Origin of the sequence: Aquabacter sp. (genome assembly GCF_965279295.1) — a bacterium.
In the GTDB taxonomy this organism is placed as follows: domain Bacteria; phylum Pseudomonadota; class Alphaproteobacteria; order Rhizobiales; family Xanthobacteraceae; genus Aquabacter.
Genome location: NZ_CBDIHQ010000017.1, coordinates 113,186 through 169,050, shown reverse-complemented (window position 1 = coordinate 169,050; position 55,865 = coordinate 113,186). Strand labels below are relative to the sequence as shown.

The window sequence follows — 55,865 nt, the reverse complement described above, 5'->3', positions numbered from 1 at the left end:
CCTCATTGATCATCCGCGTGTCGGCGGCGATCGCCGCGTCCGCGAAGTCTTCACCCCGGAGGTGGATTGTGTCCATATGCCCGCGCCTTCCTGTTCGCAGCACAAGGGAAAGGGCGTGGGCGCGGGCGTCAAGCGCGGTGGGAGAGGTCCATGCCTGAAATGAAGCGCACGCCGGCCAAGCGCGCCGCCATCGACACCCACGCGCAGGCGATGCTCACCGTGCAAACGCCGGGCGAAGGGTTCACCGACATCACCCGCGAGGTGCGCGCCTTCCTCAACGAAATCGGCGGGGCGTTCGGCACTCTGGTGCTGTTCTGCCGCCACACCTCGGCATCCATGACCATCCAGGAAAATGCCGACCCCGACGTGCGCACCGATCTCATCACGGCCTTGCGCGCCCTGGCGCCGCAGAACCGGCCCTGGGTGCACGACCTTGAGGGGCCGGACGACATGCCCGCCCATGTGCGCACCATGCTGACGGGAAGCGACCTGTCGATCCCGGTGCGGGACGGGCATCTCGGGCTCGGCACATGGCAAGGCATCTATCTCGTGGAACATCGCGCAAAGCCGCATGCCCGCGAGATCATCCTTGCATTTTCGGGCCGCACGATGCCCTGATCGCCGGCTTGCCTCCATCGGCGGCACGGCTGAAAATGCGGCGCGCCGATTCGCGGGTGCCGCTCGTCTTATCGAATCGTCTTTACGGGGAGGTCGTTCTTGGGAGACGAGGTCGCCAATGCCGTCCGGCTGGTCATTGCCGACGATCACCCGCTGTTTCGTGGCGCTTTGCGTGAAGCCGTCTCCGCCGTTTATCCCGCAAGCGAGATCGTGGAGGTCGGCACCTTCGATGAACTCCACGCGAAGCTGGAGCGGGATTCGGATTTCGATCTCGTCCTGCTGGACCTCGCCATGCCCGGCGCGCGCGGCTTTTCCGGCCTGATCTACTTGCGCGCGCAATATGCCGCGGTGCCGGTGGTGGTGGTGTCCGGCAACGAGGAGCCGGCGGTGATCCGCCGCTGCCTGGACCTCGGCGCCTCAGGCTTCATCCCCAAGACGCTGGCCATCGCCGGTATGCGCGATGCGGTCGCCGCCGTCATGGCGGGTGGCACCTGGGCCCCGGCGGATATCAATTTGACCAGCCGCGCGGATGCCGAGGCGGATGCGGTGATCGCCCGTCTCGCGACCCTCACGCCGCAGCAGGTGCGGGTGCTGATGATGCTGTCCGAAGGGCGGCTCAACAAGCAGATCGCATATGAATTGTCGGTCTCCGAAGCGACCGTGAAGGCGCACGTCTCAGCCATTCTCCAGAAGCTCGGCGTCGAAAGCCGCACCCAGGCCGTGATTGCGGTCTCCAAGGTGGACACCGGGCTGTGGAACAGCCAGCCCCCGGCGTGAGCCTGCGGCCAGCCGTGCAAAGGCAACCTGAATGAGCGAAAGACCAGAATGAGCGACCGTCTTTCGGGCCGCACGCGAGGCTCGCGCTTCGAGGCGATCACCGTCTATTTCCGGCCAAGCGTGCTGGTGGTGATCCTGCTCGGCTTCTCCTCCGGCCTGCCGCTGGCGCTGACGGGCACCACGCTGTCCGTGTGGATGACGGAAGAAGGCGTGAACCTCGGCACCATCGGCCTGTTCTCGCTGGTCGGCCTGCCCTACACGCTGAAATTCCTCTGGGCGCCGGTGGTGGACGCCATCGACGTGCCCGTGCTCTCGCGCCTTCTCGGCCGCAGGCGCGGCTGGCTGCTGGCAACGCAAGCCGCGCTGGTGCTTGCGATCCTCTATCTCGGCTTCCAGAACCCAGCCTCCGCGCCATTTGCCGTTGCGTTGGGGGCGGTGATCCTCGCCACCTGCTCGGCGACCCAGGACATCGTGGTGGATGCGTTCCGCGTCGAGCGCCTCGACACGTCGGAGCAGGCGGCCGGCATGGCCGGCTATGTCGCCGCCTATCGCATCGGCATGCTGGTGTCGGGCGCCGGCGTCATCGCAATTGTGGCGGTCATCGAGACCATGAACGTCGCCCGCGACGTGGCCTGGATGTGGGGCTACGTCGCCGCTTCGGCCTGCATGCTGGTGGGCATGCTGGCGACCCTCATGGCGCGCGAGCCGGAACCGCCGCCGCGCCGGGACGGTGCCGGCGAAGGCGCACTTTCCCGCGTCGCCGCGACCGCCTATGGCGCGTTCGCAGAATTCCTGTCGCGCCCCAACGCGGTGACGATTCTGCTGTTCGTGCTGCTCTATAAATTCTGCGACGCCTTCGCCGGCGTGCTGACCGCGCCGTTCGTGATCGCCATCGGCTTCGACAAGGCGACCTATGCCGCCATCGTCAAGGGCGTCGGACTCGCGGCGGCGCTGCTGGGCGGGTTTGCCGGCGGAGCGATGGCGCGGGCGCTGCCGCTCGTCACCTGCCTGTGGATCGGCGGCATCCTCCAGATGGTCTCGAACCTTGCCTTCACCGGGCAGGCCATCGTCGGCGTGAACGTGCCGTTCCTCACCGGCACGATTATCGTCGAGAATTTCTGCGGCGCCATCGGCACCGTGGTGTTCGTGGCCTATCTCTCCGCTCTGTGCGGCGCGCGCGCCCACACCGCGACCCAGTATGCGCTGCTGACCGCGCTGACGGCGGTGGGCCGCACCTTCCTGGCCTCCGGCGGCGGGTTCATCGCCGAGGCGACGGGATGGCCGATCTTCTTCGCCATAACCTCGCTGGCGGCGATCCCAGGGCTGATCCTGCTGGCCTATCTCCAGTCGCGGCGCCATTTCGCCACCCTCTGAAGCCAGCGGCTATCCCTGCTTCCGCCGCCCCGCGATCTGCAACAGGGCGCGCTCGGCGATGGCTTCGCCCAGCGCGGGGCTGCGGCGGCAAGCGAGAACTGCCTCGTCCACCATGAGCATCGCCCGCAGGCATTGGGTGGAGGAGAAGTTGCGCAGGGCGCGCTCCAGATAGGGCTTGCGGGAGAAATGCACCGCCGGGCGCTGCTGGTCGATCACCCGCTCGATGCCGCTGCCCCCTTCCACCGCCAAGGCCATCTGGTGCAGCGAGAGCAGGCCGCGCAGCAAGGCGCCGAGCACCGCGTCGGGCCGGGTCGCGGCGACCTTCGCCTTGGCGAGCGCGGTCGCGGCGGCGGGTGCATTCCCGGCCAGGGCCGCGTCCACCACATCGTCCAGCGCCAGGGCCGAGGCATCGCCGACGATGATCCGCACGTCATCCAGCGTCACCCGGCCCTGCCCCTGGGCATAGAGGGCCAGCTTGGCGATCTCCCCGCGCGAGGCCAGCCGGTCGCCGCCGATCAGGGACACCAGGAGATCCTTGGCATCGCGGTCGATGGTCAGGCCCGCTTCCCCCAGCATGCTGTCCACCAGCCGGGCAAGATCGCGCTCTCCGTCCGCATAGCAGGGAATGGCGAGCGCCGCCGGAGCGCTCTCGCACAGCGACCGCAGCGGGGCGCCGCGCTTCAGGTCGCCGGCCTCGATCACCACCAGGGCGTCGCACGGCTCGGCCAGCAGCGGCTCCAGGGCGGGCACGATGTTGCGGCTGCCCGCGCGCACCCAGATCACCCGCTCGCCGCCGAACAGGCCGATGGTGCGGGTCTCATCCATCAGCCTGCGGGGGTCGGCGGCGATGTCGTCACCGTCCAGCCGCACCACGGCGAACGGATCGGACGTGTCGGGAACGGTGCGCTTGACCAGGCCCGCCGCGCGCTCGCGCACCAGCCCGGTATCCGGGCCGAACAGCAGCACCAGCGGATGCTTCTTGTCGCGCCGGGACAGGGCGGTCTCGGCATCGCCGGCTCGGACCGCAACCATGCGTCAGGCCCTAACTGCCGGGCTGCTTGACGAAGAACGCCACCATCTGCGCCTTAATCATCTCGGCCAGCGTGCCGGCGGCGCGCTTCTCCGCCTCGCGGGTGGCGCTGTAATTGGCGAACCGCTCCTGGCTGACGTCAAGCGAGGCAGACGCGGCGGCCGAACCCTTGGCGACCGGCGGCTTGGTCTCCTCGCCGGCCTTGTAAATGCGCCACTCGCCGGAAACGCGCACCACCTTGGCTTCCGGCAAGCCGGAAGAGGTGTTGACGATGGCGTAGGTGGAGGTGGACTTCACCGTGATGAACATCTTGTACGGGGCATTCGCCGGATTGCCCGACCCGCCCGTGAGATCGAAGATCAGGTCGTTGCGCAGGTCGTTGCCAAGCTCGCCCTCGATCTTGACGATCTGGACATCACCCAGTTTTTCCTTCAGCCCCGGCCCCGCGCCCGGCGTGGACGCCGCGTACATCGGCTGGAAGCAGCCGGCCAGCGCCCCCGCGAGGGAGAGCGCGAGGGCGAGACGCGTGAAGCGGGCGAAGGCGAGCGGGGCGCGGTCAGGCGACGACATTCACGATCCTCTGTGGAACCACGATGATACGCTTCGGCGGGCGCCCGTCGAGTGCGCGCTGAATGCTTTCGAGCGCGAGCACGGCGGCCTCCACCTGCGCGGGGGTCGCCTCGCGCGGAACTTCGATGTCGTCGCGCTTTTTGCCGTTGATCTGGATCGGCAGCGTGATGGTATCGCGCACCAGCAACGCGGGGTCGGCCTGCGGCCATGACGCCTCTGCGGCCAGCCCCTCATGACCCAGCGCCGCCCAGCATTCCTCGGCCAGATGCGGCACCATCGGCCCCACCACCCGCGCCAGGATGTCGCCCGCCTCGCGCAGGGCGAAGCCAAGCCCGGCATCGCCGGCGCCGGCGCGGACGGCGGCCACCGCCTGACCGAACACATTGGCGAACTCATGCACATGCGCCACGGCAACGTTGAATCGCAGCCGCTCGATATCGTCCGACACGCTGGCGACGAGGCCATGGGCCGCACGCCGCAGTGCCACAGCCTGCGGCCCGAACTCGGTCGGTAGGGGCGTGCCGGCCGGCACGCCAAGCTCAATCGCCTCTCCGACCAGGCGCCACACCCGCTGGACAAAGCGCCAGGCCCCGTCGATGCCCGCCTGGGTCCACTCGCTATCGCGCTCCGGCGGGGTGTCCGCGAGCATGAACCAGCGGGCGCAATCGACGCCATAGGTGTCGGCCACCACTTCGGGGGGCACCACGTTGCGCTTGGACTTGGACATCTTCTCCGGCGCGCCGACGGTCACGTCCTCGCCGGTGTCGATCTTCACGGCCTTGCCGTTGCCCAGGAGCTTGACCTCCTCGGGGAACAACCAGCGGCCGGCTTGGTCCTTGTAGGTCTCGTGGACGATCATGCCCTGCGTGAACAGACCGGCGAACGGCTCGGTTACATCCACGCGCCCGCACGCCTTCAGCGCCCGGGTGAAGAAGCGAGAATAGAGCAGGTGCAGGATCGCGTGTTCGATGCCGCCGATATATTGGTCCACCGGCAGCCAATGAGCCACTGCCGCCTTGTCCAGCGGGTTGGCCACGTCGGGGGAGGCATAGCGCAAGAAATACCAGGACGAATCCACGAACGTGTCCATGGTGTCCGTCTCGCGGTGCGCCGGCGCGCCGCACTTGGGGCACGGCACGTCGCGCCACCCCTTGTTGCGGTCGAGCGGGTTGCCGGGACGGTCGAAGGTCACGTCGTCCGGCAGCATCACCGGCAACTGGTCGCGCGGCACCGGGACCGGGCCGCAGGCTTCGCAATGGATCACCGGGATCGGGCAGCCCCAATACCGCTGGCGCGAGATGCCCCAGTCGCGCAGGCGGAAGTTCACGCGCCGCGCGCCCTGGGGCTCGCCGTCCACGCGGAACCGCTCCAGGCGGCGGGCGACCGCCTCCTTGGCATCCTCGATGGCCATGGCATCGAGGAAGCGCGAATTATAGAGCACGCCCTCGCCGTCATAGGCGATGTCTTCCACCGCGAAGGTTGCGGGGTCCGCACCCGGCGGCAGCACCACCGGCGTCACGCTGAGGCGATACTTGCGGGCGAAGTCGAGATCGCGCTGGTCATGGGCCGGGCAGCCGAAAATGGCGCCGGTGCCGTAGTCCATCAGCACGAAATTGGCGACATAGACCGGCAGGGTGAGCGCGGCATCCAGCGGATGCACCACGGTCAGGCCGGTGTCGTAGCCCATCTTTTCCTGGGTCTCGATGACCTCGGCCGAGGTCCCGCCCTTCTTGCACTCGACGATGAATGAAGCGAGCTTCGCGTCCTTCGCCGCCAGCGTGGCGGCCAGCGGATGGTCGGGCGACAGCGCCAGGAAAGAGGCGCCGAACAGGGTGTCGGGCCGCGTGGTGTAGACCTTCACAGCATTGGTGCCGGACGCCTTCGCGCTGTCCTTCGACAGCTCGAACAGCACTTCCAGGCCCTCGGAGCGACCGATCCAGTTGCGCTGCATGAGCCGCACGCGGTCCGGCCAGCGGTCCAGCGTGTCGAGCGCGTCGAGAAGCTCCTGGGCGAACTGGGTGATGCGGAAGAACCATTGCGACAGCTTGCGCCGCTCCACCACCGCGCCGGAACGCCAGCCGCGCCCCTCGATCACCTGCTCATTGGCGAGCACGGTGTGGTCGATGGGGTCCCAATTGACCTCGCTCTCCTTGCGATAGGCGAGACCCGCCTCCAGGAAATCCAGGAAGATGCGCTGCTGCTCGACATAATAGGAGGGATCGCAGGTGGCGATCTCGCGCTCCCAATCCAGCGACAGGCCGAGCAGCTGAAGCTGCTCCTTCATGGAGGCGATGTTTTCGTAGGTCCATTCCTTGGGATGGATGCCGCGCTCGATGGCGGCATTCTCCGCCGGCAGGCCGAAGGCGTCCCAGCCCATGGGATGGAGTACGTTGAAGCCCTGCATGCGCTTGTAGCGCGCGAGCACGTCGCCCATCACATAATTGCGCCCATGGCCGATATGGATGCGCCCGGAGGGATAGGGGAACATCTCCATGACAAAGAATTTGGGGCGCGAATCGTCGTTGCGCGCGCGGAAAATGCCGCGCTCCTTCCAGATCTTCTGCCACCGGGGTTCGGCGTCGCGAGCGTTATAGCGTTCTGTGGTCATGGTCTCATGCGGGTCTGAAAGCGCCGGGACTAAGGTCAGAAACCGCGCCACGGGTCAACCGGCGCGGTGCCGATCCGGCCGATTGACGTCCAGGCCGTGGTGCCGTGGCACGGATGCAGCCTTGCCTTGCCCCGGCGCATCGTCCATCAAATCCAGATGGAACGTAGGAGGCTGGAAACGTGCGGGCTGAACGTTTGAACGATGCCTTCCCCGGCGCGCGCAAGGCTGCGGGTACCCTGCTCCTCCTGCTCGCGCTGACCCTGTTTCCGGTCGCCGCGCAGGCCGCCGCGCCGGGCGCAACGGCGGTGAACGGCGCGGAGATGTCCGTGCTCTGGACGCTCCCGTTCGCCGGCATGTTGTTCTCCATCGCCCTGTTCCCGCTGCTGGCCAACCGCTTCTGGCACCATCATTACGGAAAGATCGCCCTGTTCTGGGGGCTCGCCTTTCTCATTCCCTTTATTCTGCTGAAGGGGGCGGACCTGACCGCCCACGAGGTGGTGCACACCGCTCTGCTGGAATACATCCCCTTCATCATCCTGCTGTTCGCCCTGTTCACGGTCTCGGGCGGCATATTGGTGGTGGGCAACATCCACGGCACCCCCGCGACCAACACGGCGATCCTGGCGCTCGGGACGGTATTGGCGAGCCTGATCGGCACCACCGGCGCCTCCATGGTGCTGATCCGTCCGCTTCTGCGCGCCAATGACGAGCGCCGCCACAACGTGCACACCGTGGTGTTCTTCATCTTCCTGGTGTCGAACATCGGCGGCTCGCTCACCCCGCTGGGCGATCCGCCGCTGTTCCTGGGGTTCCTGAAGGGCGTGTCCTTCTTCTGGACCACCACCCACCTGTTTCACGACACGGTGTTGGTCGCCGCCATCCTGCTCACGGTCTTCTACCTGCTTGACCGCTACTTCTACGCCAAGGAGACGTTGCCGGCGCGCGTCGACCCGAGCCCGGATACCGACAGGATCACCATCCGTGGATTGCAGAACATTCCCCTGCTGATCGGCATCATCGGTGCCATCCTGCTGAGCGCGCTCTGGAAGCCGGGCATCCATTTCCGCATCTACGGCACGGTTGTCGAGATCCAATGGCTGGTGCGCGACGTGCTGCTGGTGGTGATCGCGTTCATCTCGCTCGCCATCACGCCCCGGCTGGTGCGTGAGCGCAACGGCTTCGACTGGGAGCCGATCCGGGAGGTGGCGAAGCTGTTCGCGGCCATCTTCCTCACCATCATCCCGGTCATCGCCATCCTGCGCGCCGGCCAGGCGGGCGCCTTCGCGCCGCTGGTGGACCTCGTGACCAACGAAGCCGGGCAACCGGTCAATGTCTGGTATTTCTGGCTGACCGGCGGGCTCTCGGCATTCCTCGACAATGCCCCCACCTATCTGGTGTTCTTCAATCTGGCCGGCGGCGATCCCTATCGCCTGATGGGGCCGCTGGAGGTGACGCTGGAGGCCATATCGGCCGGCGCTGTGTTCATGGGCGCCCTGACCTATATCGGCAACGCACCCAATTTCATGGTGCTCTCAATCGCCCGGCATCGCGGCGTAAAGATGCCGAGTTTCTTCGGCTACATGGTGTGGTCCTGCGTCTTCCTGCTGCCCTGCTTCGTGCTGCTGACCTTCCTTTACTTCCTGTGAGGCGCGACGCTCCCTGTCCCGCCCTTCAGCCCGGATGCGGACCGGGCCGAGACGGAGACCGCCGTTGCCCGTAACAGACCTGTTCTCCCGCGATCAGATCGCCGCCGCCGCCAGCGCCGCCGGGATCGAGCCGGAGGCGGCCGCGCGGCTGCTCGCGGCGCTGCCCGCCGCGCCGGCCCAAGCGCAGCCGCGTTTCGACCTGACCCACCTGCTCTGGTACGCGGGCGCCCTCATCATCCTCGGCGCCATGACCCTGTTCGCGACCCTGGCCTTCGCGCGCATGGGCGGCCCCGCCCTTGCGCTCACCGCCCTGGCCTATGCGGGGATATTCCTGGTCGCCGGACATCATCTGTGGCGGCAAGGTCTGACGACGCCTGGAGGACTGATGGTCGCCATCGCGGTCGGCATGGCCCCACTGGCGGTGTTCGGCATCCAGGACAGTCTCAGTGCCTGGGGTGGGGCGGGCGATCCAGGCAATTACCGGGACTTCTATCGCTGGGTGAACGCAAGCTGGGTGCCCATGGAAGTCGCGACCATCGCCGCCGGGCTGGCGGCGCTGTGCTTCTACCGGTTTCCGTTCATCGTTGCCGTCATCGCCTTTGCCGTCTGGTTCCTGTCCATGGACCTGGCGCCGCTGGTGTTCCACGCGCAAACCCCAGACTGGGACCAGCGGGCGAAGATGTCGCTCGGCTTCGGCCTCGCGGTGATCCTCATCGCATGGAGCGTGGATATTGCCTCCAAGAGCGGGGATTTCGCCTTCTGGCTGCACCTGGTCGGCGCCATCACCTTCTGGGGGGGCCTGACATCATTAGATCGCGGCGGCGAATGGACCAAGGCGGTCTATTGCCTGCTCAATGTCGGCCTGATTCTCTTGTCCGTCTTCCTGATGCGCCGGGTGTATGCGGTGTTCGGCGCCATGGGCGTCTGCGCCTATCTCGGCCATCTCGTCTCGGACGTGTTCCAGGATTCCCTGCTGTTCCCCTTCGCGCTCTCGGGCGTGGGGCTGCTGGTGATGGCGGCGGGGCTCTGGCTTTATCCACGCCGCCAGAAGGCGGCGCGAGTGTTGGATGACATGCTGCCAGGCCCGCTCAAGCGCCTGCGCCCGGCCCATGCGCGCATGGTCTGAGAGCCAATTGGAAATGGGAGGCAGACGCCCGAGCATCCATTTCCGTCATCCCCGGGCTTGACCCGGGGATCCACGTCCAACCGCTTGATCTAAATTCCGAAATTCCGTTCCGAGCCCCACGGCGTGGATGGCCGGGACAAGCCCGGCCATGACGAATGAAATGGCTTAACTTCATTCCCACACCGGCCATAAAAACGCTCAGGCCTCGCAGGAGAGAAAGCCGGATTCCAGCTTCTTCTGATCGAGGTTGCGGCCGATGAAGACGATGCGGCTGCGGCGGTCTTCGTCTTCCTTCCAGGGCCGCTGGTGGTCGCCGTCCAGGATCATGTGCACGCCCTGGAACACGAAGCGGTCGGGGTCGTCCTTGAACGAGAGGATGCCCTTGGAGCGCAGGATGCTCGGCCCCTCGGTCGCCACCAGATCCTGAACCCAGGGGAAGAACTTGTCCGGGTCCATCGGCTTGTCGGTGGCGAAGGAGAAGGATTGTATCTCCTCGTCGTGATAGTGCTTCATCCCGCCGTGATCATGGTCGTGCCCGTGGTCATGTCCGCAGCCGGGGCCGCATTCGTGGTCATGATGGTGGTGCCCCTCGTCCTCCTCCAGGAAGGCGGGCTCGATGGCGAGGATGCGGTCGAGGTCGAACGCGCCCTGGTTCAGGACCTTGTCGATCGCGATCTCGGATTTATGGGTGCGGTGCAGCTTGGCGTAGGGGTTGATGGCGCGGATGCGGCCTTCCACCTCCGCCAGTTCGGCGGGGGAAACGAGATCGGTCTTGTTGAGCAGGATCACGTCGGCGAACGCGATCTGGTTCTTCGCCTCGGGCGCGTCCTTCAGCCGGTCGGTGAGCCATTTGGCGTCCGCCACCGTGACCACGGCGTCGAGCTTGGTGCGGGCGCCCATCTCCTCGTCCACGAAGAAGGTCTGCGCCACCGGCGCGGGGTCGGCGAGGCCGGTGGTCTCGACGATGATGCCGTCGAAGCCGCCCTTGCGGCGCATCAGCCCGTCGACGATGCGGATCAGGTCGCCGCGCACGGTGCAGCAGACGCAGCCGTTGTTCATCTCGAACACTTCCTCGTCGGCGCCGACCACGAGGTCGTTGTCGATGCCGATCTCGCCGAACTCGTTCACGATCACGGCGAACTTCTTGCCGTGCGGCTCGGAGAGAATGCGGTTGAGCAGCGTGGTCTTGCCCGCGCCGAGATAGCCGGTGAGGACGGTAACGGGGATCTTCTGGACCTCAGACATGGGGAACTCCGGACAACGGCACCGGGCCGCTCTTAAATGAATTTCGGTGCATCGACGCTGCGGGCGCCGGCATCAGCTCGTCAGCGCACTCGTCAGCGCCTTGAGGTTGCTGCGCACCATATCGATGTAGGTAGGCGCGCCGCCTTTGTCATCGGACAGGGCGTCGGAATAAAGCGTCCCGCCCACCTTGGCGCCGCCCTCCTTGGCGATGCGATCCAGCAGGCGCGGGTTGCTGACATTCTCCAGGAACACCGCCGGCACTTTCTGCGCCTTGATCTGGCGGATGATCCGCCCGACGTCCTTGGCGGATGCCTCGGTCTCCGTGGACACGCCTTCCGGCGCCAGCAGCTTGAGGCCATACGCGTCGCCGAAATAGCCGAAGGCGTCGTGGGAGGTGATGATCAGCCGGCGATCGGCGGGGATCTTGGCGACGCCCGCCTTCACATCATCCTCGAGCGTGGTGAGCTTGGCGAGGTAGGCGTCCGCATTGGCGGTGTATTGCGCCTTGCCCTCGGGATCGGCGGCGATCAGGGCGTCGCGGATATTGGCCACGTAGATCTTGGCGTTGGCAACCGACTGCCACGCATGGGGGTCGATCGGCCCATGATCGTGGGAATGCGCGCTCTTGGCGCCCTTGGCGGGCTTCTCGTCATCGTCCTGCGGCTCGTCGGCGGTGCGCTCGCGCGGCGTGATGCCCTTGGTGGCGACCACCACCACGGCCTTGGTGCCGGACGCCTTCACGAGACGATCCATCCAACCCTCGAAGCCGAGGCCGTTCACGAACACCAGCTTGGCGCCGGCGATCCGTTTCGCGTCCGCCGGGGTGGGTTGATAAACATGGCTGTCGCCGTTGGGACCGACGATGGTGGTCACGGCCACGCGGTCGCCGCCCACGTTCTTCACGAAATCACCGAGGATGGAGAAGGACGCCACCACCGGCACTTTTTCACCGGTGGCGGCTGGCGTCTGGGCAAGGCCGGGGGTTGCGGCGAGCGCCAGGGCAAGGCCCAGCAGGATGCGACGAGAGAGCATGGAGAACTCCTTCAGGCTTCAAGATGACGCACGGGCCAGCGGCGCGTGACGATGCCGCCGGCCGTGCCGAACAGGACCGAGAACAGATAGGCGCCGCCGGCCACCAAAATGATCGACGGGCCGGAGGGGGTGCTCCAATGATAGGAGACCAGCAGCCCCAGAACGCCGGAGACGAAGGCGATGGTGGTGGCGAGGCAGACCAGCGGCGTGAGATCACGCACCCAGAAGCGGGCGGTGGCGGCGGGCAGCATCATCAGGCCCACCGACAGCAATGTGCCGAGCGCATGGAAGCCGCCCACGAGGTTCAGCACCACCAGGGCGAGAAACGCGATATGGCTCGGTGCGCCGGCTCGGCTCACGGAGGACAGGAAGGCGGGATCGACGCATTCCAGCACCAGCGGCCGCCAGATCAGCGCCAGGGTGAACAGGGTCAATGTCGCGATGCCCGCCACCAGATAGAGGGTGGGGTCATCCAGGCCCAGCACGGTGCCGAACAGAACGTGCAGCAGGTCCACGTTCGAGCCCTTCACCGAGAGGATCAGCACGCCGAGCGCCAGCGAGATCAGGTAGAAGGCCGCCATGGAGGCGTCCTCCTTGATCTCGGTGGCACGGGCCACGACGCCCGCACCCACCGCCACCAGCAAGCCGGCGACCAGACCGCCGAAGGTCATGGCGAACAGGTCGAGCCCGGAAATCAGGAAGCCGATGGCCGCGCCCGGCAGGATGGCATGGGCCATGGCATCGCCGGTGAGGCTCATGCGGCGCAGCATGAGAAACGCCCCCACGGGACCCGCCCCCAGCGCCAGGGCGAACACACCCACAAGCGCCCTGCGCATGAATTCAAACTCCGCGAACGGAGCGATGAGAAGGTCGTAGATATTCATGGAATCCAAAATTGGTCTGGTTCCCTCCCGCCCTCCCCCTTGAGGGGGAGGGTTGGGGTGGGGGGTATGCCGCCGCCTAAAAACCCTCTCCGGAGCGAGTGGATAAACACCCCCCACCCCAGCCCTCCCCCTGAAGGGGGGAGGGAGACCTCTTCAAGCCGCCGCGCAGGTGTCCGCGTCGGTGTGCCAGGCTTCGCCCATGCGGCGCATCTTGAGGAGATTGTCTGGCGCCAGCGCCTCGCCGGTCGGCCCCCACGCCACCGCCGAGCGCGCCAGGAGGAGGGTCTGCGGGAAATACGCCCGCACCAGATCGAAATCGTGCAGCACCGCCAGAACCGTGCGCTTCTCGCCGTGCCAACGGCGCACCAGTTCCAAAAGATCGGAGACCGTCTTGGCATCCAGCGCCGTGAAGGGCTCGTCCAGAAGGATCAGGCGTGCATCCTGGAGCAGCAGTCGGGCGAACAGGGTGCGTTGCATCTGGCCGCCCGAAAGGGTGCCGATCGGCCGCCGCTCGAAGCCTTCCAGTCCAACCGCAGCAATCGCTTGCTCGATCCGTGTGCGATCGGCCTTGCCGATGCCGCCGAACAGGCCCGCACGCCGCCACAGGCCCATGGAAACCATGTCGTAGACGCTGATGGGGAAGCTGCGGTCCACCTGCGCGCCCTGGGGCAGATAGGCAATGTCGCGCGCATCGACACCGCCGCGCTCGATGCTGCCGCTCAAGGGGCGTAACTCGCCGACGATGCCGCGCAGAAGGGTGGATTTGCCCGCCCCGTTCGGCCCGCAGACCGCGAGAAGCGCCCCCTCCTCCACGCTGCCGTCGAGATGGTGGACGGCGGGATGGCGCTCATAGCCGAGCGTCAGATCCCTGAAGCGCAGTTGCGTGGCAGCGCCCGCTTGGCTTTCCGTGGCGACCTTGGCGCTCGTCATGGCATCACCCAGAACACGGCGCCCCACAGCACGGCGCTCAGCACCGCCGCGATCAACGCGCGCATGGCGAAGGATGCCCTCAGGACGGAGAAGACGGGCGTGTAAGGCGCGCGCCGCGCAGCGTGATGATCATGAGAATGACCATGTTTGGCCGTTTCATGTGCACCATGGGAGTGCCCGCGAGAGGGCGTCGCCGTCGAATTCATAGTTTATTGATATAGAGTATCATTTTCCAAGTCTAGCCGGTTTATGCCCGGACGGCGTGGTTCTCGCTGAATGGTACTCGACACGCGCGAACGCCTGCGCTTCAAAGGCGCGCATTGGGAGAGACGCCACATGAGCTTGCCGAGCCCGCTTTTGATCATCGCCCGTGCCCCCGTGATCCCCGTGGTGGTGATCGAGCGTCTCGCGGATGCCATTCCCCTCGCCCGCGCCCTTGTGGAAGGCGGACTGCCGCTGATCGAGGTGACGCTGCGCACGCCGGTGGCGCTGGAAGCCATCCGGGCCATTGCCGCCGAAGTGGAAGGCGCCATCCTCGGCGCGGGGACCGTCACTGAAGTCGCACATGTGGAGGCATCGCTGGAGGCCGGCGCGGCCTATCTGGTCAGCCCCGGCACGACCCCCGCGTTCGCCGCGGCCCTCGCCAAGGCGCCGGTTCCGGTTCTGCCGGGCTGCGCGACGGTGAGCGAGGCCATGGCACTGTCGGCGCTCGGCTTCGAGGTGCTGAAATTCTTTCCCGCCGAAGCGGCAGGTGGCGTGCCGTTCCTGAAATCCATTGCCGGCCCGCTGCCGAAGCTGCGCTTCTGTCCGACCGGCGGCATCGGCCCGGCGAATGTGGAGAGCTATCTGGCACTACCCAACGTCGTCGCGGTGGGCGGCTCCTGGGTTGTGCCGACCGACGCCATCCGCGCCGGCGACTTCGGCAAGATCCGCGACCTCGCCAGGATCGCGTCTCAACTCAAGCGCGCGGCGAAATTCGGCTAGGAGTAAGGCGGCGCCAGCTCTCGGTGCCGCCTTCCGCTCACCATCACGCCCCCAGCCGCGCCCGCGTCCGTCGAATGGGATATCTCGCGGCCAGTCCCCAGATGAGACCCATCAGGACAAAGAAGTGCCGCCAGTGGTACGGATCGATAAAGAAACCAATGAAGACGAAACCCGCATAGGTCGATGAAAGCACAAGGAACAAAGACCTTGCTTTCGGCTCGCCCCACAAGGCGTGGCGCAGCGAAACGATGAGTGTGGAGATCAGGATCACAAGCAAAGCTGCGAACCCCAGAACGCCTTGCTCGGCAAAAACCCTGAGATAAAGATTGTGGGGCGACCCGCCGTTGACCACTTCACACTGGCCGGGACCGATACCCAAAAAGTTTTCGGCGCCACTATCGAACGCGCGCTGCTGCAAGAAGAAGCGCTCCTCGTCATAAGCCTGGAAGCTCGCGCGCGACTCCACATAGGTGCTGATTTCCTCGATCATCGGACTGTTTGAAATCGTCAGCACCGAAACCGTCAGGATAGCCAGGATCAAGCCATAGAATACGAGCCGGGCCAGCGTTGCGAAACTGCCCGTCGAAAACCCGATCAGCATATAATACAATAATACCGAAATAACGGCCCCACCCCAGGCTGCGCGCGAGTAACTCAAAAGAATCCCCAGCGCCATTAAGACGAATAATGCGATGCTCAGGTTTTTATAAAACTGTGTCTGAACGCGCTTTCCGGCAAATAAATCCATGCAATACATCATGGGCGGGATCAGGAAGGGCCCAAACACATTCGGATCTTTGAAGAAGGCGTTGGGCCGACTGACGAATGCGATGTATTCGCTGACGGAAATTTCACCCGCGCGCGACGCGCCGACAATCTCGGGACGCATCGCAGGTACGAGACCGGCGACGAACAGGAGCGCATACAGCGCCGATACCGCACCGGAAACGACAAATGCAATAAACAGCGAGTGTACCAGCCTCTCGCCAAATCCAGATGCCAATTGAGAAAAGAACAGAAACAGCGCGTACATGTATATCGTGATGCCGACATACAGCAGAGATACATTTACATCATATTCAACGTTGGCAAATGACAGCACACTGAGAACAAGCAGGACAAGAAAGGCAGGAGCGATAAGAGGGATGCGGCCGGCCGGCGCCTTGCGGCCGAGAAGAATCCAATAGCCAACGATGACAAAGAACCCGAGATCGAACGGCGCCGGCTCGGTGATCACGTAGGCAATCGTCGTGAACCAGACGATGATCGGCAGCACAACAAGATCAAGCCGCGGCCCGGAAGCGGCATCCGCAACGAATTTGCCGGCCTTCAGGGCCGCAGTGTTTGGCATTCCGATCTTCTGGTTCATTCCACGCATCCGCCGCTCGGCCACTCAATCCGCCCCACGGGGGACAAACCCAAGTTCGACCTCTTGATGGGGACTTATGTTCTCAAATCCATAGAGCCGCCGGACATCGAGCTTCAGGCCCTTGCGCCATTGCTCCAGAAACCAACTCACCTCAAGCTCGCCGCTGCGGTTGGCGTTATCGTTCTGGACCTTGTTGATCGGGATATTCACAATACAAGAATGTGAATAACAAATCCCCTCACGGTCACGATAGAGCGGCATGAAGGCCTGAAGCGCATCTTCGAAGGTGTTGGGCGACCGGTAAGCTACGGTCTTCACCATCACCGCCATCTCGTCCGTCGCGAAGAGATTGCCATCCACTGAGAGCGGATAGCCGAAATCGTTGATGCCCTCGCTCCAGCGCCACCGGAGCTTTGCCTCGCCAAGCGGGGTGAACTGCGGTGTCGGCGTCGCCCTGTCACGGGTGTAGCTGCGGCGCACATTGGGGCCGAGGCGAAGCGCCGGGACAAACAGCGCGAGATCGGCGGCGCCATAGTCCACCAGATCCACCGGGCGGGTGAACACGATATCGTCCACCAGGAAGAACATGGCGCGCGCGTCGAGGCGATCCATCAGCCCGATGAGGTCGGCGCGGAAATTATCTTCCTCAACGAAGGCCACGTCGCGGTTGGCCTGCGCCACTTCGGCATAGCCGGCGCGATATCCCTCGTCCGAGGCGCGGAACAACACCGTGAGGGGGGCCGGATTGCTCACCAGATCCCGATAGGATTCCAGTAGCGCATGCAATTGCAGCGGCCGGTCCTTGGAGAACACGATCCCCGCCATCGGCAGTGAGGTCGGCCGGTCGGAGACGCGGGCCAGTTCCTGCGCCAGGCTGCGGACCAGCGCCTCGGCACGTTTCCACCGGTGCAGCGGCATCACGAACAGGCCCGCAGAGGCCGCGCGCCGGTTGATAAAGCGCAGCAGGCCCTGCCTCCAATCCAGCATGCGATCATTCCTTGGTTTACCGACCCGTCAGCTAGCAGAACCGCGCGGAATGCGCCAACCACCCCCGATGGCGTCCCTCCAGGGCGCGCTTGCTTTCTCCCCTGGAATTGGCGAAAGCTCCGAACGCTTTGCCCGCCGGTGCGGGGCGCAGAGACCATCGAACATGCTTCGCGTGCTGCACGTTTTCCGCTCGCCGGTGGGCGGTCTTTTCCGGCATGTGGCCGATCTGGCGCGCGAGCAGGCGCGCATGGGTCTGGCGGTGGGGCTGGTGTTCGACGATGCCCCCGCCTGGGGCCGCTTCGAAACGGTGTGGCCTGAGTTGCAGCAGATCTGCACGGCCGGTTGCCTCAGACTGCCAATTCCGCGCCTGCCGGGTCCACGAGACGTGGCGAATATCTTTCGGCTCAGCGCCCTGTTCAAAGCTCAAGGCTTCGACATCGTCCATGGCCACGGCGCCAAGGGGGGTGTCTATGCGCGGCTCCTCGGCCGGCTCCATGGCGTACCCTCGATCTATACCCTGCACGGAGGCGTGCTGCACTTTTCCAGAAAATCGGCGCAGGGCATTCTCTATCGCCTGATCGAGCGGCGGCTGCTGCCCATGAGCGGGGGGCTGATCTTCGATTCCCATTTCGCACGGGACGAATTTGCCGCCGAAATCTCAGGCGGCGCGATTTCGACGCGGGTCATTCCCAATGCGGTGGACGAATGCGAATTCGCGCCACTGGCCATGGTCGACGACCCGTTTGACTTCGTGTTCCTCGGTGAATTGCGACAGCTCAAGGGGCTCGACGTCCTGCTCAATGCCGCCGCTCTCATGCGGGATAAAGGGCGTAAGTTCAGGATCGGCATCTTCGGTGCGGGGCCGGACGAAGCCGCCTTCCGTGCACAGGCGGCCCAGTTGCGGCTCGACACGCCCACGGTCGAATGGCGCGGACCGGTTCGGAACGGCCGGGAAGCCTTCTCGGCGGGCCGCTGCCTGGTGTTCACCTCGCGCCGGGAATCCTGCCCCTATGTCGTGCTCGAAGCCGGCGCCGCCCGCATCCCGCTGATTTCCACCGATGTCGGCGCCGTCCCTGAGATCGTTCGCCCCGAGGACCGCCCCACCCTGCTGAAGGCGGGCGACACGGGAAGGCTGGCGGACGCCATGAGCGCCTTCCTCGATGACCCCTCCGGCTTCCGGACCCGCGCGCAGGCGCAAAGCGCGCGGGTCCGCGCAATGTTCGGCGTCGACGCGATGGCCGAAAGGACCCTCGGCTTCTACCGGGACGTCATCGCGGCCGCTAACGTCCGGCGGGATTAACCTGCGACACACACCCGGCACGACAAGGTCATCGATTCCAAGGTGGCAGCGGGCTTTCATGCGGAAGCGAGTCCGCACCACCCGATATTACAAAAGGCAGCGTCCCGCGCCTCCGGAGGTTCCATTGTAGCATCAGAGGTACCTTAAAACCTCAGATGGCAAATCCTCCGCCGACATTTGGGCGCAGAGACAAAAATACCACACACTGGTTTCGAACGCGGCCGACGCCAGTGAAATCAGATAAAATCCAGAACTCGGCATCGCGTTCACAAAAAAACTCTCTGATTCATCAGATTTTCAAGCGACGACATGCTATTTAACTCGCCTGTCGTCGATTAATTTCCGTATCGACACCGAAATATATCCGTATATGCCCGCTTTTTCGCAAATTTAACGCACTATAAATTGTGATTAACTAATTATTAACCTTGATTTAATGAGTTTAAATCACAAAGCCGATCCATAATTCGCCCCGCCGGGTGGCTGACACATGGCAAAAGCGAGGCAAGACGCTTGCAACGCGGTATGAGCGTCGGTAACTTCGGGTCTAGGTCTGCCACGCGTATCGTTGAGTGTCATTGGGGGCGCATTTGAAAATCGGTCTGAAATCCAAACAGCCGGTGAACCGCGCGTCTCTCCTCCTGGCGAGCGCGCTCTCACCCTTCCTGTTTATGGCCGTCCAGACGGTGGCTTATGCCCAGTCTGCGCCCGGGACCGCGATCTTCGCGGACGACTGGGGGCAGTTTGGCGAGAAAATGAAGCCCTCCGGTCCGCCGAAGAACCTGGACAAGTCCCAATACACATTTCAGGCGGGTGACTTCTTGGTTCGCGGCGGCGCCAATGTCGGCGCGGTCTATAATGACAATTTGTTCGGCACCAACACCGGCGCCATCGGCGCCTGGGGTATCGGACTTGCGCCGGCCGTGGTGGCCGAGCGCAATGTGGGCATCTACAAGACCACGCTTTATGGCGCCCTGAACGCCGACCTTTACGACGGTTACAGCGAAGCCAACACGGTCACCGGGCGCGGCGGCATCATCCAGCTCTGGGAAATCCAGCGCGATCTGACGGCGCGCGCCCAGTTGGACTATTTCCGCGGCGTTTACTATCCGGGCGGCGCACCCTCGGCGACCCCGGCCACCAACAATTTTAGCGACCCGCAGGGATACAACACGTATTTTGGCTCGGCTGGCATCCACAAGGATTTCGGCGCGGTGTTCGTCGACCTTGGCGGCGCCCTGAGCTATACGGATTATTCCGACCCCTCGGCGACGGGGGGGTATACCTATAACCTCACCTCCGCCGATGGCGCGATTTATACGCTGACCGGCCGCGTGGGCTATAACATCTCCCCGGTGATCTATGTGTTCGCCGAGCCGCGCGTGAACTGGTGGCAGTACACGAACAGCGACTTCGATTCGACCGGCTACCGGGTGGTCGGCGGTATCGGTACCGACCGGATCAGCCTTTTCCGCGGCGAAATCTACGCCGGTTACCAGGGCCAGAACTTCGACAACGCCTTTATCGGCGACGTGACTTCCCCGGTTTTGGGTGCTGCGATTTCCTGGTTCCCGACCAGGGACATGACTTTCAAGCTGACGGCCGATCAGACCTTTGCCGTGTCGACGCCCTCGCTGGTGTTCTCGACCCCCAATGTCGGCGTCTATAATTCCTATGTGACAAAGAACACGACCATTGCAGTGACGGGTGACTATACGATCAACCGTCAGTGGAGTGCGAACGCCGGCTTCAACTACACGCACGCCGATTATGTCGACCAGCCGCGCCTGGACAACATCTACGCAGCGACCGCCGGTGTGACCTATATGATGGTGACGAATTGGGGCATCAGCCTCGCCTATACCTACACCAACCAGGATTCGAACATCGCGACGGATAGCTATGTCCAGAACATCATGCGGATTTCGGCCCGCGGCCAGTTCTGATCGCGCAGCGACCAAAAGAAGGCTCCTGAAGCTAAACCGCTTCGGAGCCTTTTGCATGTGTAAGCCCACGAACTCCTGAATTTAAGCGCGCTTGATCCGCTTGGCCGTGAATGGCTCGGTGGCCTTGAATGGCTCCGAGGCGGAATGATACACCGGGGTCATGCTCAAACGCGCCCGAAGCCTGTTCAAGCGCCGCCCACCTCAGCGACCTGTTCACCGCATTCCCGATCCGCTCGTCGTTTATGCGGTCGGCGATGTGCATGGGCGCGACGATCTGCTTGAACGCGCGGCGCGGGCCATCGAGGAAGACGCGCGCACGCGACCGCAGGCGCAGCACACCACCATATTCCTAGGCGATTATGTCGACAGGGGCTCCGGCTCCGCTGCCGTGATCGAGCGCCTGTCCACCGGCGCCTTCCCCACCCCCGTGGTGACGCTGCTTGGCAATCACGAGCAGATGATGCTCCAGGCCCTTGAGGACGACGAGGAACTGGCCCGCTGGGCCGGTTTCGGGGGGCTGGAGACCATGTTCTCCTACGAGGTGGATATCCGCTCGCTGCAACTGGGCAACGGCGTTGGCGACACGCGCAGCGCATTCGCGCGCGCGCTCCCCGCCCGCCACAGGGCGTGGCTGGGCAATCTGCGGCCGAGCTATGAGGTGGGCGACTATTTCTTCTGCCACGCTGGCATCCGCCCAGAGGTGCCGCTGGCGGCCCAGGCGGTGAGCGACCTCATCTGGATTCGCGATGCCTTCACCGCGCACAAGACGGCGCACCCGAAGATGATCGTGCATGGGCACACACCCGTGCGCGAGGCCGAAATTCACCCCAATCGGATCAACATCGATTCCGGCGCCTATCTGACCGGGACGCTGACCGTGCTGCGCCTGGAAGGCGAGGAGCAGCGCCTCATCCCCATTTCCATGAGAGGCTGAGGACAGACGCGTCGGTCAGCTCCGCCCGCGCCCTTGCGGCCCGCTGCCCAGTTCGCGGGAAAATTGCGCGGCGGCGCGGCGCAGGATGTCGCTTTTCTCCTGCAAGCGCTGAAGCGTAAGGCGCCAGATCGGGCCGGAAATGCCGATAGCGCCAACGGTTCGGCCAGCGAAATCGCTCACCGGCATAGCGATGCAGCGGACCTCGGTGTTGAATTCGCCATCGTCATAAGCGAGGCCGTCGCGCCGCACGCGGGCGATCTCTTCCCGCAACTGCGCGGGATCAGTGATGGACTTGGGGGTCAGCGGCTCAAGCCGCACGGCGGCGAGATAGCGCTCGAACATCTCCGGCGACATGGCGCCGAGCAGCGCCTTTCCCAGACCCGTGCAATAGGCGGGGCGCAGCCCGCCGGCCCGGTCCACGAGTTGGAATGCCCCCGTGCCCATGGCCCGCGCCGCAACCACCACCTCGTCTCCGGAGCGGATGGCGAAGTGCGCGGTTTCCCCGGTCTCGCGCGCGATTTCCTCCAGAATCGGAGTGGCAAGGCCCACCAATTCGATCTCGTTCAGGGCGTTCGCCGCGAGGCTGAAGACCATTGCGCCGACGTGATAGCGCCGGCTGTCCTGCGCCTGCCGGAGATAGCCGAGATTCACCAATGTCTTGGCGAGATGGAAGGTGGTGGAGGTGTGCAGGCCGATGGTCTTCGCGAGTTCCGCGAGGCTGATGCCCTGCCGGTGCCGCGCCACTTCCTCAAGGATGCCGAAAGCACGCTCCAGGGACTGCACGCCACCCGTCTTCGCCTCGCCCGTCTCAGTGGACGCACCTTCGGCCGGCACCGTCGCCTGACGCGGCATTCTTTGCTCCTCTCAGCCGGGACCCAAGCCACGGCATGTTCATCTCACATTATGAGACACCCAAGCCAGCGGCCAGTCAAACCGCCACTCATTTGTGCCCGTTCGTAAGCGCCTGGGATGCCAGGAATGCAAGCGTCAGAGCCGGCCCCAACGTGATGCCGGGTCCGGGATAGGTGCCGTCCATCACCGAATTCGCATCGTTTCCGGCAGCGAAGAGGCCGGGAATCGGCTGGCCGCCGGCATCGAGCACCCGCGCCGCGGCGTCGGTTTGCAGGCCCGCGGCTGTCCCAAGCGTGCCGGGATGCAATGTCACGGCATAAAACGGCGCCTGGAGAATGGGCGCGAGGCAGGGGTTGGGCTGTTGCGCACCATCTCCCATATGCCGCTGGTAGGCATCCGCGCCGCGCCCAAACGCGGGATCTGCCCCATTCACGGCACTGACGTTGAACCCAGCCACCGTGCTCTCGAGCCCGGCCGGATTTATCCCCAGTTTAACCGCCAATTCGGCCAGGGAGCCGCCTTTGACAAGATAGCCGGAGGCTTCCTCGGCCCGGGTGGAGAGGGCGAAGGGCTTGATGGTGCCAAGACCATACCGCCACAGAAAGCCGGCATCGCAGACCAGGTGGCACGGCACGGCATCAGCGGCCAGCATGTCCTCCACGAACTGATGATAAGAGCGCGCCTCATTGGCGAACCGCCGCCCCTGGCGATCGACGATGATGGAGCCTGGCTTGCCCCGGTCGGTCACGGTGTGGGGATGCGCCGGGGCGCCGGGGGGCAGCGAGACCGGCACCCAGAAGGCATTGCCGTGCGTCTGCAGGCCCATGGCAGCGCCCGCCGCGCGGCCGAGACAGATGCCATCGCCGGTGTCGCCGCTGTCCGCGGCGGAATAGGCGCGCGCCTTGGCGGGCAGATGCGCGGCAACCTCGTCCCGGCCGTGCGGAAAGCCGCCGGCGCAGAGAATGACGCCCCGGCGCGCCGACAGGGTGCGCCCGTCCGCCAGGATGACCCCGGCGACGCCACCACCATCCGCCATCGCGAGCCGGGTCACGGCCGCGCCCGTCTCCACCCGCGCACCGGCATCGAGCGCGGAGGCGAGGAGACGCGCCACGAGGGCATTGCCGAGATAAAGCGTGGTGCCGCGCGCATAGGAAAGGCGCTGCCAGCCATAGCGCAGTGCCAGCTCCGCAACGCGCAGAAACGAGCGAACGGAGCGCATCGCCTTGCGAAAGTGGGGAATGTCTGCGCGGTCCACCATCATGCCGCCGAACAGGGTGAAGGCCGGCAACGGCGGCTTCACACGGGCGAACCAGGCGCCGAGGCGGCGTCCGTCGAACGGCACGGGCTCCAGCACGCGCCCGCCGAGGGTGGCTCCGGGCTTGTCCGGGTAATAGTCGGGGTAGATTTTCACCGGCCGGAACTTCGCCTGGGTGCGTTCCTCGAGGAGGGCAATGGCGCGCGGCCCGGCTTCCAGCACCGCGCGGCGTACCGCCGTCGGAGTGCCGCCGAGGCTTTCGAGATAGGTTTCCGCCTGCGCCACGCTGTCGGAGCCGCCCATGGCGCGCATGTGCTTGTTATCGGGGACCCAGACCATGCCGCCGGAAATGGCGGTGGTGCCGCCCACCGCCCGATCCTTTTCCAGGACGCACACGTCGAGCCCGGCGGCTGCGCAGAAGGTTGCCGCCGCAAGTCCGGCGGCACCCGAGCCCACCACGATCACGTCATAGACCGCTTCGGCCTGGGCCATGGCGCCCTCCATTTATTCTTTCAATATGAAATGCAGGGCTTCAATATTAGAATCAGGGCCGCGCGCAAGCCGAATTACAAAAAATCTAACGATTTCAATCATATAATTTGCGCGCTTGGGCAAAATAACGACTTAACGGTCGCTCATATTGTGAGATCGTATTCGGTATGATTGAATGCTAGAGAAACCTCGCGCGGGAAATCATCCGCGCAAGACGAAATTGTTCGCCGAAGAGGGAGACCGCCGAAGATGCCCAGGATGAAGGGTGCCGAGATCATCACAGAGTATCTCATCGACAACGATATCCCTTATGTCTTCGGCATCTGCGGGCATGGCAATGTTGGCATGCTCGATGTGCTCTATGAAGCCAAAGATCGCATCACTCTGGTTTCGCCGCGCCACGAGCAGGTGGCGGCCCATATGGCGGACGCCTATTTCCGCGTGAAGCACCAGCCGGTGGCGACCCTCACCTCCTGCGGCCCCGGCTCGGCCAACATCGTAATGCCGCTCGCCTGCGCGCTGACGGACAGTTCCGCCATCCTCGCCATTACCGCGAACGTGCCCACCTCGCAGTTTAACCGCTCCCCGTTCCAAGAGATCAACCGCCATTATCAGGCGGACTTCGTAAACGTGCTGCGCCCCGTGGTGAAGCGGTCTTTCCAACCCACCCGCGTGGACATGCTGCCCCTGGCGCTGCGTCAGGCCACCACAACCATGCTGTCCGGCCGCCCTGGCCCGGTGAATATCGACATACCCTTCAACGTCTTCCAGGAAGAGGACGACGTGGAGATGCCGCCGCCGGCGCCACGCCATCTGTCCCAGCGTTCCGGCGCCGGAGAGGACGAGATCGCGCGCGTCATGCAGTTGATCGGCAACGCGGAGCGTCCGGCCTTCTTCATCGGCCATGGCGTCACCCTCTCGGAAGCCAGCATCGAGATAACCGAAGCCGCCCACACGCTGGGCATCCCGGTCATCTCCTCGCCCAACGGCTTCGGCTGCATCGACATGGTTGATCCCCTATCGCTGGGCTTCATCGGCCGCAACGGCGCCTATGAGGCGAACCAGGCGGGCCGCCACGCCGACCTGGTGATCGCGGTGGGCGCGCGCTTCGACGATCGCTCCGCCTCCTCCTGGATTCCCGGCTATTCCTGGAACTTCCCGCACACCAAGCTGGTGCATGTGGATGTCGACCCCGACGAGCTGGGCCGCAACTATCCCCCCGATGTCGGCATCCTCGCCGATGCGCGCACCTTCCTGCGCCAGATCCTCGCCGCCGCCCAGGACATGCAGGGACAGCGCGAGAAACGCGCGCCCTGGCTTGCCGAGATCGCCGGATGGGCGCAGCAGTGGGAAGAGTTCATCCGCCCCAATTTCTCGATCCACGCCTCTCCGATCCGCCCCGAGCGCATCGTGGCGGATTGCGAGGCGGTGCTGCCGCCCGACGCCATCATCTGCTGCGACGTGGGCGTCAACCACAACTGGTTCATGCAGTTCTGGAAGGCCCGTCAGCCCCAGACCATCCTCAATTCCTGGGGATTCTCCGGCATGGGCTTCGGCGCGGCCGGCGCGCTCGGCGCCAAGCTCGCAGCGCCCGATCGTCCGGTCATCGCCATCGCCGGAGACGGCTGCTTCACCATGGTGCCCCACGTTTTGTGCACGGCGGTAGAGTACAACATCCCGGTGGTGTGGGTGATCTGGAACAACTTCGCCTGGGCCTCGATCCGCGACATCCAGATGGGCATGTTTGGCGGCCGCGAGCACGGCACCGCCTTCTATCACGGCGATAACAAGAAGCCGTACAACCCCGACTTCGCGGCCTGGGCGCGCGCCTGCGGCGTCGAGGGGCTCACCGTGACCAAGTCCGAGGACTTCAAGGACGCGCTCGCCTACGCGGTGTCGCTCAACAAGCCGATCCTGCTCGACGTGCATGTGGACGCCGAAGTGCGCCCGCCGCCCACCGGCACCTGGCACCTGCCGCCGACCCCGTTCCGCGAACCCGCCTTCGGCGCGCCGTGGTCGCCGGAGCCGCTCGTACCCGCGAAATGATGCCGACCCATAGAGCGCCCGCCGCACCGGCGGGCGCTCTGGAAGCCACCGGCAAAGAATAAACGGCAGACAATAAACGGCAGAGAATAAACGGGAGGACAGGATGATCGAGGGCAACGGCGGATGGTCCATCCGCAACATCGCGGAAGTGCCGTGGCTGGAATATCCGAACCATTTCGGCGGTGCGCTGTCCAAGCCGCTGGTTCAGCCGGGCACGGCGCCGACCAAGCTGCTGGATTATCGCATCTCCATGTATCAGCCGATGGCGCATGTGGCGGTCCATAGCCACAAGGTGCAGGAGCAGATTTACCATGTGCTCGACGGCGAAGGTCTCATGGAGATCGACGGCAAGAGCTATCTGGTGCGCAAGCACGACGTGATCTACCTGCCGCCGGGCGTCCCCCACAATATCGCCAACAGCGGGCTGGTGGATCTCGTCTTCCTCGTCATCACCACGCCGCCCAGCGACGACTGAGCCGCGCGTACAAAGCTTATCCGGGTGTCTGCGTAAGTGGCCGAAGGCCGGTCAGGACCCAAGCCTGTTCAACTGAAGACCTGTTCAACTGAAGAGACGACTGAAGTCGTCCAACCGGGAGGAAACAGCATGAACGACCCTTTCAAGGGACGAGAAGCCGTATCCGGGGCCATCAGCCGGCGCAACACCCTTAAGCTCGGCGCCGGCCTCACCGCCGCCGCCACTCTCGGCTTTCCCGCCATCGTCAAGGCGCAGGCCGACGCGATCAAGATCGGCCATCTCACGCCCATGACCGGGTTCCTGGGTGCCCTGGGAAGCTATGCCGTGCTGGGCATCAAGATGGCCGAGGAGGAGATCAACGCGGCCGGCGGCGTCATGGGCCGGCCGATCCAGGTCATGTCAGAGGATTCCATCAATCCCGACACCGCCGCCACCAAGGCCCAGCGCATGCTGGACCGCGACGGCGCGGCCCTCCTCATGGGCGAAATTTCCTCTGCCTCCGCGCTCGCCATTTCGCAGGTGGCGGCGCGCAACAAGCGCCTGTTCCTCTCCATCGGCGCGCGCTCCGACACGCTGCGCGGCAAGAGCTGCAACAAGTATATGTTCTGCATCGACATCCCAAACACGGTGATGGTCAATGCGGTGGGCAGCGCCCTGCTGCGCGACAACATGGTGAAGGGCAAGAAATTCGTCACCCTCACCGCCGACTACGTGTTCGGTCATGACCTGCTGCGCGCCGCCAAGTCCTTCTTCGGCACCCATGGCGGCATTCTGGTGGGCGACGAATTGGTGGCCACCGACGTCACCGACTTCAGCCCCTATCTGCTGAAAATCCGCCAGGCGCGACCGGACGTGGTGTGCTCCAACCTCGCGGGCAACCAGGTCACCAACCTCATCAAGCAATACGCCGAATTCGGCCTGCCCTACCCCATTGTCGGCTTCAATCTGAACACGGCGGATGCCTGGGCCGCTGGCGAGGGCAACCTGTCCGGCACTTGGCCCACCGTCTGGTATCACACCCTGGATACCCCCGGCTCCAAGGCGTTCGTCGCCAAGTTCATCCAGAAGAACGGCAAGCCGCCTGAGAACCACGCCTGGATCCAGTACATCACCCTGAAGCTCACCGCACAGGCGATGAACGAGACCAAGTCCGTCGATACCGACGTGATCGCGGCCTATCTGGAAAAGGGCGCCGAGTTCGACATCCTCAAGGCTCGCAAGGCCTATTTCCGCTCCTGGGACCACCAGCTCATCCAGGAGGCCTATCCCTTCACGGTGAAGCCGAAGGCTGAGATCAAGGACAAGTGGGACATGCTCCAGCTCGGCGCCGCGGTGCCGAACCCGAATGAGCCGCTGGAAAGCATCTACCCCACCCGAGAACAGAACCCGTGCAGCCTCTGAAGTTTATCAACCTCTGACGTGATGACGGGCGGGCGCACCCCGCCCGTCCGCTTCCAGCCCTCGCGAGCACCGGACCGGGAATGGAAATCGTCTTCTTGTTCGAGCAGGTGCTGAACGGCCTCGTGCTCGGCGGCTATTATCTTCTCATCGCGCTCGGCCTGTCGCTGATCTTCAGCGTCGGCGGCGTGGTGAACCTCGCCCATGGCGCGTTCTATGCGCTCGGCGCCTATGCCGCGATGGAAATCCGCGACCGCCTCGGCTTCGGGGCGGCGGTCGTGCTCTCGCCGGTGGCGGTGGGGCTGCTCGGCATCGGATTCGAGCGGTTCCTGCTGCGCCGGTTCTATCGCGCCGATCCGATCCTCAGCCTGCTCGTCACCTTCGGCCTCGCTATGGTGGCGGAGCAGGCCATCCGCATGATCTGGGGCGCCGCGCCCGTTGCCGTGAACCTGCCGCCGGAACTGAAGGGGCCGGTGATGATCGGTGACTTCCTGTTCTCGCGTTACCGATTGCTGCTGCTGGCGATCGTGGCTGTGGTTCTGGCCGCCATCTGGTTCCTGCTGAACAAGACCGCATTCGGCAGCGTGGTGCGCGCCGGCGTGCAGAAGCCGGACATGGTGGCGGCGCTCGGCATCCGCCTCCAGCCCTACATGACCGCGATCGTGGTGCTCGGCGTCGCGATGGCCGCGCTCGGCGGGGCGCTATTCGCGCCCATCACCACGGTGCATCCGGCCATGGGCGCGGAAATCATGGTGGTGGCCTTCGTGGTGGTGGTCATCGGTGGTCTCGGCAGCTTTTGGGGCGTGGTGCTCGCGGCCCTGCTGGTGGGCGTGGTGCGCGGCGTCACCATCCACTTCCTGCCGGCGGCGGGCGAAGCCTCCATGTACGTCCTGATGTTCCTGGTGCTGCTGCTGCGCCCGCGCGGCCTGCTGGGCGAGCGCATCGAGAAGTTCGAGCAATGAGCGCTCTCGCCAAATCCCGCCCGCTGCTGATCGGCCTCGCCGCCGTGGTGGCGCTGCCGATCGTGCTGCCGGCCATCGGCCTCACCGTCAATATCGCCACCGTGGTGGTGATCCTGTCCATCGCCGCGCTTGGGCTGAACCTGCTGGTGGGCACCACCGGCCTCACCTCGTTCGGCCATGGGGCCTGGTTCGGCCTTGGCGGGTATGCCGCCGCCATCGCTCAGCGCACCTGGTTTCACGGCGAGATCTTCCTGCCGCTGCTGTTCGCTTTGGTGTTCGTGGCGCTGGTCTCAGCGGCGGCGGGCGCGCTGATCCTGCGCCGGCGAGGCGTGTATTTCTCGCTCCTCACGCTGGCGCTTGCCGCGCTCTGCTACACCGTTGCGTTTCGGTGGACCGAGGTGACGGGCGGAGAGGACGGGCTCGGCGGCCTGCAGCGCGGCACGCTGCTGGGCATAAACCTCGACGACGCGCTCGCCTTCTACATCCTCATGTCGGTGTTCGGCCTCGGCGTGCTGTATTTCATGCTGCGCCTGGAGCGGTCGCCGTTCGGCCATGTGCTGGCGGCGATCCGAGAAAACCAGTTGCGCGCCACGTTCCAGGGCTATGCCGTGGACCGCTACAAGCTGGCGGCTTTCGTGATCTCGGCGGTGGTGACAGGCTTTGCCGGCGGTCTCTCAGTGTTCCTGCACTACATCGTTTCGGCCGAGGCGATCTCGGTGCCACTCTCCGGCGCCTTCCTCGCCATCGTCGTCATCGGCGGCATGCGCAACATCCTCGGGCCGGCGCTCGGCGTCGTCTTCTTCATCCTGTTCCGCGAGTTCCTATCGATCTGGACCGCGAACTGGCTGCTCTGGTTCGGCCTGGTGTTCGTCGGCTTCATCATCTTCTCGCCCGATGGGCTGGTGGGCATCTGGGCGCAGATCGCGCGGCGCTGGAAGGCACCGGCGCAGGACGGCGCCGCCATGAGCAAGCGCAAGATTTACGAGGGGCTGCCCCTGCCGGCCTTCCTGCGCCCGGAAATTCCCACCGGCACGGTTCTGGACGTCTCTCATGTCTCCAAGCATTTCGGCGGCATTCGCGCGGTCAATGACGTTTCGCTGACCGTCGCGGGGGGGGAAATCCATGCCCTCATCGGACCTAACGGGGCGGGCAAGACCACCACCTTCAACCTTATCTCCGGCATGTTCGGGCCGGACAGCGGCACCATCAAGCTCGAAGGGCGCTCGGTGGCGGGCCGGCCGGCGCATCGCATCTCCCGGCAGGGGCTTGCCCGATCGTTTCAGATCACCTCGCTGTTCAACGGCCTCACCATCTACGAAAACCTGCGCCTGTCGGTGCAGGCGACCCATGCCGGCCGCTTCAACATCTGGCGCGATGTGGACAGCTTCCGCCAGGTGCAGGCGGAGACCACCGAATTGATGAAGTTCCTCGGCCTGGAAGGCATCGAGGACATCCGCAGCGGCGATCTCTCCTACGGCGGCCAGCGCCTGGTTGATCTTGGCATCGCGCTCGGCCTCAAGCCGCAGGTGCTGCTGCTCGATGAGCCACTCGCGGGCCTCGCTGCCGCCGAGCGAGAGCGCGTCTGCCGCCTCGTCTGCACCATCGCCGCCAACGTGCCGGTGCTGATGGTGGAGCACGACATCGACCGCATCCTCGCCTTCTCCCACCGCGTCACGGTGATGAACCAGGGCGAGGTGCTGATGACCGGCAGCCCGGAAGAGGTGCGAAACGATGCCCGCGTGCAGGAGGTCTACACCGGCTCCGGCACACCGGCGGTGGTCGGCCGCGCCGGCGCCTCGGACGGTGTGCGCCCCACCATCCTGAAGGTGGACGCGCTCAACACCTTCTACGGCAAGAGCCACATCCTCAACGACGTGAAGCTGGATATCCGCCAGGGCGAGATCGTCGCCCTGCTGGGCCGCAATGGCGCCGGCAAGTCCACGCTGTTGAAGTCACTTGCCGGGCTGGTGCCCGCCCGCTCCGGCAGCATTGTGTTCGACGGCCAGGAGCTGGTGGGCCTGCCGGCGCCTGATGTGGCACGTCTCGGCATCGGCTACGTGCCCCAAGGACGCGGGCTGTTCGCCGGCATGAGCGTGCGTGAGAACCTCGCGCTCGGCCGCCTCGCCCGCAAGACCGACGGCTCCACCGGCACGGTCTGGAGCGAGGACCGCATCTTCGAGATGTTCCCGGTGCTCAAGGCGCGCCTCGCCACCCCAGCCGATTATCTCTCCGGCGGCGAGCAGCAGATGCTCGCGGTCGCCCGTGCCCTCTCCGGCAACGTGCGCCTGCTGCTGCTCGACGAGCCGTTCGAGGGACTGGCGCCGGCGGTCATCGAGGACCTGTTCCGGGTGTTCGACCAGCTCCGGCGCGAGCTGCCCATCCTCATCGTCGAGCACAATCTCGATCTCGTTCTCGCTCTCGCCGACCGGGTGTTCGCACTCGAGCGCGGCGCGGTGTTCCACGAAGGGGTGGCGGAACCACTCCTCACCAATCTCGACTACCGCAAGGAAATTCTCTGGCTATGACCCGACGCGAAAATGCCCTGCTCATCAACGGCCGCTGGACGGCGGGCGCAGGTGAGACCATCACCGTTCTCGACAAATACAAACTCACGCCCTTCACCAGCTTCGCCAGCGCCACGCTCGCCCAGGTGACGCACACCATCGACACCGCCCAGGCCGCCTTCCGGGCCGGCGTCCCGACCCCTTACGACCGTGGCGCGGTGCTCGACCGGGCAGCCATCCTGCTGGAGCAGCGGCGCGAGGATTTCGTGCACGCCATGCAGGCGGAAGCCGGCTTCACCCAAAGCGATGCCAATGGCGAAGTCACGCGCGCCATCCAGACCCTGAAGATTTCCGGCGAGGAAGCCCGCCGGCTGACCGGCGACGTCATCCCCATCTCCGGCGCGCCGCGCCAGGCCGGGCGTCTTGCCTTCACGCTGCGCGTGCCGCTCGGCGTCGTGCTCGCCGTCACCCCGTTCAATTCGCCGCTCAACACCGTGACCCACAAGGTGGCCCCAGCCATTGCCTCGGGCAATGCCGTGGTGCTGAAGCCCGCGAGCGCGACGCCCATCACGGCGCTGCTGCTCTGCGAAGTGCTGGTGGAGGCAGGCGTCGCCCCCGGCTTCCTCTCCCTCGTCCACACCAAGGGCGAGATCACGGATGCCATGCTGACGGACGAGCGGCTGCGCTTCTTCGCCTTCACCGGCAGCACGGAGGTCGGCCGCACCATCCAGCGCGCGGCGGGGCTGCGGCGGACCCAGATGGAACTGGGCTCCATCGCCTTCACCATCCTCTGCGATGACGCAGACCTTGGAAAGGCGCTGCCGAAAGTCGCCGGCGCCGGCTATCGCAAGGCCGGGCAGGTCTGCACCTCGGTGCAGATGCTCCTCGTGCACCGGAGCATCTTGGACGACGTCACCCAGCGCCTCACGGGCATGGTGAAGGCGCTGAAGTTCGGCGACCCCAACGATCCCGCCACCGAGGTCGGCCCCCTCATCAGCGAGAAGGAAGCGATCCGCATAGAAGGCTGGATCGAGGAAGCGGTTTCGACGGGCGCAACGCGCCTGGTGGGGGGCGCGCGCGCCGGAGCGGTGGTGCCCCCCACACTCCTCACGGGCGTCGATCCCTCCATGCGGGTCGGCTGCTGCGAGATCTTCGGGCCGGTGGTCTGCATCCTGCCGTTCGACACGCTGGATGAGGCTATTGCGCGGGTGAACGCCACCCCCTACGGACTGGCCTCGGGCATCTTCACCAACCGCCTGCTGGACGCGCTGAAAGCCGCCGAGCAATTGGAGGTGGGCGGCGTACACATCAACGAGACCTCCTCGTCGCGTGTCGATCTCATGCCTTATGGCGGCTCCAAGGACAGCGGCTTTGGGCGTGAGGGGCCCTATTACACGGTTCACGAGATGACCGAGGAACGGGTCATCACGATTTCGACGCAGTGACCTTGCTTACGCAGTGACACCTGCGGCCCCGCCGGGAGCGGGGCCGCAAAAACCGAGGATTTGGAATGGCTGGGAAAATTGCCCTTGTGTTCGGTGGCTCGCGCGGCATCGGCGCCGCGTGCGTGACGGCGCTCGTCGCGGACGGCTACCGTGTGGCCTACACCTATGTGAACGATGCCGGCGTGACGCCCGAAGGTGTCAGCGCCTATCGCGCCGACATCGCAGATGCCGCCGACGTGGCGGCCACCTTCGCGGCGGTCGAGAAGGATTTCGGCGCCGCGCCGAACGTGGTGGTCGCGAACGCCGGCATCAATGTGCCCGGTGCTCCCCTGGCGCAGTTCCCAGCAGAGAATTTCCGCCGGCTGGTGGAAGTCAACATCGTCGGCGCCTTCAACATCCTCGCCGAGGCAGCCCGCAAGGTGCCGGACGGCGGGGCGATCATCGCGCTCACAACCTCGCTGGTGCGCCATGCGGCGCCGGGCATCGGCCCCTACAGCGCCACCAAGGCGGCGGTGGAGAGCCTGGTGCGCTCGATGGCGAAGGAACTGGCCCCGCGCAACGTGCGGGTGAATGCTGTGGCGCCCGGCCCGGTCGACACCGACCTGTTCCGCGCCGGCAAGACCGACGAGATGATCGGCCGCTCGGCCGCGATGAGCCCGTTCAATCGGGTGGGAAAGCCGGAGGAGATCGCCGCCGTCGTCACCTTCCTCGCGTCCGACAAGGCGTCCTGGGTGCACGGCCAGATCGTTCAGCCGAACGGCGGGCTGGTCTAAAAAATGGGTGGCGGCCCGCCCCCGAGCCGCCACCCAGTTACGCCCGTTTCCGGGCGCCTTTGAGCGCGCATCTCTTGTGAGCGCGCTCTGAACGTCTGAACCCACTACATCGCTGTGGAGCCGCCATCCACCCTGAGGCTGGAGCCGGTGACCATGCGCGCGCCGGGAGAGGCGAGGTAGAGCACCGCCGCCGCCACATCCTCGGGCTTCAGCACCTCCTTGAGGGGGATGCTCGCCATCGCCGCTTCGCGATAGGCCGGGTCCTCGAAGAACGGCGCCGTCATCGGCGTCTCGACGATGGTGGGGGCCACCGCATTGACGCGGATCTTGTGGGGCGCGAGATCGATAGCCATGGACTTGGTCATGCCCTCGATCGCGTGCTTGGTCATGGAATAGACCGTGCGGCGCGGACCGCCCACATGACCCACCTGGGACGAGATGGAGATGATGGATCCGGTGCCGCCCTGGGCCACCATCACCGCCGCCGCAGCCTGCGCCACCTTGAAGGCGGCGCGGATGTTGAGGGCGATGAGCATGTCGAGTGTCTCGTCGTCCACATCCAGCACATATTGCAGCTTGTTGGTGCCGGCATTGTTCAGCAGGACGTCGAGCCGCTTCAGCGCCCGGATTCGGTTCGGCAAGGCATCGCCCCGCACATCCTCGATCCAGGACTCGATCTGGCCTGGAGCTTCACGCTCCAGGCTGGCGAGATCGTCGGGAGTACGCGCCACCGCGATGACGCGCGCGCCCGCCCCGGCAAGGGCGAGGGCGCTGGCGCGCCCGATGCCCTTGCCGGCCCCTGTCACCAGGGCGATCTTTCCATCCAATACGCCGCTCATTTGATCGCCTGCGGGTTGATCGGCGAACCCGTGCCGCCGGTGATGATCAGCGGGGGAGCGACGAACAGGAATTCATACACGCCGTCTTCGGCGCAATCCTCGGCCAATTCCTTCAGGAAGAAGATTTCGCCCATGGTCAAGCCCATGGCCGGAATCACCACCCAATGCCAGGGCTGGAACACCTCGGTGGTCTCATTCGGGCGAACCTCGACGCCCCAGGTGTCGGAGCAGATCGCGGCGACCTCCTTCTCCTGGCACCAGTAGCAATTCTCGAACTTGACGCCGGGCGCATCGCCGCCGGCGTAGCCGCCCCAATTGCCGCTCTTCAGGCGCTGTTCCATCTGCCCGGTGCGGACGATGACGAAATCGCCCTTGCCGATCGTCACGCCCTGCGCCTTCGCCACGGCGTCCAGTTCGTCGTTGGAGATGCCGTAGCCGTCTTCGAGATATTCGACCTTCTTGAAGCGGGCGACGTCCAGCAGCACGCCACGGCCGAGCATCTTGTTGCGGGTGTGCTCGATGCCGTTCTTGTGCACGCCGCCCGAGTCCACGAGCTTGGCTTCAAAGCCGTTGTACATCTTGTCTTCGTAGAAGACGTGGCCGAGCGAATCCCAATGGGTCGCGGCCTGCACCGGCATGTTGAGCGCGTCGTCCGCGTAGCGGATCTTATTGGTCTCGTCGAAGCGGCCGGCGATGGCGTCGGTGCCGGTGGCGAGCATGGTGTGGATGGGGTTCCAGCGGCCGCCGAACAGGCCGTTCTGGGGCCCGCTGGCGCCGAGCGGAATGCCCAGCGCGAAGGACTTGCCCTTCTTCACCAGCTTGGTGGCGGCGACGATATGCTCCGGGGTGACGTGATTGAGCGTCCCGATTTCGTCTTCCTTGCCCCAACGGCCCCAATTCGAGAGCTTCTCGGTCGCTTCGGCAATCGCCTTCTTGCCAACATTGATGTCCATCGGTCTCTTCCTTTTGTTTTAACGTCTGGTCAGGGCTGAAAGCGGCGCTAGGCACCGCCGAGGTAAAGCTTGCGCACGATGTCGCTGTCTTTCAGCGATTGCGGGTCGTCGGCGGAGAGCGCGATGCGCCCATGCACCAGCACATAGCCCCGGTCGGCGATGCGGATCGCCTGGGGGAAATTCTGCTCGGCCATCAGCACCGTCAGGCCGAGCCGCTGCTTCATCTCCGCGATGGTGTCGATGGTGCGCGCCACCAGGATCGGCGCGAGGCCGACCGAGGGTTCGTCCACCAGCAGGATTTTCGGCAGGGTCATCAGCGCGCGGCCGATGGCGAGCATCTGCTGCTCGCCCCCGCTCATGGAGCCGGCGAGCTGCACGCGGCGCTCCTTGAGGCGCGGAAACGCCTCGTAGCAGAAGGCGAGGCTCTCGTTTCGCTTGCCGCGCGCGGCGGTGCGGAACGCGCCCAGGAGGAGATTTTCCTCCACCGTCAGCTTGGGGAACAGGCGCCGGCCTTCCGGCACGATGGCGATGCCGAGGCCGATGATCTCCTCGGTGGGGCGCCCCACGAGATCGTACTCGACCCCGTCGATGGTGGCGCGCACCGTGCCCTGGGTGGGCCGGACCTGGCCGGTCACGCATTTGATGAGCGTGCTCTTGCCGTTGCCGTTGGTGCCGAGCAGGGCGACGGTCTCGCCGGAGCGCACCTGCAGATCAATGCCTGTGAGCACCCGCACGGCGCCATAGCCAGCGTGCAGGCCCTCTATGGTGATGCTATTGGCCAAGGTAAGCCCTTTCCACGTCCGCGTGCCGCATCACCTCCTCGGGATCGCCATCGGCGATCTTTTTCCCGGCCACCAGCACCACGATGCGCTGCGAGAACCGCAAGACGGCGCGCATGATGTGCTCAATGAGGATGACCGCGATGCCCTCGCCGTTGAGACGCTCCAGCAGTTCGACGATCTCGTCCACCTCGCTGTCGGAGAGGCCGGCCATGGCTTCGTCCGCGATCAGCAGCCGGGGGCCGGCGGCGAGCGCCCGTCCCAGCTCCAGCTTGCGCAACTCCACCTGGCTGAGATCCTTCGGCGCCCAATAGGCTTTGGCGCCGAGGCCGATGCTTTCCAGGATTTCCAGCGCCCGCTTCTCGCTGCCGCCTTCCGGGGGATGAGCGAGGGCGAAGCGCAGGGGCACCACGACATTCTCGATCACGCTCAGCTTCTTGAACGGGCGCGGGATCTGGAACGAACGCACCAGACCGCGCCGCGCCCGCTGCCATGCGGGAAGGCCGGTGATGGCATCGCCCTCGAACAGGATCGCCCCGCGTTCCGGCGTCAGCGCCCCGGTGATGCAATTGACGAAGGTGCTCTTGCCTGAGCCGTTGGGGCCGATTAGCCCCACCCGCTCGCCCGGCGCGATCGAGAAGTCCACATTGTCCAGCGCCGTGAAGCCGCCGAACTGCTTGGTGACGCCGCGCGTCTCAAGGATGGGGCCGCTCATGACCGCCTCCCCCGATAAGCCCGCACCAGCCCGACCACGCCGGTCGGCGCGAGGGTCACGAACACCACCAGCAGGATGCCGACGATCAAGAGATTCGCGGCCGAGGAGATGGTGACGGTGAGCACCTGCTGGGTGGTGCCCAGCAGCACCGCGCCCACCACCGGCCCCCACCAGGTGGCGGTTCCGCCGATCAGCGGCATCGCGATCGCGTTTACCGCGATGGCGAGCGAGAAGGCGGAGGGCGGGTCGACATAGGTGATGAAATAGGGGAAGGGCGCGCCTGCCATGCCCATGAGTGCACCGCACAGCGTCGTCGCCAGCAGCTTCAGGCGCAGCCCCGGAACGCCGCTTGCCTCGGCGGCGAGTTCGTCGTCGCGGATCGCCGCGAGCCCCATGCCGACCCAGGACCGCTCCACCGCCACCGCGACCAGGACAGCCACGACGGCGAGCACGGTCATCAGCACCATGAGGTACTGGACGTAGGACACGAACGGCGCCACCGCGTCAGGCCGCAGCATATAAGTGCCACGCGAGCCGCCGACGAAACTCCAGTTGACGATGAGCGTTTGCAGCACCACCGACAGAGCGAGCGTGGCGATGGAGAAGAACACCCCGCGCAGGCGCAGCGTCAGATACCCGGTGCCGAGCCCGAGCAGGCCTGCGGTCACGCCGGCGGCCAACATGGCGATCGGTAGCGGCAGGCTGACCAGCTTTTCGAGCGCGATGGTGGTGTAACACCCCACCGCAAAGAACCCGGCGGTGCCGAAGTTCACATATCCGGCGTAGCCGCCGAGGATGTTCCAGCCCGTGGCGAGCACCACGTACTGGAAGATGATGTAGGCCACCAGGAAGTAATACTCGCTCACCCGAGGGGCGAACAGCAATTCCAGGGCGACCAGGACAATGCCGGCCACAAGGATCGGCACGCTGAAGGCTTTCGCCTTGCGGCGCGGCACCGGCATGGCGGTGGGATGGATGGCAGTCATCGGCCGAGGATCCCCGCGGGTTTGAAGGCGAGGGTCAGCAGCAGCAGCCCGAAGGCGACAGCCGGCGACCAGGACGGTCCAAGGAAGGTGGAGGTCATGGTCTCGGCGATGCCGAGGATCATGGCCGCGATGAGCGTGCCCGGCAGGCTGGTCATGCCGCCGAGAACGCAGATAGCGAAGGCCCGGCCGATGAACTCGCGTCCGATCGATGGCTCGACCGACTGGATCACGATCAGCAGCATGCCGGCGACGATGGCGCTGCCGACCGCGATGCCGAAGGCGATCTCCTTGGTGTGGATCGGGCTTGCCCCGACGAAACGCACCGCCTCCAAATCCTGCGCCACCGCCAGGATGGCCCGGCCGGTGAAGGTCTTGGAGAGATAGAGCTGGATCGCCACCAGCATCGCGATGCCGGCGACGCAGGGCGCGGCGAGACGCAGCGGGATCTGCACAAACCCGATCTCGTAGGTCTTGGCGAGATAGGGCAAATCGATAAGCCGGTAGTCCACACCGAAGATCAGCACCAGGCTGATCTCGACGATAAACATGACGCCAAAGAAGAAGGCCAGCCCCTGGAGCGAGTCATCCCCGCGCCGCTCGAAGAAGTGATAGTAGCCGCGATAGAACACCCGGCCCACGAAGAAGCCGCCCACCGCGAACACCAACACCGACAGAAACGGGTCGATCCCGAGGGTGTTGATCGAGAGATAGGCGAGAAACGAGCCGATAATCATGAACGCCGGATGGGCGATGTTCACAATATCAAGCATGCCGAACGCGATGGTGACGCCGACAGCCACGGCGGCATAAAAGCCCCCGAGCATAATGCCGGACGCCACTGCGTTCAGCAGCAGATCCCAACTGAAGTCCATGTCCGTCCCCGGTTTGGCGACACGCAGCGGCGCAGCCCGATGGGCGCGGCCGGTCGTCCGCCCTGGTGCAAGGTGGCGGGCAAACTCCGGGCGTCATCGCCCGAAGCATCGGTAATGTAAGGTGTCGCCTTGGCCCGGAGGCCGCGGCTTCGAAGCCGCGGCCTCCGTTCGAGGCTACTTGGAAGCGGCGGAGAAGGGGTACTTCAGCGACCCGGACTTGAACTTGTCGGGGTAGATGATGACCTGCCGCCCGGCTTCCTTGAACTGCGCCAGGTCGTTGCCGACGACACCCTGATACTGCACCCAGAGGATGCGGGGGGTCGCCCACTCGCCACGTTCCTGGAACTTGATGTCGCCGCCGATGGTCTTGAACTCGGTCTTGTGGATGTACTCGGCGAGCTTGGCGTCGTCGATCGACTTGGTCGCTTCCACCGCCTGCCCGAGGATCTGCAATTCCGCATAGGCGAGCGGGGCGATGTAGAAGCCGAGCGGATCGACGCCCTGCTTGTCTGCTTCCTTGCGGTAGCGAACCAGGAAGTCCTCGACGCCGGGGAACTTCATGGTGGGCTCGGGAGCGTAGAGGTCGTAGCCAACCACCCCGTTGAGGGAGGCGCCGAGCTGGGTCTTCAACGCGGCCGACTGAAGGCCGATGAGGCCGCCGCCGAACATCTTCACATTGTCGAGGCCCACCTCGCGCACCGCCCGCACCATGCCCGCGGAATCCGGGGGATAGGAGGCGAGGAACACGACGTCCGGATTGGTGGACTTGATGGCGCGCACCACCGAGGCGAACTCGATGGTGTTCGGCGGATAGGTCCGGTCATAGACGATTTTGAGACCCGCCTTCTTGGCGTTCTCGCGAGCGCCGGCGAGGGCGATCGAGGGGAATTCCGCGTCGCCGCCCACCAGCGCGATGGTCTGCGGCTTGGGGTTCATGGACATGGCCGCTTCGATGAAGCCCTTGGAGAACTCGGCCTGCGCGTCGGGCCCGTTCGGCTGCATCTGGAAGTAGCGGTCGTAATTGAACTTGTCGTTGGCGGCGAGACCGAAGAGGGTCATGAAGACCTTCTTCTTCTGCATCACGGTCGGCATGGCCGCAACGATCTGGCTGCTGGCATAGCCGGAGACGACGAGTTCCACCTTGTCCACGTCGATCAGCTTGGCATAGATGCCAGGGACGGTGGCCGGGTTGGACTGGTCGTCATAAAATACCAGCTCAACCTTGCGGCCGAGCAGGCCGCCCTTGGCGTTCTGGTCTTCCGCCCAGAGTTGCATCGCAAGCAGCACCGACTTGCCGAAGGCCGCGAGGCCGCCGGAGAGCGCAATGCCCATGCCGATGCGGATCGGCGGCTGTGCGGGCTGCGCGAATGCCGGCAGGCTGGCGAGCGCCATCCCGGCTGCGAGTGCGGCGACTGCCGCGCGTCGTGTCATCCCTCTCAGGAAACTCATGTGTTCTTCCTCCCAGATGGCCTGTTTCGGCCGATTGACGGGCTTTTCGCTCCGCTCTTTTGAAAACCGCCGGGCGCGTTCTCGCGCCCGGCGGCGTTACGTGTGGTCTTTAGATATTGGTCTTGTCGGCGCCCTTGAGCTGAAGGATCTCGCGCGCCTCGTCGGGCGTCGCGACTTCCAGGCCCAGGCCCTCGATGATCTGGCGGGCGAGGTGCACCTGGTCCGCATTGGAGGTGGCGAGCTTGCCCGGCCCGGCCCACAGCGAATCCTCGAGACCGACGCGGATGTTGCCGCCCATGGAGCAGGCCATCGCGGCGATGGGAAGCTGGTTGCGGCCGGCGCCGAGCACGGACCAGCGATACTGGTCGCCGAACAGGCGGTCGCAGGTGCGCTTCATGTGCATCACGTCCTCGGGGTGCGGACCGATGCCGCCCAGGAGGCCGAACACCGACTGCACGAAGAACGGCGCCTTTACCAACCCGCGATCCATGAAGTGCGCGAGATTGTAGAGATGCGCGATGTCGTAGCACTCGAACTCGAAGCGCGTGCCGTTATCGTACAAGGTGTGAAGGATATATTCGATATCCTTGAAGGTGTTACGGAATACGAGATCGCGCGTGTTCTCGAGATGCTGGCGCTCCCAGTCGTATTTGAAGTCCTTGTACTTATCGAGCAGGTGGTAAAGCCCGAAATTGATGGAGCCCATGTTGAGCGAGGCGACTTCCGGCTTGAAGGTCGCGGCGGGAAGCACGCGCTCCTCCACCCGCATGTAGGGGCTGCCGCCGGAGGTGATGTTGATGACCGCGTTGGTGGCCTGCTTGATCCGCGGCAGGAACGGCGCGAAAGCTTCAGGCCGCTGATCGGGCTTGCCGTTCTCGGGGTCGCGGGCATGAAGATGGAGAATGGCGGCGCCGGCTTCGGCCGCAGCCAGGGCATCCGTGACAATCTCGTCCGGCGTGATCGGCAGGTACGGCGACATGGTGGGGGTGTGAATCGCGCCCGTAACGGCGCAGGTGATGATCACCTTGCGGGTCTTTGCCAACGGTCTCTCCCTATCCGACGGCTGTCCTCGCCGCCTTATTGATCAGAAGCTCAATACATATTGAGTCGATTGTCAATAGCGACAGGGAGGTCTAAACGATCAGACGAGGCCCATTCGCGGCAGCCTGCCGGAGGACGGATTGAAGAAACAGACACAAGCCAGGCAAGCGGAAGAAAGGCAAGCGCAAGAACCGGATGCGGAAGAAACCGTTGCGCTGGCGCGGAAGAAACCGGCCCGTCTAGTTGCCGCCAATCGCCCCTCTTCCCCTCGCACCCGCCTCGATCCCAGCGTGCGCGAGCGCATGATCCTTGACGCCGCCGTGGAATTCTTTGCGGAGCACGGTTTCGAGGCCCAAACTAAGGATCTCGCGGAGCGTATCGGCGTCTCCCAGGGCCTTATTTTCCGCTATTTCGGCACCAAGCAGCATCTTGTGGAACAGGTGTACCAGAAGGTCTTCCTGGAGCGCGTGTCGCGCGCCTGGGAGGTCGGCCTGCGCGACCGCAGCGTGCCGCTGCCGGAGAGAATCGAACGCTTCTACCTCTCCTATTTCGCCGCCGTCGACGAGTATCACTGGATTCGCGTTTCTCTGTACGCGAGCCTCGCCGGCCACGACATTATCGCCCGCTACATCCAGAGCCATGTGGGCCGGCTGCTGGAAATCATCCTCCGGGAACTGCGGGTCTACCGGGATCTACCCGAAGAGGGTGTCATAGAGCCGATCGAAGCCGAACTGGCGTGGCACCTGCATTCCACGTTCATCTATTATCTCGTGCGCAAACACATCCACCGCCTGCCGGTGATGGAAGACAAGCCAGCCATGGTGGCGCGCATCGTCGCCAGCTTCCTCAATGAGTTCCAGCACGTCGCCGCCGGCGATGCGCCCGCGAAGCCCAGCGCTCCCCGCCCACGCAAAGCCCCCACTCTCCCCGACGCGTGAGGTTGCGCGAGGCGTGATACCGATCGCCCTCCCCGCTTGCGGGCGTGGCGGCGATCCATGACGCGCCGGCCCCCCTGTCCCAGGGTCCACTTCCCCGCCGGCCCTTTGGCCGCCCCCCATCGCGCCCCCTTGGCCGCGAGCCCCGCGCAGCGTATCCAGACGCGGAGTGCCGGAACGGCTTATGCTGCCGGCGACAATGAGCGCCTTGTGACATGAAGATTCTGGTGACGGGTAACGCGGGTTTCATCGGCTACCACACGGCGAAGGCCCTGCTGGCGCGGGGCGATGACGTGGTCGGCTTCGATGTCGTGAACGATTATTACGACCCGAGCCTGAAGGAAGCCCGCCTCGCCGATCTCGACGCCACCGCGCGCGCGAGCGCCGGCACCTATCGCTTCGTGCGCGGCGACCTCGCCGACAAGGCGGCGGTGGAGGCCTGCTTCGCCGATCATCGCTTCGACCGGGTGATCCACCTCGCCGCTCAGGCCGGCGTCCGTCATTCCATCACCCACCCCGAGGATTATGTCGCCTCGAACATCGTGGGCTTCACCAACATCCTAGAAGCCTGCCGGCACAAAAGCGTGGCCCATCTCACCTACGCCTCGACCTCGAGTGTCTACGGCGCCAACACCCACATGCCGTTTTCCGAGCATCACGGCGTCGACCATCCGCTCCAGTTCTATGCCGCCACCAAGCGGGCCAACGAATTGATGGCGCACGCCTACAGCCATCTGTTCCGGTTGCCGACCACGGGCCTGCGCTTCTTCACGGTTTACGGGCCGTGGGGACGGCCAGACATGGCACTGTTCAAGTTCACCCGCGCCATTCTCGCCGGCGAACCCATTCCGGTCTTCAACAACGGGGAGCACACCCGAGATTTCACCTATGTGGCCGATATTACCGAGGGCGTGATCCGGGCCAGCGACCAGATCGCGGCGCCCGACCCCGCCTGGAATGCGGAAAAGCCGGACCCCGCAAGCTCCAACGCGCCGTTTCGCATCTTCAACATCGGCAACGAAGCGCCGGTGAACCTCATGGAATATATTGAGGTTCTGGAGGCGTGCCTGGGACGCCCCGCCATCAAAGAGATGCTGCCCGCGCAGCCGGGCGATGCCATGGACACCCGCGCCGACGTATCCGCCCTGATGCAGGCGGTCGGCTATCGCCCCACCACCACGGTGCGCGAGGGCGTCGCGCGGTTCGTCGACTGGTACCGGGGCTATTACGGGGTCTGAGTTCTAAGAGCCGGCCGCTTCGCCCGGTCGCTCCCTCTCCCGCTTGCGAGGGAGGGCTGGGGAGGGGGCAGGCGGGGGATTGGTGCTGGGTGTCGAGTGACTGCGGCATGCCCCCTCTCCCCGAGGGGGAGAGGGCTGGGGTGAGGGGGACAACCCGTTCCAGTCCTGAAATGTCGGAGCCCCCTCACCCGGCTGCCTCGCAGCCGACCTCTCCCCTCGGGGAGAGGTGGAAACAGCCCGGCCTTTGCGCCTAACGAACCATGGGAGTTTGCCAGATCCCTTTCGCAGAGCTCCGGGCTGGGGAGGGGGCAGGAGCCGGACGAGACGCTCCACCCCCAGCCATTCGCACCATTCCCCCTCCCTAACCCTCTCCCGCTTGCGGGGGAGGGAATGACCCAGTGGTCGCTGCTAGGAACGAGGAAATATAAGGAGATGTCCGCCCTCAGGAGAGCTTGCCGGAATACTTCTCCAGCAGCGACCAGGCCTCGTCGCCGAACTTGCCCTTCCACTCGGCATAGAAGCCGGCGGCGCGCAGGCGGTCACGAAAGCTGTCGGCCTTGGTGTCGTTGAAGGCCAGCCCGCCGGCGGTCAGTTCCTTGCGCAGATTGGCGTTCAGCGTGGCCACATCCGCGCGCTCCTTCTCGCCCGCCGCATTGACGTTCTTGGCGACGATGGCGCGCAGGTTCTCCGGCATCTTCTCGAACGCGCGGCGGTTGGCGAGGAACCAGAAGCCGTCCCACATATGGTTGGTGATCGAGCAGTATTTCTGCACTTCGTAGAGCTTCGCCGTGGCGATGATGGCGAGGGGATTTTCCTGCGCGTCCACCACCTTGGTCTGAAGCGCGCTGTAGACTTCGGCGAAATTGATCGAAGCCGGAGCGGAATCGAACGCCTTGAACATGGAGGTCCAGAGCGGGGAGACCGGCACGCGGATCTTCAGGCCCTTGAAGTCGGCGGCGGTCTCGATCGGCTTGGTGGAGGTGGTGACCTGCCGGAATCCATTGTCCCAGATCTTGTCCATGGCAACGATGCCGAACTTGGCGATCTGGCCGCGCACATAGGCGCCGAGATCGCCGTCCATGGCCTTCCATACGGTGTCGTAATCCGGGAAGGCGAAGCCGATGCCGCTCACCGAGGCATTGGGCACCAGGGTCGAGAGGATCAGCGGCGAGAGGGTGAAGAACTCGATGCCGCCGGAGCGAAGCTGGCTCAGCATGTCCGTGTCGCCGCCAAGCTGGCTGGAGGGGAACACCTTGATGTCCACCTTGCCGTCGGTTTCCTTGCGGATCGCCTCGACCATCTCGTTCGCGCGCACGTTCATGGGGTGCGAGACGGGCAGGTTATTGGCGTATTTGTAGGAGAATTCCGCGGTCTGCGCGCGGGCCACGAACGGCGCGGCAACGCTGCCGACGAGGACGGACGCGGCGCTGGCCTTCAGCAGGGTGCGACGGCTCAAAGACATGATTTCTTCCTCCTTTGACAACCCGCGAACGGGCCGGCTTCCTCGCCCAGGTCCGTTTGCGGACCCTTATTGATGGCTTTTCATCGCCCCCTTGTGGGGGTTGTTCGCAGAGAGATACAGTCTCGCCCCGAACTTGTCGTCGGCGATCTCGCTCAACTTAAGTATAAGGTCCACAAAATGGATCCAAGGGAAGGAAGCGCGATGCCCACTGCGCCGAAAGGGGGCATCGCCCCGTGCTCCAGGCGGGTGATGAATCTCGCGCACGTCTTGCGGCAGGCGGCACGACGCTTCCCTAACGACATCTCATTCGTGCACGACGCCCTCACGGTTACATGGCGCGAGATGGATGCGCGCGTCGATGCCATGGCCGCCGGCCTTCTGGCGCGTGGCCTCGGCAAGGGCGACCGGGTGCTGGTGCAGTCGAAGAACTGCCTTCAGATGTTCGAGAGCATGTTCGCCTGCTTCCGCATCGGCGCCGTGTGGGTGCCCACCAATTTCCGCCAGACCCCGGACGAGGTGGCCTATCTCGCGCAGGCCTCCGGTGCCGCAGCCATGATCTGCCACGCGGATTTCCCGGACCATGTGACGGCGGCGCGGCGCGATGCGCCCTCCATCGCAAGCGTCATTTCCATCGGCGCCGCGCCGTTTGGTGAGGATTATGACGAGATCGTCGCGGCCCATCTTGGCGAACGGCCGAAGACCGCCGACGTGGAGCATGACGACCCCTGCTGGTTTTTCTTCACCTCCGGCACCACCGGTCGCCCGAAGGCGGCGGTGCTCACCCACGGACAGATGGGCTTCGTCATCACCAACCATCTGTGCGACCTGATGCCGGGCACCACGGAGCAGGACGCCTCCCTGGTGGTCGCCCCGCTCTCCCATGGCGCGGGCATCCACCAATTGGTGCAGACCGCGCGCGCGGTGAAGACCGTGCTGATGCCGTCCGAGCGTTTCGATGTCGCGGAAGCCTGGCGGCTGGTGGAGCAATGGCGCATCACCAATCTCTTCACCGTGCCCACCATCACCAAGCTGCTCACCGAGCATCCGAGCGTCGATGAATTCGACCATTCCTCGCTGCGCTACGTGATCTATGCCGGCGCGCCGATGTATCGGGAGGACCAGAAGCGGGCCTTGGCCAAGCTCGGCACGGTTCTGGTGCAGTATTTCGGCCTTGGGGAAGTCACCGGCAACATCACCGTCCTGCCCCCGGCGCTTCACCAGCCCGACGATGGACCGCAGGTGAAACTCGGCACCTGCGGGTTCGAGCGCACGGGGATGATGGTGCAGATCCAGGATGATGCCGGGGAAGAAGTCGCGCCGTTCGCCACGGGCGAGATCTGCGTTGCCGGCCTCGCGGTGTTCGCGGGCTATTACAACAACCCCGAGGCCAATGCGAAAGCGTTCCGCAATGGCTGGTTCCGCACCGGGGATCTCGGCCATGTGGATGAGGAGGGCTTCCTCTTCATCACCGGCCGCGCGTCCGACATGTACATTTCCGGCGGCTCAAACGTGTATCCCCGCGAGGTGGAGGAGAAGGTGCTTCAGCACCCGGCCGTCGCGGAAGTGGCGATCCTCGGCGTGCCTGATCCCATGTGGGGCGAAGTCGGCGTCGCGGTCTGCGTGCCGCGCGCCGGGGCGCAGGTGATCGAGGCCGACGTGCTCGCCTTCCTGGACGGCAAGGTCTCCCGCTACAAGCTGCCGAAGCGGGTGTTCGTGTGGGACGCGCTGCCTCGCTCCGCCTATGGCAAGATCACCAAGAAGATGGTGCGCGAGGCGCTCGAGGAGCGCGGACTTTTGCCGCTCGATGCCCCCGCCGCAAAAGCGAAGGAGCGCTCGGCGTGAACGCGCCGCTGCGTCTGCTGGTCCATCCCGGTCCCGTCACGCCGGAACGCAGGGAAAGCCTGGACGAGGCCGGAGCGCGCGCCTTCCGGTTCCCCCTGATGCCGGGCCGCTCCCTGCATGAGGGGCTGGTGGGTGCCCTTCATGCAGTTGGCGCCCAATCCGCCGCTTTCACACTCACCGGCGGCACGTTCGCCAGCCTTGCCTATTGCATCGCCGCCCCCAACCCGGACGGCCCGCAGGTGGCGCGCTATTCCGTTCCGATCCCAGCCGGGCCGGCGGGTGTAATCGGAGCGGGCGGGGCGTTGGGCCTCGATCTGGAGGGCAAGCCGCTGATCCACTGCCACGCATTGCTGTTCGCTGCCGATGGCCTGCCCTTCGGCGGCCATCTCCTCCCGCACGAGGCCATCGCCGGCGATGACCCGCCGATTGTGTATGCCCGCGCCTTCACCGCCCTTTCCATCGCCCAGCGTTTTGACGCCGAGACCGCCATGTCGATCTTCCATCCCAGGGCCAGGGAAACAGCTTATGCTCGCTGATGTCCCGGAAGCCGGCCGCACCGGCCGGCTGCTCTACGGCCGGGTGCGGCCAAATGAGGATCTCGTCGACGCCATCGAGGCGATCTGCGCCGAACATGGGTTTGCGGCGGCGCTGGTGCGCGGCAGCCTCGGCAGCCTGACCGAGGCGTGCCTGGAAACACTCGGTGGGCGGCGCGTGATGGTCTCAGGCGCGGCCGTGGAAACCCTGACCCTGATGGGCGAGGTCCGCACCATCGACGGCGTGCCCCGCGCCCGCCTTTCAGGGACGGTTTCGGACGCGGACGGGCGCGTGTTCGGAGGGACTTTTGTCGCCGGGCGCAACCCGGTCTGCGTCACGTTCGAGGTCGCGCTGGAGGAATGGATCGGCGGCTGACGCCCACGGCCACACGGCAGGAGAAATAACAACAAGGGAGAGAAGCATGACGGATCGCGGAAGCGTTCTGGTGACGGGCGGCGCCTCCGGCATCGGCCTCGCCCTGGTGGAGGAACTGCTGAAAGAGGGCTGGCGCGTCGTCGCGGCGGACGTCATGGCGGAGCATATCGCCAGCGCGCAGGCGGAGCTTTCCGCCTATGGCAACCAGGCCCGCTTCCTGCCGCTCGATGTGACCGACGAGGCGGCGGTCGTGGAGGCCATCGCCGAGGCGGACCGGGATTTCGGCCCGCTCAAGGGCGTGGTGAATAGCGCCGGCATCGCCCGCGACCTGCCGGCGCTGGAGACATCAGCGGACCTGTTCCGCAAGATTCTAGACGTCAATCTGGTCGGAACCTTCGTGGTGGCGCGGGAGGCGGCGCGCGCCATGAAGGCGAACGGCGGCGGCTCCATCGTCAACATCGCCTCGGTGTCGGGGCAGCGGGGCAATCTGGGGCGCTCGGCCTATGGCTCGTCGAAGGCCGGCGTCATCCTGCTCACCCAGGTGATGGCGGTGGAACTGGCGCAGGACAATATCCGCGTCAACGCCATCGCCCCCGGTCCCATCGAAACGCCGTTGGTGAAGGTGCTCCATACGCAGGAGGCTCGCGCGGCCTGGATGCAGACCGTGCCCATGAAACGCTACGCCGCCCCCAAAGAGGTGTCCGGCGCCATCGCGTTCCTGCTGGACGGCGAGAAGTCCGGGTTCGTGACCGGCCAGACCATCAATGTCGATGGCGGCTTCCTGGCCGGGGGCCTGATCGGCCTTTAGGCCGGGCCAAAACGGTTGGATCTCGGGCGCGCTTCAGAAGAACGCGCCCGAGACATCACATGCAGTAGATCACACGTAAGCTCGTGCGAAGATCACTTGCGCTTCTGCGCCACAGAATCGAGCACCTTCTTCTGCGCGGCTGCGAACGGCGTGTTCGCAGGTGCGTCGGCGATCTTCACCTTCTTGGGCTTCTTCGCCTCGCGATTGCTTTTCTGCTCGCCCTTGGCCATCGGTTTTCTCCGTGGTGAACGCGCCGGTCGATGCCGACGCAATGAAGGATCGGAGCCGGCGGCTCCGGCGTATTGGAACCCTGGCCGTTGCGGCCTCGGGAGGGCCTGCGGCGCCCTCGGGTGGCCCGGCAGCGGCGCGGGACGCGATACGAGCGGAGCCTAACACACCGGCGCGATTGCGCTTGTGGATTTTGCCGGAACATTCGCGGCGATTGATCCGGCGCTGCGCACCCAACGTATAACAAAAAGGGGAATGCGGCTGGAGCGAGATTTCCCATGATCAAGTTGGTTTATGCCTATGCGTCCACCGGGGTCGCATTTCTTGTGCTCGACGGGCTCTGGCTGAGCATCATGGCGCCGCTCGTGTACAAGCCCCTGCTCGGCCCGATGATGCAGGAGCCGTTCAACCTCCCCCCGGCGGCGCTGTTTTATCTGATCTACATCGCCGGCGTGGTGTTCTTCGCGGTCCAGCCCGCTTTCACGTCAGGGCACTGGAGCACAGCGATGGTCAACGGCGCCGCGCTTGGTTTCGTCGCCTATGCCACCTATGACCTCACCAATCACGCGACGCTTAAGAACTGGCCGGGCATGCTCACGGTCGTGGACATGGCTTGGGGCACAATCGCCACCAGCTTGGCCGCGACATTGGGCTTCCTCATCGCCCGGCTTCTGACGAGCGTGCTACCTTCCTGAAACTTGATGCGGACCCGGTGGGGCTTACCCGCCCTTCCGTCCTGGGCCCGGCCAGAAGGCATTGACCCGCTTCTGGTACGCGCGGAATGCCTCCCCCCGCGAACGCAGCATGTGGGCCTCGGTCGGTGGAATGCCCGAGGCATAAACCAGCAGCCAATAGATCAGCAGCGGTCCCATGAGCGCCAGGAAGCCCTGGGGATAGGCGCCGGAAAAATCCATGGCGATGAGCGGATAGGCACACCAGCCCAACCATTCGAAGAAATAATTGGGATGCCGCGTGAGCCCCCAGAGGCCGGCATCGCAGACCCGGCCTTTATTGGCCGGCTGGGCCCGGAAGGCGGCAAGCTGCCGGTCGGCAATCGCTTCGCCCACCAGGGCGATCACCAGCACCAGCACCCCGAGCCAATCGCCAGGACGCACCAGAGGGGACGGATTGCGCGCGGCCATGAAGATCGCCACCACCAGCACGAACGCGCAGGCCGCCTGGATTTGCAGGAACCAGAACGACTTGAAACTCGCATGCGCGCCCCATTCCTTGCGGAGCTGGGCGTAGCGCGGATCGTCCTTGCCCTGGAGCGTGCGGGCGAGGATGTGCAGGCCGAGCCGCACCGACCAGAGCGCCGCCAATAGCGCCACGAAAAGCTGCCGCCCGCTGAACGACGCCGCGCCGAGGGGAACCAGCGCCGCCGCGACCCCCGCGGCGCCCACACCGAACGACCAGATGGTATCGACCCACCCGCTGTTTCCGGTGCGTTCAGCGACCGCCCACGCCGCCATCATGACGAGGCAGAGCGCGACGGCGAGGCCAGCGAGCAGCGGCACAACCGTCATGCGCCCCGCCCGTCCCGGCGCGGTCCCGTGACCGATGCGATGAACTCCACCGTATCCGCGAGCACGGGGGCGAGCGGGCGCAGCGGCGCGCCGAACGCACCGATGATGGTGGGATGGCCGACCAGCGCATAGGTCTGGGTCTGCGCGCTGCCGCCATGCGCGTGGATGCGCGCGGCGAGCCGGAGGGCATTGCCGGGATCGACCACACCGTCCTTGCGCCCGGTAACAAGCAGCACAGGCACCTCGCCGCCGGCGACGAAATTGATTGGCTGGGACAGCGCGCGACCAGGTTCCGGACCGAAGATGTCCTTCAACCTATCGCTGCGCAGCGGCAGGAAATCATAAGGTCCGGCGATCCCCACCATTCCGGCGAGATCGCGCGTGGCATCGAGCCCGACGCCGGCCAGCCATTGCCGGTCGAAGGTCAGCATGGCGGCGATGTGCGCACCGGCGGAATGTCCGACCAGGACGATACGGCCGGGATCGCCGCCGAATTGAGCCGCGTGCTCACGCGCCCAGCGCACCGCCGCCGCGCCGTCTTCCAGAAACGCGGGAAAGCGAACCTGCGGATAGATGCGATAATCCGGAATGACGGTGACGATGCCCCGGCTGGCCAGTGCCGCGCCGACAAAGCGATAATCGCTCCGCTCCCCCTCCTCCCAGCCGCCGCCGTAAAAGAACACAACGACCGGCAGGTCGGTGTGCGCATCGCTCGGCTGATAGACATCGAGCTTGCGCCGTGGCCCCTCGCCATAGGCGATCTCCGACGTCACCTCGCACGGCTCAAGCGCCGCCAGAGCGTTGAGGATGGTCACGGGGGAGAACAAGATGCTCATCAGTGCCAATCCACCGAAACAGCCCGCCACCAAAAACCAAACCCGTCTCACCCCTCAGAGACGGACGAACGGCTGCATCAAACGCCCGAAAATGCCCCGCAGGCGCATTTCTCCATCTAGCGCCGTGAGGCAGATGCACTCACCGTCGAGATCGACCACCGGCTGGTGCTCCACCTCCGCATCCATCTCGGTCAGATCGCCGGGGCGGTAATGACCGAGGCTGTCGGAATAAGCGCCGAACAGGATCTGCGTGAACTCGACGCCGGAATGCCCATGGTCCGGCAGCTTCACGCCGGGGGCCACCCGCAGCAGGCTTATCCGTGCCTTGGGATCGTGCGGAAGCGTTACCCGGCTTGCCTGAATGCCGGGGCCCTTCCAGCGCCAGGGACCGATCTCGCAATCGCGCAGCGGCACCGGCAGCTCAATGCCAGCGGTCTGACGCGCGGCGACCGACGGCACATGGCGCTGCCGCGTCGGCACCGGCTCGGCAGCTTCAATGGCGGACAGCACGCGGGCAAAAGCATCGGGCGCCATGGCGACCGGGGCGGTCTCCTCAATCAGCGCGCCACCGATGGCCTTGAACTGCGCCGTCCGCGCCCGGCAGATTGGGCAGCCCGACATATGGGTGGCAACGACCAGGGCCGGGCCGGACGCCAGACGGCCGGCGGCGTAGCGCAGCAGCGTCTCTTCGGTGGGATGATGGCTGATGCTCATAGGTCGCCGTCCAGCATCGTGCGCAGCTTGTTCAGGGCCAGCCGCACACGCGATTTCACGGTTCCGAGCGGCAGGCTCAATTCCCGTGCGATCTCGGCATGCGCCTTGTCAGAGAAGAAGGAGAGCCGCACGATCGTCGCCTGCTCTTCGGAGAGGCTGCGCAGCGCCGCCCGCACCCGATCCTCCCGCTCGTTCACCAGCATGGCGGCTTCGACCGAGAGGGTTTGGTCAGCCTCCTCGGGAACATCAAGCACCGCGCTCGCCGCAGCCCGGCCGCGCCTCAGATGGTCAATGCGCAGATTGCGCGCGATCGTGAAGATCCAGGTCGCGGCGCTGGCCCGCGCCGGATCGAAATAGGAGGCCTTGTTCCAGACAGCGAGCATGGTTTCCTGTGCCAATTCCTCCGCCGTGTTCGCCGGCGCCCCCGCCTTGATGAGGAAGCCTTTGACCTTCGGCGCGAAGTATTTGTAGACGCGGGCAAAGGCGTCGCGGTCGCGGTCGGTAGCGATCGCCGCCACAAGGGTGTTCAGTTCCGCACCGCTCAGCGAGGCGGTGTCCTTCGCCGGCAACATCACTGGCAGACCTCGCCGCACTGCCATGGGCAATGCAGGAAAGACCTCGTGAACACTCTGGATGCCGGCATTCATAAACCCTTTTACGCGCTGCCCGCGATACTGGATCACCGGGGCAGGCCATGATCGCAGGAAGAAAGCTTGAGTGATCCGAGGCAAGCCTCTCCACGTACACCCTAAAGCGATAACGTTTGAGCCGGAACATGCTTCCTGGAGGTTGAACGGATGCCGAGCCGTAAAGGGACACGATGAACGTTCGCCCAAATTTCTTGTCCCCGGACTCGCTCTCTGCCCCGCGCCTCGATATCGCCGTCATCGGCAGCGGCATTTCCGGCCTCTCTGCCGCCTGGCTTCTCTCCAAGAAACACAATGTGACTCTGTTCGAGGCCGACGGCCGGCTGGGCGGGCACAGCAACACGGTGGATGCCGGCGGCGTCCCGGTGGACACTGGCTTCATCGTCTACAACGAGGCCACCTACCCCAACCTGACCGCCCTGTTCGCGCATCTCGACGTTCCCACCAAGCCCACGGATATGTCATTCGCCGTCTCCATGGATCAGGGGGCGTTCGAATATTCCGGCTGCGGGCTACCCGGCCTGTTCGCCGATCCGCGCAACGCCCTGCGCCCCCGCTTCTGGTCGATGCTGCGCGATCTCTTCCGCTTCTATCGCGAGGCGCCGCGCGATCTTCCAGGCATGGGCCTGGAAAGCCTCGATACCTACCTTGATCTCAAGGGCTATGGCGCGGCGTTCCGGGAGGATCATCTCTATCCCATGGCGGCGGCGATCTGGTCGACGCCGGCCGGCGAGGTCGGGCGCTATCCCGCCGCCAGTTTCGTGCGCTTCTGCGAGAACCATGGCCTGCTGAAGCTGATCCAGCGTCCGATCTGGCGCACCGTGGACGGCGGCAGCCGCACCTATGTCGCGCGCTTGACGCAGGCTTTCGCGGGAGGCGTGCAGTTGCGCAGCGCCATTGCTTCGGTGCGCCGCGTGCCCGGCGGGGTGGAGGTGCGCGAGCAGGGCGGACTCCTCCAACACTTCGACCATGCCGTGATCGCAACCCATGCCGACCAGGCCCTGCGCATGCTCGACGCCCCGCGCCCGGAGGAGGCACGCCTTCTGGGCGCGTTCGGCTACAGCCACAACGAAGCGGTGCTGCATTGCGACCCCGCCCTCATGCCGCGCCGCCGGCGCGCCTGGGCCGCCTGGAACTACCTCGCCGAGGGACGCGGAGCGACGCAGCGGCTGAGCGTGACCTATTGGATGAACGCGCTCCAGGGCATCCCTCAGGCGACGCCGCTATTCGTCACCCTCAACCCGTCCCGCGCGCCTGATGCTGAAAAGATCATCCGGCGCGAGGCCTATACCCACCCGATATTTGACGCACGCGCCATGGCCGCGCAGAAGCAGTTGTGGTCGCTCCAAGGCGCCGGGAACGTGTGGTTCTGCGGCGCCTATTTCGGCGCCGGGTTTCATGAGGATGGGCTCCAGGCGGGCCTCGCGGTCGCCGAGGCTCTGGGCGGCGTGCGCCGGCCCTGGTCGGTGCCGGAGGAATCCGGGCGCATCCATCTCGGCCCCCTTTCCACCCCAGTTGCCGAACTGGAACTGGCCTCATGACACACGGCTCCGCGCTCTATGCCGGCACGGTGATGCACCGGCGCCTGAAGCCGCGCCGTCACCGGCTGGCCTATCGCCTGTTCTCGTTGCTGCTCGATCTCGACGACATCGACGCCCTATCCCGCCGGCTGCGCCTGTTCTCGCGCAACCGCTTCAACCTGTTCTCGTTCCGCGACAGGGACTACGGCGCCTCCACCGACGAGCCGCTGCGCAACCAGGTGGAGCGCCACATGCGCGCGGCGGGGCTGGAGCCCGACGGCGGCGCGATCCGCCTGCTGACCATGCCGCGCATCCTGGGCTACGGCTTCAATCCCCTCAGCGTCTATTTCTGCCACCGCCGGGGCGGCGCGCTCGCGGCGATCCTCTACGAGGTGCACAACACCTTCGGCGAGCGGCACAGCTATCTGCTCCCGGTCGAGGAGGTGCGCGGCGGCGTGGTGCGCCAGCACACGACGAAGCAATTCTATGTCTCGCCCTTTATGGACATGGATCTCACCTACGATTTCCGGGTCAACCCGCCCGACGACAACTTGAAGATCTCCATCGTTGTGAACAATGATGCGGGGCCCGTTCTTGCCGCCATCCATACGGCAAAGCGCCGGCCGCTCACCGACACCGAACTCGCGTGGACCTTCTTCCGTTATCCCCTCCTGACCCTGAAGGTGATCGCCGGGATTCATTGGGAGGCGCTGCTGATTTTTGCCAAGGGCATTGGGCTGCGCAGAAAGCCCGCCCCGCCGCAGCACGCCGTCACGATTTCCCCCGCATCGCGCTCTTGAGGATTGTACGCCATGTTCTCCGACAGCGAACGCACCGAGCATTATTACCCCGCCAGCCAGCGCGGCCGGGTGAGCGGACTTGCCGCCACCGTGCTTCGCAGGCTCCTTTCCCGGCTTGAGATCGGCCGGATCGTCGTGGTCACCCCATCCGGCGCCGCCGTGGAGCATGTGGGGAGCGAGCCGGGGCCGGATGCCACGCTGGTGCTGCACCGCTGGCGGGCGATCCTCAAACTGGTGAGCGGCGGCGACGTCGGCTTTGCCGATGCCTATATCGCGGGCGACTGGTCCTCGCCCGACCTCACATCGCTGATCCAGTTCGCGGCCGCGAACGCACCCAGCATGGAGCGTACCGTCGCCGGCCTGCCGCCGGTGCGGCTGTGGAACCGGATGGGCCATCTCCTTAAGGTCAATTCGCGCTCCGGCAGCCGGCGCAACATCGCTTTCCACTATGATCTCGGCAACGATTTCTACCGGCTCTGGCTGGATGCCGGCATGAGCTATTCCTCCGCCATCTATGGGCAGGAAAAGCAGACGCTGGAGGATGCCCAGCAGGCGAAGATCGCGCGCGTTCTGGATCTGCTCGCCCTGGAGGGGCACGAGCACGTTCTGGAGATCGGCTGCGGCTGGGGCGGACTTGCCGCCGCCATCGCCGGCACCGGAGCGCATGTGACCGGCCTCACACTATCGCAGGAGCAACTCGCCCACGCCGAGATCAAGGCACAGGACGAAGGCTTTTCGGACCGCGCCGACTTCCGCCTCCAGGATTACCGCGACGAGACCGGGCGCTATGATCGGATTGTCTCCATCGAGATGCTGGAAGCGGTGGGGGAAGCCTATTGGCCGACCTATTTCGAAACCCTGCGCGCGTCTCTAAACCCCGGCGGGCATGTGGTGCTTCAAGTCATTACTATCGCCGAGGATCGCTTCGAGACCTACCGCCGCAGCACCGATTTCATCCAGCGCTATATCTTTCCCGGCGGAATGCTGCCGACCCGCACCATCGTCGGCGAGCAGGCGAAGAGGGTCGGCCTGGAACTCGTCTCCACGGAATGCTTCGGCGAGAGCTATGCCCGGACCCTGGCGGATTGGCGCGAGCGGTTCGTCCTGGCGCGCCACGACATGGAAGTGCTGGGCTTCGACCAGCGGTTCCGGCGGCTTTGGGAATACTACCTGCATTATTGCGAGGCCGGTTTCCGGGCCGGCG

Annotated in this window: 52 protein-coding genes (2 of these 52 running past the window's edge); 26 read left to right on the top strand and 26 right to left on the bottom strand. The window is 65.2% G+C overall.

Annotated features, from left to right (window positions below):
• A protein-coding gene (locus ADADO0_RS15485; RefSeq protein ID WP_511306076.1) for an alpha/beta hydrolase crosses the window boundary here: on the bottom strand, positions 1-76 show its beginning. The gene continues 884 nt to the left of window position 1, outside the view; 76 of the gene's 960 nt are visible here — the first part of the coding sequence; the start codon lies at positions 74-76; its stop codon lies off the left edge, out of view.
• 74 nt (positions 77-150) lie between these two features.
• Between ADADO0_RS15485 and ADADO0_RS15480 the strand changes: the two genes are divergently transcribed.
• From ADADO0_RS15480 to ADADO0_RS15470, 3 genes are all read left to right on the top strand, one after another.
• Positions 151-618, top strand: coding sequence for a secondary thiamine-phosphate synthase enzyme YjbQ (locus tag ADADO0_RS15480; RefSeq protein ID WP_511306075.1), 468 nt, complete (start codon positions 151-153; stop codon positions 616-618).
• 99 nt (positions 619-717) lie between these two features.
• The gene (locus ADADO0_RS15475; protein ID WP_511306074.1) at positions 718-1,395 is read left to right on the top strand and encodes a LuxR C-terminal-related transcriptional regulator; all 678 of its coding nucleotides are present in this window, start codon (positions 718-720) and stop codon (positions 1,393-1,395) included.
• A 48-nt stretch (positions 1,396-1,443) separates the two neighbouring features.
• Positions 1,444-2,769 carry an AmpG family muropeptide MFS transporter gene (locus ADADO0_RS15470; protein WP_511306073.1) on the top strand — a complete coding sequence of 442 codons (1,326 nt, stop codon included), beginning with the start codon at positions 1,444-1,446 and terminating at the stop codon, positions 2,767-2,769.
• A gap of 9 nt (positions 2,770-2,778) precedes the next feature.
• On the opposite strand, the gene holA is transcribed toward ADADO0_RS15470, so the two are convergent.
• Genes holA through leuS form a run of 3 tightly spaced genes read right to left on the bottom strand, consistent with a single transcriptional unit; the run spans position 2,779 to position 6,977 of the window.
• Complete coding sequence (gene holA / locus ADADO0_RS15465; RefSeq protein ID WP_511306072.1) at positions 2,779-3,801, bottom strand: DNA polymerase III subunit delta; 1,023 nt, start codon at positions 3,799-3,801, stop codon at positions 2,779-2,781.
• 10 nt (positions 3,802-3,811) lie between these two features.
• A complete protein-coding gene (locus ADADO0_RS15460; RefSeq protein ID WP_511306071.1) occupies positions 3,812-4,369 on the bottom strand; it encodes a hypothetical protein in 558 nt (185 codons plus the stop codon).
• The gene (gene leuS, locus ADADO0_RS15455; RefSeq protein ID WP_511306070.1) at positions 4,356-6,977 is read right to left on the bottom strand and encodes a leucine--tRNA ligase; all 2,622 of its coding nucleotides are present in this window, start codon (positions 6,975-6,977) and stop codon (positions 4,356-4,358) included. The genes ADADO0_RS15460 and leuS overlap by 14 nt, the downstream gene beginning before the upstream one ends.
• 179 nt (positions 6,978-7,156) lie before the next feature.
• Here leuS and ADADO0_RS15450 point away from each other — a divergent pair, with 179 nt between their 5' ends.
• Both ADADO0_RS15450 and ADADO0_RS15445 read left to right on the top strand, forming a co-directional pair.
• On the top strand, positions 7,157-8,623 hold the full coding sequence (locus tag ADADO0_RS15450) for a sodium:proton antiporter (protein ID WP_511306069.1): 1,467 nt from the start codon (positions 7,157-7,159) through the stop codon (positions 8,621-8,623).
• A 64-nt stretch (positions 8,624-8,687) separates the two neighbouring features.
• Positions 8,688-9,749: a hypothetical protein gene (locus ADADO0_RS15445; RefSeq protein WP_511306068.1), complete on the top strand. Its 1,062-nt coding sequence runs from the start codon at positions 8,688-8,690 to the stop codon at positions 9,747-9,749.
• Positions 9,750-9,947: 198 nt separating this feature from the next.
• Here ADADO0_RS15445 and ADADO0_RS15440 read toward each other — a convergent pair whose 3' ends face one another.
• The 4 genes from ADADO0_RS15440 to aztA form a co-directional block, all read right to left on the bottom strand.
• Positions 9,948-10,994, bottom strand: coding sequence for a CobW family GTP-binding protein (locus ADADO0_RS15440; protein WP_511306067.1), 1,047 nt, complete (start codon positions 10,992-10,994; stop codon positions 9,948-9,950).
• A 72-nt stretch (positions 10,995-11,066) separates the two neighbouring features.
• Entirely contained in the window at positions 11,067-12,026 is a 960-nt protein-coding gene (locus ADADO0_RS15435; RefSeq protein ID WP_511306066.1) for a metal ABC transporter substrate-binding protein, read from the bottom strand.
• Positions 12,027-12,037: 11 nt separating this feature from the next.
• Positions 12,038-12,910 carry a metal ABC transporter permease gene (locus tag ADADO0_RS15430; protein WP_511306065.1) on the bottom strand — a complete coding sequence of 291 codons (873 nt, stop codon included), beginning with the start codon at positions 12,908-12,910 and terminating at the stop codon, positions 12,038-12,040.
• A gap of 153 nt (positions 12,911-13,063) precedes the next feature.
• The gene (gene aztA, locus ADADO0_RS15425) at positions 13,064-13,840 is read right to left on the bottom strand and encodes a zinc ABC transporter ATP-binding protein AztA (RefSeq protein ID WP_511306064.1); all 777 of its coding nucleotides are present in this window, start codon (positions 13,838-13,840) and stop codon (positions 13,064-13,066) included.
• A gap of 336 nt (positions 13,841-14,176) precedes the next feature.
• Between aztA and eda the strand changes: the two genes are divergently transcribed.
• Positions 14,177-14,824, top strand: coding sequence for a bifunctional 4-hydroxy-2-oxoglutarate aldolase/2-dehydro-3-deoxy-phosphogluconate aldolase (gene eda, locus ADADO0_RS15420; RefSeq protein ID WP_511306063.1), 648 nt, complete (start codon positions 14,177-14,179; stop codon positions 14,822-14,824).
• Positions 14,825-14,867: 43 nt separating this feature from the next.
• Here eda and ADADO0_RS15415 read toward each other — a convergent pair whose 3' ends face one another.
• Both ADADO0_RS15415 and ADADO0_RS15410 read right to left on the bottom strand, forming a co-directional pair.
• Positions 14,868-16,193 (bottom strand): O-antigen ligase family protein, encoded by a 1,326-nt coding sequence (locus tag ADADO0_RS15415; protein WP_511306062.1) that lies wholly within the window; start codon positions 16,191-16,193, stop codon positions 14,868-14,870.
• Positions 16,194-16,217: 24 nt separating this feature from the next.
• Entirely contained in the window at positions 16,218-17,180 is a 963-nt protein-coding gene (locus tag ADADO0_RS15410; RefSeq protein WP_511306061.1) for a hypothetical protein, read from the bottom strand.
• Between the two features lie 163 nt (positions 17,181-17,343).
• Here ADADO0_RS15410 and ADADO0_RS15405 point away from each other — a divergent pair, with 163 nt between their 5' ends.
• The 3 genes from ADADO0_RS15405 (at position 17,344) to ADADO0_RS15395 (ending at position 21,360) form a co-directional block, all read left to right on the top strand.
• On the top strand, positions 17,344-18,480 hold the full coding sequence (locus tag ADADO0_RS15405; RefSeq protein ID WP_511306060.1) for a glycosyltransferase family 4 protein: 1,137 nt from the start codon (positions 17,344-17,346) through the stop codon (positions 18,478-18,480).
• A gap of 590 nt (positions 18,481-19,070) precedes the next feature.
• Positions 19,071-20,426 carry an outer membrane beta-barrel protein gene (locus ADADO0_RS15400; RefSeq protein WP_511306059.1) on the top strand — a complete coding sequence of 452 codons (1,356 nt, stop codon included), beginning with the start codon at positions 19,071-19,073 and terminating at the stop codon, positions 20,424-20,426.
• A 160-nt stretch (positions 20,427-20,586) separates the two neighbouring features.
• Positions 20,587-21,360 carry a metallophosphoesterase family protein gene (locus ADADO0_RS15395; protein ID WP_511306058.1) on the top strand — a complete coding sequence of 258 codons (774 nt, stop codon included), beginning with the start codon at positions 20,587-20,589 and terminating at the stop codon, positions 21,358-21,360.
• Between the two features lie 15 nt (positions 21,361-21,375).
• Here ADADO0_RS15395 and ADADO0_RS15390 read toward each other — a convergent pair whose 3' ends face one another.
• Complete coding sequence (locus ADADO0_RS15390) at positions 21,376-22,212, bottom strand: IclR family transcriptional regulator (protein WP_511306057.1); 837 nt, start codon at positions 22,210-22,212, stop codon at positions 21,376-21,378.
• A gap of 88 nt (positions 22,213-22,300) precedes the next feature.
• On the bottom strand, positions 22,301-23,959 hold the full coding sequence (locus ADADO0_RS15385) for an FAD-dependent oxidoreductase (protein WP_511306056.1): 1,659 nt from the start codon (positions 23,957-23,959) through the stop codon (positions 22,301-22,303).
• A gap of 249 nt (positions 23,960-24,208) precedes the next feature.
• On the opposite strand from ADADO0_RS15385, the gene ADADO0_RS15380 reads away from it, so the two are divergent.
• From ADADO0_RS15380 to ADADO0_RS15350, 7 genes are all read left to right on the top strand, one after another.
• The gene (locus tag ADADO0_RS15380) at positions 24,209-26,005 is read left to right on the top strand and encodes a thiamine pyrophosphate-binding protein (RefSeq protein WP_511306055.1); all 1,797 of its coding nucleotides are present in this window, start codon (positions 24,209-24,211) and stop codon (positions 26,003-26,005) included.
• 103 nt (positions 26,006-26,108) lie between these two features.
• Positions 26,109-26,480, top strand: a complete 372-nt coding sequence (locus tag ADADO0_RS15375; protein WP_511306054.1) for a cupin domain-containing protein — start codon at positions 26,109-26,111, stop codon at positions 26,478-26,480.
• Positions 26,481-26,609: 129 nt separating this feature from the next.
• The gene (locus ADADO0_RS15370; protein WP_511306053.1) at positions 26,610-27,881 is read left to right on the top strand and encodes an ABC transporter substrate-binding protein; all 1,272 of its coding nucleotides are present in this window, start codon (positions 26,610-26,612) and stop codon (positions 27,879-27,881) included.
• Positions 27,882-27,961: 80 nt separating this feature from the next.
• Positions 27,962-28,840, top strand: coding sequence for a branched-chain amino acid ABC transporter permease (locus ADADO0_RS15365; protein WP_511306052.1), 879 nt, complete (start codon positions 27,962-27,964; stop codon positions 28,838-28,840).
• Positions 28,837-31,365 carry a branched-chain amino acid ABC transporter ATP-binding protein/permease gene (locus tag ADADO0_RS15360; RefSeq protein ID WP_511306051.1) on the top strand — a complete coding sequence of 843 codons (2,529 nt, stop codon included), beginning with the start codon at positions 28,837-28,839 and terminating at the stop codon, positions 31,363-31,365. The genes ADADO0_RS15365 and ADADO0_RS15360 overlap by 4 nt, the downstream gene beginning before the upstream one ends.
• Complete coding sequence (locus tag ADADO0_RS15355; RefSeq protein ID WP_511306050.1) at positions 31,362-32,789, top strand: aldehyde dehydrogenase family protein; 1,428 nt, start codon at positions 31,362-31,364, stop codon at positions 32,787-32,789. The genes ADADO0_RS15360 and ADADO0_RS15355 overlap by 4 nt, the downstream gene beginning before the upstream one ends.
• A gap of 65 nt (positions 32,790-32,854) precedes the next feature.
• Entirely contained in the window at positions 32,855-33,562 is a 708-nt protein-coding gene (locus tag ADADO0_RS15350; RefSeq protein ID WP_511306049.1) for an SDR family oxidoreductase, read from the top strand.
• A 104-nt stretch (positions 33,563-33,666) separates the two neighbouring features.
• Here the strand turns inward: ADADO0_RS15350 and ADADO0_RS15345 are convergent, their stop codons facing one another.
• From ADADO0_RS15345 to kce, 8 genes are all read right to left on the bottom strand, one after another.
• The gene (locus tag ADADO0_RS15345; protein WP_511306048.1) at positions 33,667-34,401 is read right to left on the bottom strand and encodes an SDR family NAD(P)-dependent oxidoreductase; all 735 of its coding nucleotides are present in this window, start codon (positions 34,399-34,401) and stop codon (positions 33,667-33,669) included.
• Positions 34,398-35,354, bottom strand: coding sequence for a cyclase family protein (locus tag ADADO0_RS15340; RefSeq protein ID WP_511306046.1), 957 nt, complete (start codon positions 35,352-35,354; stop codon positions 34,398-34,400). Before ADADO0_RS15340 ends, ADADO0_RS15345 begins: the two co-directional genes overlap by 4 nt.
• Positions 35,355-35,401: 47 nt before the next feature.
• Complete coding sequence (locus tag ADADO0_RS15335) at positions 35,402-36,136, bottom strand: ABC transporter ATP-binding protein (RefSeq protein WP_511306045.1); 735 nt, start codon at positions 36,134-36,136, stop codon at positions 35,402-35,404.
• Positions 36,126-36,848, bottom strand: a complete 723-nt coding sequence (locus ADADO0_RS15330) for an ABC transporter ATP-binding protein (protein ID WP_511306044.1) — start codon at positions 36,846-36,848, stop codon at positions 36,126-36,128. The genes ADADO0_RS15335 and ADADO0_RS15330 overlap by 11 nt, the downstream gene beginning before the upstream one ends.
• Entirely contained in the window at positions 36,845-37,834 is a 990-nt protein-coding gene (locus ADADO0_RS15325) for a branched-chain amino acid ABC transporter permease (RefSeq protein WP_511306043.1), read from the bottom strand. Before ADADO0_RS15325 ends, ADADO0_RS15330 begins: the two co-directional genes overlap by 4 nt.
• Entirely contained in the window at positions 37,831-38,706 is an 876-nt protein-coding gene (locus ADADO0_RS15320; protein WP_511306042.1) for a branched-chain amino acid ABC transporter permease, read from the bottom strand. The genes ADADO0_RS15325 and ADADO0_RS15320 overlap by 4 nt, the downstream gene beginning before the upstream one ends.
• Before the next feature lie 174 nt (positions 38,707-38,880).
• Complete coding sequence (locus tag ADADO0_RS15315; protein ID WP_511306041.1) at positions 38,881-40,155, bottom strand: amino acid ABC transporter substrate-binding protein; 1,275 nt, start codon at positions 40,153-40,155, stop codon at positions 38,881-38,883.
• A 109-nt stretch (positions 40,156-40,264) separates the two neighbouring features.
• Positions 40,265-41,197 (bottom strand): 3,5-dioxohexanoate:acetyl-CoA acetone transferase, encoded by a 933-nt coding sequence (kce, locus tag ADADO0_RS15310; protein ID WP_511306040.1) that lies wholly within the window; start codon positions 41,195-41,197, stop codon positions 40,265-40,267.
• A 301-nt stretch (positions 41,198-41,498) separates the two neighbouring features.
• On the opposite strand from kce, the gene ADADO0_RS15305 reads away from it, so the two are divergent.
• Positions 41,499-42,134 carry a TetR/AcrR family transcriptional regulator gene (locus ADADO0_RS15305; protein ID WP_511306039.1) on the top strand — a complete coding sequence of 212 codons (636 nt, stop codon included), beginning with the start codon at positions 41,499-41,501 and terminating at the stop codon, positions 42,132-42,134.
• Between the two features lie 212 nt (positions 42,135-42,346).
• On the top strand, positions 42,347-43,369 hold the full coding sequence (locus ADADO0_RS15300; RefSeq protein WP_511306038.1) for an NAD-dependent epimerase: 1,023 nt from the start codon (positions 42,347-42,349) through the stop codon (positions 43,367-43,369).
• A gap of 442 nt (positions 43,370-43,811) precedes the next feature.
• Here ADADO0_RS15300 and ADADO0_RS15295 read toward each other — a convergent pair whose 3' ends face one another.
• Positions 43,812-44,831: a TRAP transporter substrate-binding protein gene (locus ADADO0_RS15295; protein WP_511306037.1), complete on the bottom strand. Its 1,020-nt coding sequence runs from the start codon at positions 44,829-44,831 to the stop codon at positions 43,812-43,814.
• A gap of 249 nt (positions 44,832-45,080) precedes the next feature.
• Here ADADO0_RS15295 and ADADO0_RS15290 point away from each other — a divergent pair, with 249 nt between their 5' ends.
• Genes ADADO0_RS15290 through ADADO0_RS15275 form a run of 4 tightly spaced genes read left to right on the top strand, consistent with a single transcriptional unit; the run spans position 45,081 to position 48,390 of the window.
• Positions 45,081-46,673 (top strand): acyl-CoA synthetase, encoded by a 1,593-nt coding sequence (locus ADADO0_RS15290; protein WP_511306036.1) that lies wholly within the window; start codon positions 45,081-45,083, stop codon positions 46,671-46,673.
• On the top strand, positions 46,670-47,209 hold the full coding sequence (locus tag ADADO0_RS15285; protein WP_511306035.1) for a PCC domain-containing protein: 540 nt from the start codon (positions 46,670-46,672) through the stop codon (positions 47,207-47,209). Before ADADO0_RS15290 ends, ADADO0_RS15285 begins: the two co-directional genes overlap by 4 nt.
• The gene (locus tag ADADO0_RS15280; RefSeq protein WP_511306034.1) at positions 47,199-47,582 is read left to right on the top strand and encodes a PCC domain-containing protein; all 384 of its coding nucleotides are present in this window, start codon (positions 47,199-47,201) and stop codon (positions 47,580-47,582) included. The genes ADADO0_RS15285 and ADADO0_RS15280 overlap by 11 nt, the downstream gene beginning before the upstream one ends.
• Before the next feature lie 46 nt (positions 47,583-47,628).
• Positions 47,629-48,390: an SDR family NAD(P)-dependent oxidoreductase gene (locus tag ADADO0_RS15275; RefSeq protein WP_511306033.1), complete on the top strand. Its 762-nt coding sequence runs from the start codon at positions 47,629-47,631 to the stop codon at positions 48,388-48,390.
• A gap of 92 nt (positions 48,391-48,482) precedes the next feature.
• On the opposite strand, the gene ADADO0_RS15270 is transcribed toward ADADO0_RS15275, so the two are convergent.
• Positions 48,483-48,620, bottom strand: a complete 138-nt coding sequence (locus ADADO0_RS15270) for a hypothetical protein (RefSeq protein ID WP_511306032.1) — start codon at positions 48,618-48,620, stop codon at positions 48,483-48,485.
• 276 nt (positions 48,621-48,896) lie between these two features.
• Between ADADO0_RS15270 and ADADO0_RS15265 the strand changes: the two genes are divergently transcribed.
• Positions 48,897-49,313, top strand: a complete 417-nt coding sequence (locus ADADO0_RS15265; RefSeq protein ID WP_511306031.1) for a DUF2177 family protein — start codon at positions 48,897-48,899, stop codon at positions 49,311-49,313.
• A 24-nt stretch (positions 49,314-49,337) separates the two neighbouring features.
• Here the strand turns inward: ADADO0_RS15265 and ADADO0_RS15260 are convergent, their stop codons facing one another.
• The 4 genes from ADADO0_RS15260 to ADADO0_RS15245 are packed head-to-tail and all read right to left on the bottom strand — an operon-like array spanning position 49,338 to position 52,377.
• On the bottom strand, positions 49,338-50,144 hold the full coding sequence (locus ADADO0_RS15260) for a DUF1295 domain-containing protein (protein WP_511306030.1): 807 nt from the start codon (positions 50,142-50,144) through the stop codon (positions 49,338-49,340).
• Positions 50,141-50,980, bottom strand: coding sequence for an alpha/beta hydrolase (locus tag ADADO0_RS15255; RefSeq protein WP_511306029.1), 840 nt, complete (start codon positions 50,978-50,980; stop codon positions 50,141-50,143). Before ADADO0_RS15255 ends, ADADO0_RS15260 begins: the two co-directional genes overlap by 4 nt.
• 54 nt (positions 50,981-51,034) lie before the next feature.
• Positions 51,035-51,694 (bottom strand): ChrR family anti-sigma-E factor, encoded by a 660-nt coding sequence (locus ADADO0_RS15250; protein ID WP_511306028.1) that lies wholly within the window; start codon positions 51,692-51,694, stop codon positions 51,035-51,037.
• Entirely contained in the window at positions 51,691-52,377 is a 687-nt protein-coding gene (locus ADADO0_RS15245; RefSeq protein WP_511306027.1) for a sigma-70 family RNA polymerase sigma factor, read from the bottom strand. The genes ADADO0_RS15250 and ADADO0_RS15245 overlap by 4 nt, the downstream gene beginning before the upstream one ends.
• Positions 52,378-52,514: 137 nt before the next feature.
• Between ADADO0_RS15245 and ADADO0_RS15240 the strand changes: the two genes are divergently transcribed.
• The 3 genes in view from ADADO0_RS15240 to ADADO0_RS15230 are tightly spaced (at most 12 nt apart) and all read left to right on the top strand, a layout consistent with a single transcriptional unit that may run on beyond the window.
• Positions 52,515-53,882 (top strand): NAD(P)/FAD-dependent oxidoreductase, encoded by a 1,368-nt coding sequence (locus tag ADADO0_RS15240; protein ID WP_511306026.1) that lies wholly within the window; start codon positions 52,515-52,517, stop codon positions 53,880-53,882.
• Entirely contained in the window at positions 53,879-54,661 is a 783-nt protein-coding gene (locus tag ADADO0_RS15235) for a DUF1365 domain-containing protein (RefSeq protein WP_511306025.1), read from the top strand. The genes ADADO0_RS15240 and ADADO0_RS15235 overlap by 4 nt, the downstream gene beginning before the upstream one ends.
• A 12-nt stretch (positions 54,662-54,673) precedes the next feature.
• Positions 54,674-55,865 carry the 5' portion of a class I SAM-dependent methyltransferase gene (locus ADADO0_RS15230; protein WP_511306024.1) on the top strand. It continues 35 nt past the right edge of the window, so only the first 1,192 of its 1,227 coding nucleotides appear in the window; it begins with the start codon at positions 54,674-54,676; the stop codon falls past the right edge of the window.

Bases quoted from the DNA above. Each gene is read 5' to 3' on its own strand.
- ADADO0_RS15480 (WP_511306075.1), top strand. From the start codon at position 151: ATGCCTGAAATGAAGCGCACGCCGGCCAAGCGCGCCGCCATCGACACC.
- ADADO0_RS15470 (WP_511306073.1), top strand. From the start codon at position 1,444: ATGAGCGACCGTCTTTCGGGCCGCACGCGAGGCTCGCGCTTCGAGGCG.
- holA (WP_511306072.1), bottom strand. From the start codon at position 3,801: ATGGTTGCGGTCCGAGCCGGCGATGCCGAGACCGCCCTGTCCCGGCGC.
- ADADO0_RS15460 (WP_511306071.1), bottom strand. From the start codon at position 4,369: ATGTCGTCGCCTGACCGCGCCCCGCTCGCCTTCGCCCGCTTCACGCGT.
- leuS (WP_511306070.1), bottom strand. From the start codon at position 6,977: ATGACCACAGAACGCTATAACGCTCGCGACGCCGAACCCCGGTGGCAG.
- ADADO0_RS15440 (WP_511306067.1), bottom strand. From the start codon at position 10,994: ATGTCTGAGGTCCAGAAGATCCCCGTTACCGTCCTCACCGGCTATCTC.
- ADADO0_RS15435 (WP_511306066.1), bottom strand. From the start codon at position 12,026: ATGCTCTCTCGTCGCATCCTGCTGGGCCTTGCCCTGGCGCTCGCCGCA.
- ADADO0_RS15430 (WP_511306065.1), bottom strand. From the start codon at position 12,910: ATGAATATCTACGACCTTCTCATCGCTCCGTTCGCGGAGTTTGAATTC.
- aztA (WP_511306064.1), bottom strand. From the start codon at position 13,840: ATGACGAGCGCCAAGGTCGCCACGGAAAGCCAAGCGGGCGCTGCCACG.
- eda (WP_511306063.1), top strand. From the start codon at position 14,177: ATGAGCTTGCCGAGCCCGCTTTTGATCATCGCCCGTGCCCCCGTGATC.
- ADADO0_RS15415 (WP_511306062.1), bottom strand. From the start codon at position 16,193: ATGAACCAGAAGATCGGAATGCCAAACACTGCGGCCCTGAAGGCCGGC.
- ADADO0_RS15410 (WP_511306061.1), bottom strand. From the start codon at position 17,180: ATGCTGGATTGGAGGCAGGGCCTGCTGCGCTTTATCAACCGGCGCGCG.
- ADADO0_RS15405 (WP_511306060.1), top strand. From the start codon at position 17,344: ATGCTTCGCGTGCTGCACGTTTTCCGCTCGCCGGTGGGCGGTCTTTTC.
- ADADO0_RS15395 (WP_511306058.1), top strand. From the start codon at position 20,587: ATGCTCAAACGCGCCCGAAGCCTGTTCAAGCGCCGCCCACCTCAGCGA.
- ADADO0_RS15390 (WP_511306057.1), bottom strand. From the start codon at position 22,212: ATGCCGCGTCAGGCGACGGTGCCGGCCGAAGGTGCGTCCACTGAGACG.
- ADADO0_RS15385 (WP_511306056.1), bottom strand. From the start codon at position 23,959: ATGGCCCAGGCCGAAGCGGTCTATGACGTGATCGTGGTGGGCTCGGGT.
- ADADO0_RS15380 (WP_511306055.1), top strand. From the start codon at position 24,209: ATGCCCAGGATGAAGGGTGCCGAGATCATCACAGAGTATCTCATCGAC.
- ADADO0_RS15375 (WP_511306054.1), top strand. From the start codon at position 26,109: ATGATCGAGGGCAACGGCGGATGGTCCATCCGCAACATCGCGGAAGTG.
- ADADO0_RS15370 (WP_511306053.1), top strand. From the start codon at position 26,610: ATGAACGACCCTTTCAAGGGACGAGAAGCCGTATCCGGGGCCATCAGC.
- ADADO0_RS15365 (WP_511306052.1), top strand. From the start codon at position 27,962: ATGGAAATCGTCTTCTTGTTCGAGCAGGTGCTGAACGGCCTCGTGCTC.
- ADADO0_RS15360 (WP_511306051.1), top strand. From the start codon at position 28,837: ATGAGCGCTCTCGCCAAATCCCGCCCGCTGCTGATCGGCCTCGCCGCC.
- ADADO0_RS15355 (WP_511306050.1), top strand. From the start codon at position 31,362: ATGACCCGACGCGAAAATGCCCTGCTCATCAACGGCCGCTGGACGGCG.
- ADADO0_RS15350 (WP_511306049.1), top strand. From the start codon at position 32,855: ATGGCTGGGAAAATTGCCCTTGTGTTCGGTGGCTCGCGCGGCATCGGC.
- ADADO0_RS15345 (WP_511306048.1), bottom strand. From the start codon at position 34,401: ATGAGCGGCGTATTGGATGGAAAGATCGCCCTGGTGACAGGGGCCGGC.
- ADADO0_RS15340 (WP_511306046.1), bottom strand. From the start codon at position 35,354: ATGGACATCAATGTTGGCAAGAAGGCGATTGCCGAAGCGACCGAGAAG.
- ADADO0_RS15330 (WP_511306044.1), bottom strand. From the start codon at position 36,848: ATGAGCGGCCCCATCCTTGAGACGCGCGGCGTCACCAAGCAGTTCGGC.
- ADADO0_RS15325 (WP_511306043.1), bottom strand. From the start codon at position 37,834: ATGACTGCCATCCATCCCACCGCCATGCCGGTGCCGCGCCGCAAGGCG.
- ADADO0_RS15320 (WP_511306042.1), bottom strand. From the start codon at position 38,706: ATGGACTTCAGTTGGGATCTGCTGCTGAACGCAGTGGCGTCCGGCATT.
- ADADO0_RS15315 (WP_511306041.1), bottom strand. From the start codon at position 40,155: ATGAGTTTCCTGAGAGGGATGACACGACGCGCGGCAGTCGCCGCACTC.
- ADADO0_RS15305 (WP_511306039.1), top strand. From the start codon at position 41,499: ATGATCCTTGACGCCGCCGTGGAATTCTTTGCGGAGCACGGTTTCGAG.
- ADADO0_RS15300 (WP_511306038.1), top strand. From the start codon at position 42,347: ATGAAGATTCTGGTGACGGGTAACGCGGGTTTCATCGGCTACCACACG.
- ADADO0_RS15295 (WP_511306037.1), bottom strand. From the start codon at position 44,831: ATGTCTTTGAGCCGTCGCACCCTGCTGAAGGCCAGCGCCGCGTCCGTC.
- ADADO0_RS15290 (WP_511306036.1), top strand. From the start codon at position 45,081: ATGAATCTCGCGCACGTCTTGCGGCAGGCGGCACGACGCTTCCCTAAC.
- ADADO0_RS15280 (WP_511306034.1), top strand. From the start codon at position 47,199: ATGCTCGCTGATGTCCCGGAAGCCGGCCGCACCGGCCGGCTGCTCTAC.
- ADADO0_RS15275 (WP_511306033.1), top strand. From the start codon at position 47,629: ATGACGGATCGCGGAAGCGTTCTGGTGACGGGCGGCGCCTCCGGCATC.
- ADADO0_RS15270 (WP_511306032.1), bottom strand. From the start codon at position 48,620: ATGGCCAAGGGCGAGCAGAAAAGCAATCGCGAGGCGAAGAAGCCCAAG.
- ADADO0_RS15265 (WP_511306031.1), top strand. From the start codon at position 48,897: ATGATCAAGTTGGTTTATGCCTATGCGTCCACCGGGGTCGCATTTCTT.
- ADADO0_RS15260 (WP_511306030.1), bottom strand. From the start codon at position 50,144: ATGACGGTTGTGCCGCTGCTCGCTGGCCTCGCCGTCGCGCTCTGCCTC.
- ADADO0_RS15255 (WP_511306029.1), bottom strand. From the start codon at position 50,980: ATGAGCATCTTGTTCTCCCCCGTGACCATCCTCAACGCTCTGGCGGCG.
- ADADO0_RS15250 (WP_511306028.1), bottom strand. From the start codon at position 51,694: ATGAGCATCAGCCATCATCCCACCGAAGAGACGCTGCTGCGCTACGCC.
- ADADO0_RS15240 (WP_511306026.1), top strand. From the start codon at position 52,515: ATGAACGTTCGCCCAAATTTCTTGTCCCCGGACTCGCTCTCTGCCCCG.
- ADADO0_RS15235 (WP_511306025.1), top strand. From the start codon at position 53,879: ATGACACACGGCTCCGCGCTCTATGCCGGCACGGTGATGCACCGGCGC.